At 72.2% G+C, this 55,507-nt stretch carries 50 protein-coding genes and 1 riboswitch (2 of these 51 only partly in view); of the genes, 31 read left to right on the top strand and 19 right to left on the bottom strand.

Translation table 11 applies throughout. The features are described 5' to 3' along the window. The 4 genes from ACFYXU_RS00475 to ACFYXU_RS00460 form a co-directional block, all read left to right on the top strand. Positions 1-1,468: the 3' portion of a YifB family Mg chelatase-like AAA ATPase gene (locus tag ACFYXU_RS00475; protein ID WP_389456052.1), read on the top strand. 146 nt of this gene lie to the left of the window's left edge; the window shows 1,468 of its 1,614 coding nt (coding positions 147-1,614); the start codon falls outside the window, past its left edge; it ends in the stop codon at positions 1,466-1,468. 326 nt (positions 1,469-1,794) lie between these two features. Then, positions 1,795-2,958, top strand: coding sequence for a DNA-processing protein DprA (dprA, locus tag ACFYXU_RS00470; protein WP_389456050.1), 1,164 nt, complete (start codon positions 1,795-1,797; stop codon positions 2,956-2,958). A gap of 239 nt (positions 2,959-3,197) precedes the next feature. Further along, positions 3,198-4,034 (top strand): RNA polymerase sigma factor WhiG, encoded by an 837-nt coding sequence (gene whiG, locus ACFYXU_RS00465; RefSeq protein ID WP_329850593.1) that lies wholly within the window; start codon positions 3,198-3,200, stop codon positions 4,032-4,034. A gap of 53 nt (positions 4,035-4,087) precedes the next feature. Next, positions 4,088-4,654, top strand: a complete 567-nt coding sequence (locus ACFYXU_RS00460) for a TetR/AcrR family transcriptional regulator (RefSeq protein ID WP_389456718.1) — start codon at positions 4,088-4,090, stop codon at positions 4,652-4,654. Here ACFYXU_RS00460 and ACFYXU_RS00455 read toward each other — a convergent pair. Continuing rightward, positions 4,635-5,141 carry a M23 family metallopeptidase gene (locus tag ACFYXU_RS00455; RefSeq protein ID WP_389456048.1) on the bottom strand — a complete coding sequence of 169 codons (507 nt, stop codon included), beginning with the start codon at positions 5,139-5,141 and terminating at the stop codon, positions 4,635-4,637. The genes ACFYXU_RS00460 and ACFYXU_RS00455 overlap by 20 nt on opposite strands. 255 nt (positions 5,142-5,396) lie before the next feature. On the opposite strand from ACFYXU_RS00455, the gene rpsB reads away from it, so the two are divergent. The 5 genes from rpsB (at position 5,397) to ACFYXU_RS00430 (ending at position 9,945) form a co-directional block, all read left to right on the top strand. Further along, positions 5,397-6,323, top strand: a complete 927-nt coding sequence (rpsB, locus tag ACFYXU_RS00450) for a 30S ribosomal protein S2 (protein ID WP_389456046.1) — start codon at positions 5,397-5,399, stop codon at positions 6,321-6,323. A 102-nt stretch (positions 6,324-6,425) separates the two neighbouring features. Then, positions 6,426-7,262 carry a translation elongation factor Ts gene (tsf, locus tag ACFYXU_RS00445; protein ID WP_329850596.1) on the top strand — a complete coding sequence of 279 codons (837 nt, stop codon included), beginning with the start codon at positions 6,426-6,428 and terminating at the stop codon, positions 7,260-7,262. Positions 7,263-7,425: 163 nt separating this feature from the next. Then, positions 7,426-8,190 (top strand): UMP kinase, encoded by a 765-nt coding sequence (pyrH, locus tag ACFYXU_RS00440; protein ID WP_329850597.1) that lies wholly within the window; start codon positions 7,426-7,428, stop codon positions 8,188-8,190. Positions 8,191-8,284: 94 nt separating this feature from the next. Next, positions 8,285-8,842: a ribosome recycling factor gene (gene frr, locus ACFYXU_RS00435; protein WP_148006369.1), complete on the top strand. Its 558-nt coding sequence runs from the start codon at positions 8,285-8,287 to the stop codon at positions 8,840-8,842. Then, positions 8,842-9,945 carry a phosphatidate cytidylyltransferase gene (locus ACFYXU_RS00430; RefSeq protein ID WP_329850599.1) on the top strand — a complete coding sequence of 368 codons (1,104 nt, stop codon included), beginning with the start codon at positions 8,842-8,844 and terminating at the stop codon, positions 9,943-9,945. The genes frr and ACFYXU_RS00430 overlap by 1 nt, the downstream gene beginning before the upstream one ends. A gap of 79 nt (positions 9,946-10,024) precedes the next feature. Here the strand turns inward: ACFYXU_RS00430 and ACFYXU_RS00425 are convergent, their stop codons facing one another. The 3 genes from ACFYXU_RS00425 to ACFYXU_RS00415 all read right to left on the bottom strand — a co-directional run bounded on the left by ACFYXU_RS00425 (position 10,025) and on the right by ACFYXU_RS00415 (position 12,935). Further along, entirely contained in the window at positions 10,025-11,956 is a 1,932-nt protein-coding gene (locus ACFYXU_RS00425; protein ID WP_389456044.1) for a tetratricopeptide repeat protein, read from the bottom strand. A gap of 224 nt (positions 11,957-12,180) precedes the next feature. Then, positions 12,181-12,636 carry a hypothetical protein gene (locus tag ACFYXU_RS00420; RefSeq protein ID WP_389456042.1) on the bottom strand — a complete coding sequence of 152 codons (456 nt, stop codon included), beginning with the start codon at positions 12,634-12,636 and terminating at the stop codon, positions 12,181-12,183. Positions 12,637-12,722: 86 nt separating this feature from the next. Continuing rightward, positions 12,723-12,935, bottom strand: coding sequence for a hypothetical protein (locus ACFYXU_RS00415; RefSeq protein WP_376510551.1), 213 nt, complete (start codon positions 12,933-12,935; stop codon positions 12,723-12,725). 102 nt (positions 12,936-13,037) lie between these two features. Between ACFYXU_RS00415 and rlmN the strand changes: the two genes are divergently transcribed. From rlmN to ACFYXU_RS00390, 5 genes are all read left to right on the top strand, one after another. Continuing rightward, entirely contained in the window at positions 13,038-14,144 is a 1,107-nt protein-coding gene (gene rlmN / locus ACFYXU_RS00410; protein ID WP_056566000.1) for a 23S rRNA (adenine(2503)-C(2))-methyltransferase RlmN, read from the top strand. Positions 14,145-14,173: 29 nt separating this feature from the next. Further along, a riboswitch (TPP riboswitch) is annotated at positions 14,174-14,283 on the top strand. A 75-nt stretch (positions 14,284-14,358) separates the two neighbouring features. Then, on the top strand, positions 14,359-15,453 hold the full coding sequence (locus ACFYXU_RS00405; RefSeq protein ID WP_389456040.1) for a thiamine ABC transporter substrate binding subunit: 1,095 nt from the start codon (positions 14,359-14,361) through the stop codon (positions 15,451-15,453). 38 nt (positions 15,454-15,491) lie between these two features. Continuing rightward, on the top strand, positions 15,492-17,105 hold the full coding sequence (locus tag ACFYXU_RS00400; RefSeq protein WP_389456716.1) for an ABC transporter permease: 1,614 nt from the start codon (positions 15,492-15,494) through the stop codon (positions 17,103-17,105). Further along, positions 17,105-18,127 carry an ABC transporter ATP-binding protein gene (locus tag ACFYXU_RS00395; RefSeq protein WP_376513807.1) on the top strand — a complete coding sequence of 341 codons (1,023 nt, stop codon included), beginning with the start codon at positions 17,105-17,107 and terminating at the stop codon, positions 18,125-18,127. Before ACFYXU_RS00400 ends, ACFYXU_RS00395 begins: the two co-directional genes overlap by 1 nt. Positions 18,128-18,206: 79 nt before the next feature. Next, on the top strand, positions 18,207-18,854 hold the full coding sequence (locus ACFYXU_RS00390; protein WP_329850604.1) for a dihydrofolate reductase family protein: 648 nt from the start codon (positions 18,207-18,209) through the stop codon (positions 18,852-18,854). 86 nt (positions 18,855-18,940) lie between these two features. On the opposite strand, the gene ACFYXU_RS00385 is transcribed toward ACFYXU_RS00390, so the two are convergent. The 4 genes from ACFYXU_RS00385 to ACFYXU_RS00370 all read right to left on the bottom strand — a co-directional run bounded on the left by ACFYXU_RS00385 (position 18,941) and on the right by ACFYXU_RS00370 (position 22,858). Further along, positions 18,941-20,092 carry a hypothetical protein gene (locus ACFYXU_RS00385; protein ID WP_389456038.1) on the bottom strand — a complete coding sequence of 384 codons (1,152 nt, stop codon included), beginning with the start codon at positions 20,090-20,092 and terminating at the stop codon, positions 18,941-18,943. Continuing rightward, positions 20,074-20,802 carry an ATP-binding cassette domain-containing protein gene (locus ACFYXU_RS00380; protein WP_329850606.1) on the bottom strand — a complete coding sequence of 243 codons (729 nt, stop codon included), beginning with the start codon at positions 20,800-20,802 and terminating at the stop codon, positions 20,074-20,076. The genes ACFYXU_RS00385 and ACFYXU_RS00380 overlap by 19 nt, the downstream gene beginning before the upstream one ends. A gap of 200 nt (positions 20,803-21,002) precedes the next feature. Continuing rightward, entirely contained in the window at positions 21,003-22,382 is a 1,380-nt protein-coding gene (locus tag ACFYXU_RS00375) for an aspartate aminotransferase family protein (protein ID WP_329850607.1), read from the bottom strand. Then, positions 22,367-22,858: an Lrp/AsnC family transcriptional regulator gene (locus ACFYXU_RS00370; protein WP_329850608.1), complete on the bottom strand. Its 492-nt coding sequence runs from the start codon at positions 22,856-22,858 to the stop codon at positions 22,367-22,369. The genes ACFYXU_RS00375 and ACFYXU_RS00370 overlap by 16 nt, the downstream gene beginning before the upstream one ends. A gap of 205 nt (positions 22,859-23,063) precedes the next feature. On the opposite strand from ACFYXU_RS00370, the gene ACFYXU_RS00365 reads away from it, so the two are divergent. From ACFYXU_RS00365 to ACFYXU_RS00355, 3 genes are all read left to right on the top strand, one after another. Next, the gene (locus ACFYXU_RS00365; protein WP_329850609.1) at positions 23,064-24,500 is read left to right on the top strand and encodes a gamma-aminobutyraldehyde dehydrogenase; all 1,437 of its coding nucleotides are present in this window, start codon (positions 23,064-23,066) and stop codon (positions 24,498-24,500) included. Positions 24,501-24,640: 140 nt separating this feature from the next. Next, positions 24,641-25,804: an extracellular solute-binding protein gene (locus ACFYXU_RS00360; protein ID WP_329850610.1), complete on the top strand. Its 1,164-nt coding sequence runs from the start codon at positions 24,641-24,643 to the stop codon at positions 25,802-25,804. Positions 25,805-25,910: 106 nt separating this feature from the next. After that, positions 25,911-26,489: a hypothetical protein gene (locus ACFYXU_RS00355; protein ID WP_389456035.1), complete on the top strand. Its 579-nt coding sequence runs from the start codon at positions 25,911-25,913 to the stop codon at positions 26,487-26,489. Here the strand turns inward: ACFYXU_RS00355 and ACFYXU_RS00350 are convergent. The 6 genes from ACFYXU_RS00350 to ACFYXU_RS00325 form a co-directional block, all read right to left on the bottom strand. Then, positions 26,471-27,631 (bottom strand): serine hydrolase domain-containing protein, encoded by a 1,161-nt coding sequence (locus ACFYXU_RS00350; protein WP_389456032.1) that lies wholly within the window; start codon positions 27,629-27,631, stop codon positions 26,471-26,473. The two genes, ACFYXU_RS00355 and ACFYXU_RS00350, sit on opposite strands and share 19 nt — an antisense overlap. A gap of 96 nt (positions 27,632-27,727) precedes the next feature. Then, positions 27,728-28,432: a response regulator gene (locus tag ACFYXU_RS00345; RefSeq protein WP_376513816.1), complete on the bottom strand. Its 705-nt coding sequence runs from the start codon at positions 28,430-28,432 to the stop codon at positions 27,728-27,730. After that, positions 28,429-29,565 carry a sensor histidine kinase gene (locus tag ACFYXU_RS00340; RefSeq protein WP_389456030.1) on the bottom strand — a complete coding sequence of 379 codons (1,137 nt, stop codon included), beginning with the start codon at positions 29,563-29,565 and terminating at the stop codon, positions 28,429-28,431. Before ACFYXU_RS00340 ends, ACFYXU_RS00345 begins: the two co-directional genes overlap by 4 nt. Beyond that, positions 29,565-30,344, bottom strand: coding sequence for an SAM-dependent methyltransferase (locus tag ACFYXU_RS00335; RefSeq protein WP_389456028.1), 780 nt, complete (start codon positions 30,342-30,344; stop codon positions 29,565-29,567). Before ACFYXU_RS00335 ends, ACFYXU_RS00340 begins: the two co-directional genes overlap by 1 nt. Then, the gene (locus ACFYXU_RS00330) at positions 30,341-31,030 is read right to left on the bottom strand and encodes a glycerophosphodiester phosphodiesterase (protein WP_389456026.1); all 690 of its coding nucleotides are present in this window, start codon (positions 31,028-31,030) and stop codon (positions 30,341-30,343) included. Before ACFYXU_RS00330 ends, ACFYXU_RS00335 begins: the two co-directional genes overlap by 4 nt. 19 nt (positions 31,031-31,049) lie before the next feature. Beyond that, entirely contained in the window at positions 31,050-32,081 is a 1,032-nt protein-coding gene (locus ACFYXU_RS00325; protein ID WP_329850619.1) for an adenosine deaminase, read from the bottom strand. A 75-nt stretch (positions 32,082-32,156) separates the two neighbouring features. On the opposite strand from ACFYXU_RS00325, the gene ACFYXU_RS00320 reads away from it, so the two are divergent. Then, positions 32,157-32,810, top strand: coding sequence for a DUF4190 domain-containing protein (locus ACFYXU_RS00320; protein WP_389456024.1), 654 nt, complete (start codon positions 32,157-32,159; stop codon positions 32,808-32,810). A gap of 154 nt (positions 32,811-32,964) precedes the next feature. Here ACFYXU_RS00320 and ACFYXU_RS00315 read toward each other — a convergent pair whose 3' ends face one another. Further along, on the bottom strand, positions 32,965-33,522 hold the full coding sequence (locus tag ACFYXU_RS00315; protein ID WP_389456022.1) for an NADAR family protein: 558 nt from the start codon (positions 33,520-33,522) through the stop codon (positions 32,965-32,967). Between the two features lie 175 nt (positions 33,523-33,697). Between ACFYXU_RS00315 and ACFYXU_RS00310 the strand changes: the two genes are divergently transcribed. The 8 genes from ACFYXU_RS00310 to ACFYXU_RS00275 all read left to right on the top strand — a co-directional run bounded on the left by ACFYXU_RS00310 (position 33,698) and on the right by ACFYXU_RS00275 (position 43,395). Next, positions 33,698-35,212, top strand: a complete 1,515-nt coding sequence (locus tag ACFYXU_RS00310) for a gamma-aminobutyraldehyde dehydrogenase (RefSeq protein WP_329850624.1) — start codon at positions 33,698-33,700, stop codon at positions 35,210-35,212. A gap of 49 nt (positions 35,213-35,261) precedes the next feature. After that, complete coding sequence (locus ACFYXU_RS00305; RefSeq protein WP_376513823.1) at positions 35,262-36,509, top strand: spermidine/putrescine ABC transporter substrate-binding protein; 1,248 nt, start codon at positions 35,262-35,264, stop codon at positions 36,507-36,509. Between the two features lie 43 nt (positions 36,510-36,552). After that, entirely contained in the window at positions 36,553-37,722 is a 1,170-nt protein-coding gene (locus tag ACFYXU_RS00300) for an ABC transporter ATP-binding protein (protein ID WP_376513825.1), read from the top strand. Next, on the top strand, positions 37,719-38,645 hold the full coding sequence (locus tag ACFYXU_RS00295) for an ABC transporter permease (RefSeq protein WP_376513827.1): 927 nt from the start codon (positions 37,719-37,721) through the stop codon (positions 38,643-38,645). Before ACFYXU_RS00300 ends, ACFYXU_RS00295 begins: the two co-directional genes overlap by 4 nt. Further along, positions 38,645-39,439, top strand: a complete 795-nt coding sequence (locus ACFYXU_RS00290) for an ABC transporter permease (RefSeq protein ID WP_376513829.1) — start codon at positions 38,645-38,647, stop codon at positions 39,437-39,439. Before ACFYXU_RS00295 ends, ACFYXU_RS00290 begins: the two co-directional genes overlap by 1 nt. Positions 39,440-39,476: 37 nt before the next feature. Further along, positions 39,477-40,895, top strand: a complete 1,419-nt coding sequence (locus ACFYXU_RS00285) for an NAD(P)/FAD-dependent oxidoreductase (protein WP_389408154.1) — start codon at positions 39,477-39,479, stop codon at positions 40,893-40,895. 117 nt (positions 40,896-41,012) lie between these two features. Continuing rightward, positions 41,013-41,492 (top strand): hypothetical protein, encoded by a 480-nt coding sequence (locus tag ACFYXU_RS00280; protein ID WP_389408155.1) that lies wholly within the window; start codon positions 41,013-41,015, stop codon positions 41,490-41,492. A 97-nt stretch (positions 41,493-41,589) separates the two neighbouring features. After that, positions 41,590-43,395 (top strand): chitinase, encoded by a 1,806-nt coding sequence (locus tag ACFYXU_RS00275; protein WP_389408156.1) that lies wholly within the window; start codon positions 41,590-41,592, stop codon positions 43,393-43,395. On the opposite strand, the gene ACFYXU_RS00270 is transcribed toward ACFYXU_RS00275, so the two are convergent. Further along, the gene (locus ACFYXU_RS00270) at positions 43,331-43,873 is read right to left on the bottom strand and encodes a phosphatase PAP2 family protein (protein ID WP_389456019.1); all 543 of its coding nucleotides are present in this window, start codon (positions 43,871-43,873) and stop codon (positions 43,331-43,333) included. The two genes, ACFYXU_RS00275 and ACFYXU_RS00270, sit on opposite strands and share 65 nt — an antisense overlap. A gap of 380 nt (positions 43,874-44,253) precedes the next feature. Further along, positions 44,254-45,588 (bottom strand): 4-aminobutyrate--2-oxoglutarate transaminase, encoded by a 1,335-nt coding sequence (gene gabT, locus ACFYXU_RS00265; RefSeq protein ID WP_329850642.1) that lies wholly within the window; start codon positions 45,586-45,588, stop codon positions 44,254-44,256. Between the two features lie 276 nt (positions 45,589-45,864). Between gabT and ACFYXU_RS00260 the strand changes: the two genes are divergently transcribed. Together ACFYXU_RS00260 and ACFYXU_RS00255 are read left to right on the top strand one after the other, a co-directional pair. Further along, positions 45,865-48,441 carry an ATP/GTP-binding protein gene (locus tag ACFYXU_RS00260; protein ID WP_389456017.1) on the top strand — a complete coding sequence of 859 codons (2,577 nt, stop codon included), beginning with the start codon at positions 45,865-45,867 and terminating at the stop codon, positions 48,439-48,441. A gap of 390 nt (positions 48,442-48,831) precedes the next feature. Then, complete coding sequence (locus ACFYXU_RS00255) at positions 48,832-50,385, top strand: PucR family transcriptional regulator (RefSeq protein WP_376516020.1); 1,554 nt, start codon at positions 48,832-48,834, stop codon at positions 50,383-50,385. Between the two features lie 15 nt (positions 50,386-50,400). On the opposite strand, the gene ACFYXU_RS00250 is transcribed toward ACFYXU_RS00255, so the two are convergent. Then, complete coding sequence (locus tag ACFYXU_RS00250) at positions 50,401-50,601, bottom strand: hypothetical protein (protein ID WP_361396800.1); 201 nt, start codon at positions 50,599-50,601, stop codon at positions 50,401-50,403. A 152-nt stretch (positions 50,602-50,753) separates the two neighbouring features. On the opposite strand from ACFYXU_RS00250, the gene ACFYXU_RS00245 reads away from it, so the two are divergent. The 3 genes from ACFYXU_RS00245 to ACFYXU_RS00235 all read left to right on the top strand — a co-directional run bounded on the left by ACFYXU_RS00245 (position 50,754) and on the right by ACFYXU_RS00235 (position 55,445). Beyond that, positions 50,754-51,761 (top strand): EamA family transporter, encoded by a 1,008-nt coding sequence (locus tag ACFYXU_RS00245; protein ID WP_389456015.1) that lies wholly within the window; start codon positions 50,754-50,756, stop codon positions 51,759-51,761. Between the two features lie 148 nt (positions 51,762-51,909). Then, positions 51,910-53,355 carry an aldehyde dehydrogenase family protein gene (locus ACFYXU_RS00240; protein WP_389456013.1) on the top strand — a complete coding sequence of 482 codons (1,446 nt, stop codon included), beginning with the start codon at positions 51,910-51,912 and terminating at the stop codon, positions 53,353-53,355. Positions 53,356-53,522: 167 nt separating this feature from the next. Continuing rightward, entirely contained in the window at positions 53,523-55,445 is a 1,923-nt protein-coding gene (locus tag ACFYXU_RS00235) for an acyl-CoA dehydrogenase family protein (RefSeq protein WP_376516013.1), read from the top strand. A gap of 40 nt (positions 55,446-55,485) precedes the next feature. Here the strand turns inward: ACFYXU_RS00235 and ACFYXU_RS00230 are convergent, their stop codons facing one another. Then, on the bottom strand, positions 55,486-55,507 hold the end of the coding sequence (locus ACFYXU_RS00230) for an aldo/keto reductase (protein ID WP_389456011.1). 887 nt of this gene lie beyond the right edge of the window; 22 of the gene's 909 nt are visible here — the last part of the coding sequence; the start codon falls outside the window, past its right edge; the stop codon is at positions 55,486-55,488.

Below are 55,507 nucleotides of genomic sequence, written 5' to 3'. Positions count from 1 at the left end.
CCGCGCCGCCGTCGTCAACTCCGGAGCCGAGTGGCCCCAGAAGAAGCTCACCGTCGGCCTCAGTCCGGCGTCCGTGCCGAAGGGGGGCTCGGGCTTCGACCTCGCCGTCGCCGCCGCCGTCCTCGGCGCGGCCGAGCGGATCGACCCCCGGGCCATCGCCGACCTCGTCCTCATCGGCGAACTCGGCCTCGACGGGCGCGTCCGGCCCGTCCGCGGCGTCCTGCCGGCGGTCCTCGCCGCCGCCGACGCCGGATACCGCCAGGTCGTCGTCCCGGAGCAGACCGCCGGAGAGGCCTCGCTCGTCCCCGGTGTCTCCGTCCTCGGCGTCCGCACCCTCCGCCAGCTGATCGCCGTCCTCAGCGACGAGCCCGTGCCCGTCGAGGAGGCCGCCGAGGAGGGCCGTCCCGACGCGATGCTCGCCGGACTCCTCGTCCCCGGCGCCGGCCTCGGGACCGGACTCGCCGCCGGGCCCGCCGAAGGCCCCGACCTCGCCGACGTCGCCGGGCAGCGGCGGGCCCGCCTCGCCCTGGAGGTCGCCGCCGCGGGCGGACACCACCTGCTCCTCTCCGGCCCTCCCGGCGCGGGAAAGACGATGCTCGCCGAGCGGCTCCCCGGCATCCTCCCGCCCCTCACCCGGCAGGAATCCCTGGAGGTCACCGCCGTCCACTCGGTCGCGGGCATCCTGCCGCCCGGAGAGCCCCTGGTGCGCAGCGCGCCCTACTGCGCACCCCACCACTCCGCCACCATGCAGTCCCTCGTCGGCGGCGGGAACGGCCTTCCCAGGCCCGGCGCCGTCTCCCTGGCCCACCGTGGGGTCCTGTTCCTGGACGAGGCGCCGGAGTTCTCCGGCAAGGCGCTCGACGCACTGCGCCAGCCCCTCGAGTCGGGACACGTCGTCATCGCCCGTGCCGCCGGCGTCGTCCGCCTTCCCGCCCGCTTCCTCCTCGCCCTCGCCGCCAACCCCTGCCCCTGCGGCCGCCACACCCTCCACGGCGCCGGCTGCGAATGCCCCGCCTCCGTCGTCCGCCGCTACCAGGCGCGCCTGTCCGGCCCCCTGCTCGACCGCGTCGACCTGCGCGTGGAGGTCGAGCCCGTCACCCGCGCCGACCTGCTCGGACAGGGCGGCCGGGGCGAGACCACCGCCACCGTGGCCGCCCGCGTCCACGCCGCCCGGGACCGGGCCGCCGCGCGCCTCTCCGACACCCCCTGGCGGGTGAACAGCGAGATCCCCGGACACGAGCTGCGCACCCGCCACCTGGCCGCTCCCGGAGCCCTGGCCGCCGCCGAACGCGACGTCGAGCGCGGACTGCTCACGGCCCGGGGCCTCGACCGGGTGCTCCGCGTCGCCTGGACCGTCGCCGACCTCGCCGGGCACGACCGCCCCGACAGCGGGGACATCGCCCTCGCCCTCGAACTGCGCACGGGCGTCGCCCGCGGCGTACCGGTCGGAGCGGGGGAGTTCGCATGACCACCGCACGAGGGGCCAGCCCGACGGAACCGGACGGGCCGGACGCGCTTGAACCCGGAGTGCCGGGACCCGGAGCGCTCGAACCCGCCGTGCTCGAAGCCGGCGCGCTGGGGCCCGCAGCGCTGGGACCCGAAGCGCTCGAACCCGCTGCGCTCGAAGCCGGAGCGCTGGGGCCCGCAGCGCTGGGATCCGAGGCGCGTGGGCCGGACGTACCCACGAGGGCCGTGCCAGGCCATGACATCCCGGGCTCCCCCGTCCCGGTCCCCGAGATCCCAGGCCCCGGCGGGACGGGCCCCGGCGGGACGGGCCCCGGCGGGCAGGAGGCCATGCCGTCCGACGGCGACCGTGAGCGGCTCGCGCGGGCGGTGCTCAGTCGGTCCGTCGAGCCCGGGGACGAGCACGCCGGGCGGTGGCTCCGCCGGTACGGGGCCGCCGGGTTCCTCGACCGGCTGCTCCACGACGGGGACGTCGGCTCCTCGTTCCCCGGTACCGGAGCCACCCGCGTCGCCTCCTGGCGCAGACGCGCCACCGCCGCCCGGCCCCGCCACGACCTCGACACCGTCCACGCCCTCGGCGGCCGCTTCCTCGTCCCGGGCGACACCGAATGGCCGCGTCAACTCGACGACCTCGGAGACGCCCGCCCCATCGGCCTCTGGGTGCGCGGCCCGGCCGACCTGCGCGCCTGGGCACTGCGCTCCGTCGCCCTCGTCGGAGCCCGCGCCTGCACCCCGTACGGCGCCCACACCGCGGCCGACCTCGCCGCCGGCCTCAGCCGAAGGGGCTGGGTCGTCGTCTCCGGCGCCGCCTACGGCATCGACGGCGCCGCCCACCGGGGCGCCCTCGCCGCCGACGGCGCCACCGTCGCGGTCCTCGCCTGCGGCGTCGACGCCCCGTACCCCCGCGGCCACGACCGGCTCATCCGACGCGTCGCCGAACAGGGCCTCGTCGTCGGGGAGTTGCCACCCGACTCCCATCCCACGCCGAGCCGCTTCATCCTCCGCAACCGCGTCATCGCGGCCCTCACGCGCGGCACGGTCGTTGTGGAGGCGCAGCACCGCAGCGGCTCCCTCGTCACCGCCCGGGCCGCCGCGCGGCTCGGCCGTCACACCATGGGCGTTCCCGGTCCCGTGACCAGCGCACTCTCCGCCGGGGTCCACGAACTGCTCCGCGGCGACGCCACCCTCGTCACCGACGCCGACGAGATCGTCGAACTCGTCGGCGACATCGGACAGCTCGCCCCCGCGCGGCGCGGCCCCGTCCTGCCCCGCGACCTCCTCGCCCCCGCCGTCGCGCACGTCCTCGAAGCCGTCCCCGCCCGCGGCCCCACGCCGACCACCGTCATCGCCCGCCGGGCCGGCACCGGCCCCGACGACACCCTCGCCAAGCTGTACGAACTCCACTCACTGGGCTTCGTCGAACGGCACGGGGAGGGCTGGCGGTTGACGAACACCGCGACAGAAGCGTCGAACGCGCGGCGAGGCGTTACTTGACCTGGCGCATTCGGGTGAAAGGGTGATGAGGATGAACAGACCCGTTCTCTCGGTCGCACCCGGGGGGCCGACACGCGCCACGGCCCGGGTTCGAAGATGTGGCCGACGGCGTCCACCCGGAGCGGCGCGATCCGCCGATGTTCGCGCACCGCGACGGCGCACTCACGCTACGCTCACCAGAATTCCCTACAGGACCACCGCACCGACACACCCGAAACCAGAACGGCTCAAGGCAACGCATGCCCCAGCACACCTCCGGGTCTGACCGCGCTGCGGTGCCCCCAGCGGCCCGGGGCACCGTGCGACCGCCCGCGCCGACCTCACTCGACGAGCTCTGGCGCTCGTACAAGGACAGCGGCGACGAGCGGCTGCGGGAGCAGCTGATCCTGCACTACTCGCCGCTCGTCAAGTACGTCGCCGGCCGGGTCAGCGTGGGTCTGCCGTCCAACGTGGAGCAGGCCGACTTCGTCTCCTCCGGGGTCTTCGGCCTCATCGACGCCATCGAGAAGTTCGACGTCGAGCGGGCGATCAAGTTCGAGACGTACGCGATCACCCGCATCCGCGGTGCCATGATCGACGAACTCCGCGCCCTCGACTGGATCCCCCGCTCCGTCCGCCAGAAGGCCCGCAACGTCGAGCGCGCCTACGCCACCCTCGAAGCCCAGCTCCGGCGGACCCCCTCCGAGAGCGAGGTCGCCGCGGAGATGGAGATCACGCTGGAGGAACTGCACGCGGTCTTCAGCCAGTTGTCCCTGGCGAACGTGGTCGCCCTGGAGGAGCTGCTGCACGTCGGCGGCGAGGGCGGCGACCGGCTCTCCCTCATGGACACCCTCGAGGACACCGCCGCCGACAACCCCGTCGAGATCGCCGAGGACCGCGAGCTGCGCCGGCTGCTCGCCCGCGCCATCAACACGCTCCCCGAGCGGGAGAAGACCGTCGTCACGCTCTACTACTACGAGGGCCTCACCCTCGCCGAGATCGGCCACGTCCTCGGCGTCACCGAGAGCCGCGTCAGCCAGATCCACACCAAGTCCGTCCTCCAGCTCCGCGCCAAGCTGGCCGACGTCGGCCGCTGACCCTTGCGGGCCGGTCGTAGAGTGGAGCCGTGCCCAGGATTCGAGCGGCCTCCGTGGCCGAGCACCGGACCATGCAGCGCGGCGCCCTCCTGGACGCCGCGCGTTCCCTGCTGTCCGAGGGCGGTACGGAGGCGCTGACCTTCCCCGCCCTCGCCGAGCGCACGGGCCTCGCCCGCTCGTCGGTCTACGAGTACTTCCGGTCCCGCGCCGCCGTCGTCGAAGAGCTCTGCGCCGTCGACTTCCCCGTCTGGGCCGCCGAGGTCGAGGCGGCCATGGCCGGCGCCGAGACGCCGGGCGGCAAGGTCGAGGCGTACGTCCGCAAGCAGCTGGACCTCGTCGGGGACCGGCGTCACCGGGCGGTCGTCGCCATCTCGGCGAGCGAGCTGGACGACGGCGCCCGCGAGAAGATCAGGGCCGCCCACGGAGGCCTCGTCGCGATGATCGTCGAAGCCCTCGCGGCCCTGGGGCAGCCCGAGCCGCGCCTCGGCGCCATGCTCCTCCAGGGCGTCGTCGACGCCGCCGTCCGCCGCATCGAGCTCGGCGCGGCCGAGGACCCGGCGGCCATCGCCGAAGCGGCCGTCACGATGGCCCTCCACGGCGTCACGGGCCCGGAGTCCTAGACCTCGGCCCCGCCCGCCCGGCTCCCCAGGGCTCCCCGTCGAGCGGAAGCAGCCGCGCGGGGGCCCGCCCCGTCAGCAGCAGGGGGTTCAGGTACTCCTTCCCCCGCAGCAGGCCCCAGTGGAGGCAGCTCACCCGGCAGTGAGAGCCCTCCGCGACCTCGGCGATCGGCGTGCCGCGCGCGACCCGGGTGCCGGGCGGCACCAGCGGCGTCACCGGGGTGAACGTCGTGCGGAGCGGAGGAGTACCCGTGCCCGGCAGGGTCAGGGACACCGCGCCGCGTCCGCCCACCGGGCCCGCGAAGGTCACCGTCCCCGCGGCCGGGGCGAGGACCGGGGTGCCCGGGGGCGCAGCGAGGTCGATGCCGCGGTGACCCGCGGCGTACGGGCCGGGCGGAGGCTCCCAGCCGCGGACGATCTCCGGCGGGGGCGGGCCCACCGGCCGGAGCAGGATCAGGGTCAGGGTCGCGAGCAGGACGGTCAGACGCATGGGGCCAGCGTTCCGCGCGCCGGCGGACCGTTCGGGTGACGGAGCGCATCTGTGGACCGGCCACCGCTTGTGGACAGTGCCGTCACCCGGCGCTCCCGGGGTCCCGTACACTTCCTATGGCGACTCGGGTCACCGGGTCGACTTCGCACGCCCCGCCACCAGCTCTCGCGGCGGGTGGCAGCGCCTTTCGGTCCTTCGTGGCACGGCGCGCCGGGGCGTCAGGAACACAACCGAGAAACCCAAGGAGATACGGCCATGGCCGTCGTCACGATGCGGGAGCTGCTGGAGAGCGGCGTCCACTTCGGTCACCAGACCCGTCGCTGGAACCCGAAGATGAAGCGCTTCATCTTCACCGAGCGCAACGGCATCTACATCATCGACCTGCTCCAGTCGCTGTCGTACATCGACCGCGCCTACGAGTTCGTCAAGGAGACCGTCGCGCACGGCGGCTCCATCATGTTCGTCGGTACGAAGAAGCAGGCCCAGGAGGCCATCGCCGAGCAGGCGACGCGTGTCGGCATGCCGTACGTCAACCAGCGTTGGCTCGGTGGCATGCTCACCAACTTCTCCACCGTCTACAAGCGTCTGCAGCGCCTCAAGGAGCTCGAGCAGATCGACTTCGAGGACGTCGCCGCCTCGGGTCTCACCAAGAAGGAGCTCCTGGTCCTCTCCCGCGAGAAGGCCAAGCTGGAGAAGACCCTCGGTGGTATCCGCGAGATGCAGAAGGTGCCCAGCGCCGTCTGGATCGTCGACACCAAGAAGGAGCACATCGCCGTCGGTGAGGCGCGCAAGCTCCACATCCCGGTCGTCGCGATCCTCGACACCAACTGCGACCCCGACGAGGTCGACTACAAGATCCCGGGCAACGACGACGCGATCCGCTCCGTCACCCTGCTCACCCGCGTGATCGCCGACGCCGTCGCCGAGGGCCTCATCGCCCGCTCCGGCGCCGCGACCGGCGACTCGAAGCCGGGCGAGAAGGCCCAGGGCGAGCCGCTCGCCGAGTGGGAGCGCGACCTGCTCGAGGGCGAGAAGAAGGCCGACGAGACCGCTGAGGCCCCCGCCGCCGAGGCCGCTCCGGCCGAGGCTGCCGCCGAGGCCCCCGCTGAGGCCCCGGCCGAGGCTCCGGCCGCCGAGGCTCCGGCCGCCGAGGCTCCGGCCGCGGACGCCGAGCAGGCCTGACCCTTCAGGACCTTCGGGTGACGACGGCGGGGGCCCACGAAGCCCCCGCCGTCCACCCGTGGACCCGCCCGATCTTTCAGACTTCGAGAGAGAAACAGACTCATGGCGAACTACACCGCCGCTGACGTCAAGAAGCTCCGCGAGCTCACCGGCGCCGGCATGATGGACTGCAAGAAGGCCCTGGACGAGGCCGACGGCAACGTCGACAAGGCCGTCGAGGCGCTCCGCATCAAGGGCCAGAAGGGCGTCGCCAAGCGCGAGGGCCGCTCTGCCGAGAACGGCGCCGTGGTCTCCCTCATCGCCGACGACAACACCTCGGGCGTCCTCGTCGAGCTGAAGTGCGAGACGGACTTCGTCGCCAAGGGTGACAAGTTCCAGGCCGTCGCCGCCCAGCTCGCCGAGCACGTCGCCGCCTCCGCCCCGGCCGACCTGGAGGCGCTGCTCGCCTCCGAGATCGAGGCCGGCAAGACCGTGCAGGCGTTCGTCGACGAGGCCAACGCCAACCTCGGCGAGAAGATCGTCCTGGACCGCTTCGCGCAGTTCGCCGACGGCTTCGTCTACGCGTACATGCACCGCACGATGCCGGACCTCCCGCCGCAGATCGGTGTCCTCGTCGAGTTCGACAAGGCCGACGCCGCCGTCGCCAAGGGTGTCGCCCAGCACATCGCCGCCTTCGCGCCGAAGTACCTCACCAAGGAAGACGTTCCGGCCGAGGTCGTCGAGACCGAGCGCCGCGTCGCCGAGGAGACCACCCGCGCCGAGGGCAAGCCCGAGGCCGCGATCGCCAAGATCGTCGAGGGTCGCGTCAACGGCTTCTTCAAGGACGCCACGCTGCTCGGCCAGCCGTACGCCCTGGACAACAAGAAGTCCGTCCAGAAGGTCCTGGACGAGGCCGGTGTCACCCTGAAGCGCTTCACCCGCATCAAGGTCGGCATCTGAGTCCGTACGCGAACGCGACGGACGCCGGACCCCGGTAGGGTCTGAGGCAGTCGTCCGCGCACGCGCAGGGCGACCGCAGATCTGACGAGGAGGCCATTGCCGCACGGGATACCGCGAGGATCCAAGGCAATGGCCTCCTTCGTATGTGCACGAGGAGATCTCCATGAACCAGGGCGCCGTACAGGGCGACGACAACAACGGCAAGCAGGTCGGCCGCTACATGCTGAAGCTGTCCGGAGAAGCCTTCTCCGGCGGTACCGGCCTGGGCGTCGACCCCGACATCGTGCACGCCATCGCACGTGAGATCGCGGCCGTCGTCCGCGACGGCGCGGAGATCGCGGTGGTGATCGGCGGCGGCAACTTCTTCCGTGGCGCCGAGCTCCAGCAGCGCGGTATGGACCGGGCCCGCTCCGACTACATGGGCATGCTCGGCACCGTGATGAACTGCCTCGCCCTCCAGGACTTCCTGGAGAAGGAGGGCATCGACTCCCGCGTCCAGACCGCCATCACCATGGGCCAGGTCGCCGAGCCGTACATCCCGCTGCGCGCCGTGCGGCACCTGGAGAAGGGCCGCGTGGTCATCTTCGGCGCGGGCATGGGCATGCCGTACTTCTCCACGGACACCACCGCCGCCCAGCGCGCCCTGGAGATCGACGCCGAGGCCCTGCTCATGGGCAAGAACGGCGTGGACGGGGTCTACGACTCCGACCCGAAGCGCAACCCCGACGCGGTCAAGTTCGACGCCCTCGAGTACGGCGAGGTGCTGTCGCGCAACCTCAAGGTCGCCGACGCCACCGCCATCACCCTGTGCCGGGACAACAACCTCCCGATCCTCGTCTTCGAACTGCTCACCGAGGGCAATATCGCTCGCGCGGTGAAGGGTGAGAAGATCGGCACGCTCGTGAGCGACCAGGGCACCCGGGCCTGACCCGAACCGGGGAACCGCCCCGCAAGGGGATGGACAGAGCCCTGCCGGTCGTACACCGTGCAGGACACAACGCGACGACACGCAGGAGCATGTGGTGATCGAAGAGACTCTCCTCGAGGCCGAGGAGAAGATGGAGAAGGCCGTCGTGGTCGCCAAGGAGGACTTCGCCGCGATCCGCACCGGCCGTGCGCACCCGGCGATGTTCAACAAGATCGTGGCCGACTACTACGGTGCCATCACCCCCATCAACCAGCTGGCGTCCTTCTCCGTGCCGGAGCCGCGCATGGCCGTGGTGACGCCGTTCGACAAGAGCGCCCTGCGCAACATCGAGCAGGCGATCCGTGACTCGGACCTCGGGGTCAACCCGAGCAACGACGGCAACATCATCCGTGTGGTGTTCCCGGAGCTGACCGAGGAGCGCCGCCGCGAGTACATCAAGGTCGCCAAGGGCAAGGCCGAGGACTCGAAGATCTCGATCCGCTCGGTGCGCCGCAAGGCCAAGGAGACCATCGACAAGCTCGTGAAGGACGGCGAGGTCGGCGAGGACGAGGGCCGTCGCGCCGAGAAGGAGCTCGACGACACCACCGCGAAGTACGTCACGCAGGTGGACGAGCTGCTCAAGCACAAGGAAGCCGAGCTGCTCGAGGTCTGATGAACGACTCTTCCTGGGGGGCCCCGGCCGGTTCCGGCCGTGGGGGACCCGACCAGGGGCCTGCCCCGGCGGGTCCCGCATACGATCGGCATCAGGCGGCGCAGACTCGGCCCATGCCCATCGTGCCCGACGTTCCCGCCGGCGGATTCCAGGACGGTCACGGCCGGGGGGCCGCTCACCCGAGCGGTCCCCTGTTCCGTGACGAGACGCCGCACGAGCACCCGCAGGAGCCCATGTCCAGCCCCACCCCGCCTCCGCCGCCCGCGCCGCCGGCGCCACGGCAGAAGAAGAGCGCCGGGCGCAATCTGGGCGCGGCCATAGGGGTCGGAGTCGGACTCGGCGCGGTGATCATCGCGTCGCTGTACATCTGGGCGCCCGCGTTCGTCGGAGTGATCGCGGTCGCCGTGGTGGTCGGCCTCTGGGAGCTCACCTCCCGCCTCCAGGAACGCAAGGGCATCAAGGCGCCGCTGGTCCCGCTCGCGGTCGGCGGTGCGGCGATGGTCGTCGCCGGCTACGTGCGGGGCGCCGAGGGCGCCTGGGTGGCGATGGCCCTGACGGCCCTCGCGGTACTCGTCTGGCGGATGACGGAACCGCCCGAGGGATACCTGAAGGACGTCACGGCGGGGGTCTTCGCCGCGTTCTACGTGCCGTTCCTGGCGACGTTCGTGGCGATGCTGCTGGCCGCGGACGACGGACCGGAGCGGGTGCTGACGTTCCTGATCCTGACCGTGGTCAGCGACACCGGGGCGTACGCGATCGGCTGGCGCTTCGGCAAGCACAAGCTGGCCCCGAGGATCAGCCCCGGCAAGACCCGGGAGGGTCTGGTCGGCGCGGTGACGTTCGCGATGGCGGCGGGCGCGCTGTGCATGCAGTTCATGATCGACGACGGCATGTGGTGGCAGGGCCTGATCCTCGGTCTGGCGGTGGCGGCGAGCGCGACGCTCGGCGACCTCGGCGAGTCCATGATCAAGCGCGACCTGGGCATCAAGGACATGGGCACGCTGCTCCCGGGCCACGGCGGCATCATGGACCGCCTGGACTCGCTGCTGCCCACCGCTCCGGTGGTGTGGCTGCTGCTGGCCCTGTTCGTCGGGACGACCTGACCGGCGGAGCCGTACGAGAAAGGGCCCCCGCCCCGCACCACCGGTGCCGGACGGGGGTCCTTTTCGTCGGCCCGGTGGGTCAGCGGTCCGTTCCCGACATCAGACGGGAAAGCAGGCTCCGGGTGTTCGCCGTGCTGGGGTGCTCGGCCCCGAAGAGCTTCTCGCGCGAGACAAGAACCGCCTGAGCCTCGGCGATCGCCCGGTCCCTGTGTCCCATCTGATCGTAGAAACCCGCGAGGTTGTGCCGGGTGACAAGCGCGTCCGGATGGTCTGCCCCCAGAGCCGAATGCTCCACTTCCAGGAGCGCTTCCATATCGGCGATCGCTCCTCCGACGTCACCGGCCTCCGCCCGCAGCCCGGCCAGATTGTGTCGGATCGTGCAGGCGAAGGCGCCGTTCGCATCAATCGACGAAGGCAGCTCTGCAAGAATCTCTTCCAGTGCTCGAATCCCACCCTCCATGTCCGCGCCCCTTGCCCGCCAGTAAGCAATCTGGCATCGCGCCTCGATCACCAGGATGTGGGCGGGCTCATGGTTCACGAGCAAACCTTCAAGGATTTCTTCGAACGTGTGCGCAGCACTCTCGTATGCTCCGTGCGCTCCCAGCATCTGCGCCAATTGACTCCGCGCGATGAGGGTCTCGACATCGTTCGGACCTTCGACCCTCAGCAGATCCGAATATGCCTGCATGAGCGTATCGACAGCGTTATCGAAATCTCTGTCCCGTGATTGCCAGAAACCGAGCTGACGAAGGCATCTCAGCGTGTCCGAGTGATCCGGGCCAAGGATCTCGGTGGCTGTTTCCCAGAGCGCGCGCCACTGGGAGATCGCGGTGGAGTACATTCCGGCATAGCCGTGACTGTCTGCGCCATGAAAAAGGACCTCGTAGGCCTCGACCTTCCACAATGAATCAAAGGCAAGGGAAGAAAGCGCGTCGATGTTCTGGCACAGTACGTGCCTCAGATCCCGCTCCTCCGCGTCGCGCGACCATGACGAAAGAATGCAGAGCGAGGCGAAGAACGCCAGCTCCTCCTGATGGGCCTCGTCCACGGACTCCCGTGCCACGCGCTGCACGAGGGGGTGGACTCGCACCATGCCATGTGTCTCGTACGGCGAGTGGCTCACCAGACTCAGGCGATGCAGGGAGCGCAGGGAGGCCAACACCTCGTCCTCGGAAAGCTCGGGCACTTGGACGTCGAGCGGTCCCTCCGGCTCGAACATCAAGTACTTGCAGATTCCCAGGTACGAGCGAGCCGGCTTGCTCGTGAGCACCGCATCGGGAATTCCGTTCGCGTTCATCACCGACGCGAGGGCCAGGAGGTAGCGGGATATGCCCTCGGGCCACAGCTGGTCGGCCCGCGCCACGGACAGGTCCCAGACCGCGGCCAGTACCTCTTCATGGTCATCCGGCAGGCTGCCCCCGTCCGGGACCAGCTCCGACAGGACTCGGCGCCGATCCGCCAGCAGTTCCCTGTAGCGGGGCACCCGCAAGCCCTGGTCGGCGATGTAGGAGGCGGCTTGGGCGAGCGCCAAGGGCAGGTGTCCGAGATCGGTGGCGAGATCGAGGATCTCGTCCCCCCGGCCCCGGCAGCCGTGCGCATCGAGCTTCCTCACCAGATACGAGACGGATTCTCTCTCGGTGAAGACCCCGACCTCCATGAAGTCTCGGCCCTGACCTCGCAGAGCGGAGTCCCGACGCCGGGTGGTGACCACCACCTGGCACTGGGGGCGGGACGGCGGCCAGAGTCCTCGAACATCTGCTGGATCCGCCACGTCGTCCAGGACGATGAGGCAGAACCGCTCGGTCGTCTGGAGCCAGGCGATGAACATGCGCGCGGCCTGGTGGGGGTTCTCCTCCGTGACGGCGCAGACATCACGCGCCGCTTGCGCATACGCGAGCTCGATCGCATCACGGTTGACGGCACTGAGCCAGACGAGCAGCTCGGCCCTTCCCTCGGCCTGGGCCGAGCGCGCGTACCGGGCCGCCAGCTGGGTCTTGCCCACCCCGCCCATGCCCGAAAGGATCTTCGTGGAACGTGTGGAAAGTGAACTCAGAGTCGGTCTCGGCTCGAAGCAGTGAGCTTCGAGTGGAACCACTCCCACCTGATGAGGCCACGAGACGCGTGAGGTCGGCTGCGGCGCGTGAAAGTTCTGGACACTCCCGATGGCGAGACCGCCGTCGGAGGCATAGACGGACGTGTCCGCGCTCACTGAGGGCCCATGCGACCCGGAAGCGGTCAGCCCTGAGACCGGCCCGGCGAACGAGGGTTTTCGATATGAACGTCGCCCTCGAAAACGACCCCCGCGACCGACCCTCTGTCGGCCCTGACCGAGACATTCCCCGTGAACGTATGGCGAGACGCGGGTGTCTGTTCCGAGATGTCCCCCAGGGACAACAACTGGGCTGCCGCTGCCTGCCTCCGCTCACCCTCGCTGCCGGCCAGAAGCTCCTCGAACCTGAGCCGCCAGAAGGCCGCCTGCCGCGCCAGCTCGCGTTCACGGTCCTCTTCACGCACCATGAGCTGCAGCGTCGCCGACGTATGGTCGAGCGACTCACTCACCGTGCGCTCTTGATGTGCGCCGAAAATCCTTCTCACACGGTCCCGCACCGTTTCCCAGGCGTCTGTTCCCGCCGCCTGCACCACCGCTCCGGCCCCCGCCGCAGCGATGGCCGCGAGCCCCTCAGCCAACATGACGCCCCTCCCACGCAGAACCAGGACTCCATTCAATCCCGCCCCGCAGCGCACCGCGTCGTGTTCCGCGGAAACGCAGCCGGTCGTCAAGCCGCCTCGTACTCGTGGGCTCGGCCGCCCCGCCACTTGACCCAGGCCGGGTCGTCGAGGAGGTCCTCGGCGTCCGGGAGGCCCGCGCGGCGGAGGAACTCGACGACGTCCTCGTCGCTGTGGGCGAGGCCGAGAATGCTGCCGCGCGCGGTGACGCGCCTCCCGCCGGTGGGGGACGGCTGATGGACGACGATCGGGGCACTGTCCATACCTCCAGGATGCCCGGGAACGGCCCCGAACGGCGCGGGGCGGCCCGTACCGGATCCTCGGGACCCCGGTCACCGCGTTCCGTCTGCGACACTGGGGGAACCATGCCCAAGCCCGGAGAACTCACTTTCGTCGCCCCCCGCGGAGCCAAGAAGCCGCCGCGGCACCTGGCCGACCTCACGCCCGCCGAGCGGAAGGAGGCCGTCGCCGCGATCGGCGAGAAGCCCTTCCGCGCCAAGCAGCTGTCCACGCACTACTTCGCGCGGTACGCCCACGACCCCGCCGAGTGGACCGACATCCCGGCCGCCTCGCGGGAGAAGCTGGCCGGGGAGCTGCTGCCCGACCTGATGTCCGTGGTGCGGCACATCTCGTGCGACGACGACACCACCCGCAAGACCCTGTGGCGGCTGCACGACGGCACGCTCGTGGAGTCGGTGCTCATGCGCTACCCGGACCGGGTCACCATGTGCATCTCCTCGCAGGCCGGCTGCGGGATGAACTGTCCCTTCTGCGCCACCGGGCAGGCGGGCCTCGACCGGAACCTGTCGACCGCCGAGATCGTGCACCAGATCGTGGACGGCATGCGCTCCCTGCGCGACGGCGAGGTGCCCGGGGGCCCGGCGCGGCTCTCCAACATCGTCTTCATGGGCATGGGCGAGCCGCTCGCCAACTACAAGCGGGTCGTCGGCGCCATCCGTCGCCTCACGGACCCCGAGCCCGACGGGCTCGGCCTCTCGCAGCGCGGCATCACCGTCTCCACCGTCGGTCTCGTGCCCGCCATGCTGCGTTTCGCCGACGAGGGCTTCAAGTGCCGTCTCGCCGTCTCCCTGCACGCGCCCGACGACGAGCTGCGCGACACCCTCGTGCCCGTCAACACGCGCTGGAAGGTGCGGGAGGTCCTCGACGCGGCCTGGGAGTACGCGGAGAAGTCCGGGCGCCGGATCTCCATCGAGTACGCCCTCATCCGGGACATCAACGACCAGGCCTGGCGCGGTGACCTGCTCGGCAGGCTCCTCAAGGGCAAGCGGGTGCACGTCAACCTGATCCCGCTGAACCCGACGCCCGGTTCGAAGTGGACCGCCTCCCGCCCGGAGGACGAGAAGGCCTTCGTCGAGGCCATCGCCCGCCACGGCGTCCCGGTGACCGTCCGGGACACCCGGGGCCAGGAGATCGACGGCGCCTGTGGACAGCTCGCCGCCGCCGAGCGCTGACCTTGTAGTCTGGGCTCGAACACATCTCCATATTCCGACAGGGGAGCGCCACAGCGCTGAGAGTGCGGTAACCGTAGACCGCAGACCCTCTGAACCTCGCCCAGGTCATTCTGGGTAGGAAGTTCGGTCGCAACTCAAGCTGTTGCGCCCTGCCCGTGTCCCCCGGACGCGGGCAGGGCCGCGTCTCTTCCTGGTCACACCCAGGAGGAATCCAGTGAGCATCAAGAAGGCCGCCGCCGCCGCGCTCGTCGCGGCGCTCGGCGTCACCAGCCTGGCCGCGTGCGGCACCGAAGAGAGCCGTGGCGCGGCCGGCAAGACCGACCAGCCCGCGCCGAAGACGGTGACGCTGGTGAGCCACGACTCGTTCAACGCCTCCAAGGAGGTGCTGGCCGACTTCACGAAGCAGACCGGCTTCACGGTCAAGGTCCTGAAGAGCGGCGACGCCGGCGAGGCCGTCAACAAGGAGATCCTGACCAAGGGCTCCCCGCAGGGCGACGTCTTCTTCGGCGTCGACAACACGCTGCTGTCCCGCGCCCTCGACAACGGGATCTTCGTCCCGTACGAGGCGAAGGGCCTGGACCGGGTCCCGGCCGCGTACCAGCTCGACAAGGAGCACCGGGTCACCCCGGTCGACTCCGGCGACATCTGCGTCAACTACGACAAGAAGTACTTCGCCGACAAGAAGCTGGCGCCGCCGGTGACCTTCGACGACCTGGCGAAGCCGGCGTACAAGGACCTGCTGGTCGTGGAGAACCCGGAGCGGTCCTCCCCGGGCCTCGGCTTCCTGCTCGGCACGGCCGCGAAGTACGGCGACGCCGGCTGGCCGGACTACTGGAAGAAGCTCAAGGCCAACGGCGTGAAGACCGTCGACAGCTGGGAGCTCGCCTACAACCAGGAGTTCTCCGGCTCGGCCGGCGGCAAGCAGGCCAAGGGCGACCGGCCGCTGGTCGTCTCGTACGCCTCCAGCCCGCCCGTCGAGGTGCTCTACGGCGAGCCGCAGCCGAAGGTGGCGCCCACCGGCGTCTCCACCGGCACCTGCTTCCGCCAGACCGAGTTCGCCGGCCTGCTGAACGGCGCGAAGAACCCCCAGGGCGGCAAGGCGCTGATCGACTTCCTGATCTCCAAGAAGTTCCAGGAGGACATGCCGCTCCAGATGTTCGTCAACCCGGTGGCGAAGGACGCGGCCCTGCCCGAGCTCTTCACGAAGCACGGCGTCGTGGTCGACAAGCCGGAGACCATGGCACCCGAGAAGATCGCAGAGAAGCGTGACCCGTGGATCCAGCAGTGGTCGTCGCTCGTCCTGAAGTGACCCGGGACGTCCGGGGGAGCGTGACGCGGCTCGGCCTGATGGCCCTGCCCGTCGCGTTCTTCGGGCTCTTCTTCGCCTGGCCCGTCGTGTCCATCGTGGACCGCGGGCTGCGGCCCGACGGCACCTGGCGGCTCGGCGGGATCGGCGAGACGCTGACCCGGCCGGACATCCTCGACGTGCTCGGCTTCACCCTCTGGCAGGCGCTCGCCTCCACCGGCCTGACCCTGCTGGTCGCGCTGCCGGGGGCGTACGTCTTCGCCCGCTTCGACTTCCCCGGCAAGAGCGTGCTGCGGGCCGTCGTCACGGTCCCGTTCGTGCTGCCGACCGTCCTCGTCGGCACGGCGTTCCTGGCGCTCGTCGGCCGGCACGGGCTCACCGACGAGCTGTGGGGGCTGCGCCTCGACACCGGCGTGTGGGCGATCCTCCTCGCGCACGTCTTCTTCAACTACGCGGTCGTCGTACGGACCGTCGGAGGCCTCTGGGCGCAGCTCGACCCGCGTCAGGAGGAGGCCGCCCGGGTCCTGGGCGCCTCGCGCCTGCGGGCCTGGCGGACGGTGACGCTGCCGGCGCTCGTGCCGGCGGTGGGAGCGGCCGCCCTCATGGTCTTCCTCTTCACCTTCACCTCCTTCGGTGTCGTGCAGATCCTCGGCGGGGACGCCTACTCCACCCTGGAGTCCGAGATCTACCGGCAGACCGCGCGGCTGCTCGACCTGCGGACGGCCGCCGTCCTGACCCTCGTCCAGTTCGTCGCCGTCGGCGCGATCCTGGGCGTGCACGCCTGGACGGTACGGCGGCGGGAGACCGCGCTGCGGCTGGTGGCGCCGGAGACCACCGCGCGCCGGCCGCGCGGCGCCGGACAGTGGGCCCTGCTCGGCGGCGTCCTCGTCTCCGTGGCGCTGCTCGTCCTGCTGCCGCTGGGAGTGCTCGTGGAGCGCTCCTTCGCGGGGCCCGACGGATACGGGCTGCGGTACTACCGGGCGCTCGGCTCGCTCGACGAGTCCGGTACCTTCCTCGTCCCGCCGCTGGAGGCCATCGGGAACTCCCTGCGGTACGCGCTGGCCGCCACCGCCATCGCCGTGGCCGTCGGCGGGCTCGCGGCGGCGGCCCTCACCCGGCGGGCCGGGCGTCTCAGCCGGGGCTTCGACGCGCTGCTCATGCTGCCGCTCGGGGTCTCGGCCGTCACCGTCGGCTTCGGCTTCCTCATCACGCTCGACGAGCCGCCGCTCGACCTGCGGGCCAGCTGGATCCTCGTCCCGCTCGCCCAGGCCCTGGTCGGCGTGCCCTTCGTCGTACGGACGATGCTGCCGGTGCTCCGGGCGGTCGACGAGCGGCTCCGGGAGGCGGCGGCCGTGCTCGGCGCCTCGCCTTGGCGGGCCTGGCGGGAGGTGGACCTGCCGCTGGTGCGCCGGGCGCTGCTCGTCGCGGCCGGGTTCGCCTTCGCCGTGTCGCTCGGCGAGTTCGGGGCGACCGTCTTCATCGCCCGGCCCGACAGCCCGACCCTGCCGGTGGCGGTGGCCCGGCTGCTCGGCCGGCCGGGCGAGCTCAACTACGGCCAGGCGATGGCCCTCTCGACGATTCTGATGGTGGTGTGCGCGGTGTCCCTGCTGCTGCTCGAACGGCTGCGCACCGACCGGACCTCCGGGGAGTTCTGATGCTTTCGATCGAGGACGCGACCGTACGGTTCGGGGAGCGGGCCGTGCTGGACGCCGTGGACCTGGAGGTCGCCGAGCACGAGATCGTGTGCGTGCTCGGCCCCAGCGGCAGCGGCAAGTCCACCCTGCTGCGGTCCGTCGCCGGGCTCCAGGCGCTCGACGGCGGCCGGGTGCTGCTCGGCGGCGCCGACCAGGCCGGGGTGCCGGTGCACCGGCGGGGCGTCGGCCTGATGTTCCAGGACCACCAGCTCTTCCCGCAGCGGGACGTCGGGGGCAACGTCGCCTTCGGGCTGCGGATGCGGGGCGCGCGGAAGGCCGAGCAGACCGAGCGGGTGCGGGAGCTGCTCGACCTGGTCGGCCTGCCCGGAGCCGGGCGGCGGTCCGTCGCCGCGCTCTCCGGCGGCGAGCAGCAGCGGGTCGCGCTGGCCCGTGCGCTGGCGCCCCGGCCCCGGCTCCTGATGCTCGACGAGCCGCTCGGCCAGCTCGACCGGGGGCTGCGGGAACGGCTCGTGGTGGAGCTGCGGCAGCTCTTCGGGCGGCTGGGGACGACGGTCCTCGCCGTCACCCACGACCAGGGCGAGGCCTTCGCGCTCGCCGACCGGGTGGTGGTCATGAGGGACGGGCGGATCGCCCAGTCGGGGACGCCCGTGGACGTGTGGCGGCGGCCGGCGTCGGAGTTCGTGGCGCGCTTCCTCGGCTTCGACAACGTGGTGGCGGCGACGGTCACCGGCGGTGCCGCGCGGACTGTGTGGGGCCCGATCCCCGTCCCGGACGGCTCGCCGGAGGGCGAGCGGCGGCTCCTCGTCCGCCCGGGCGGCGTGCGGCTCGTGGCGCGGGACCCGGCCTGGACCGTGGAGAGCCGGACCTTCCGGGGCAGCCACGTCGTCGTACGGCTGCGCCCGGCCGAGGGGCCCGCGCTGGAGGCCGAGCTGCCGCTCCGGGAGGCTCCGGAGGAGGGCGCCCGGGTGGGGCTGGAGTTCCGTCCGGAGGACGTGGTGGTGCTGGGGGACGACATGCCGTGAGCGCTGCGATGAGTTTTCCGGGCCGGGGGAGTCTCCTGTTCGTACGGCGTCTCACTGTCGACCGCGCCGGGAGGAAGTCATGGCCCAGTTGCTCAGAGTGCAGAACTTCATGGTCTCGTCCGACGGATTCGGTACGGGGGAGGGGCAGAGCCTGGAGCGGCCGTTCGGGCACGCGGACCCGGGCACCCTCTTCGCGTGGGCCGGGGCCACGGCGAGCTGGCCGAACCGGACCGACCCCGGAGGCAGCCGGGGGCTCGACGACTACTTCACCCGGGACTTCGCCCGGAACATCGGCGCGGAGATCATGGGCCGCAACAAGTTCTCCCCGCTGCGGGGGCCCTGGGAGAACGAGGAGTGGCGCGGCTGGTGGGGCGAGGAGCCGCCGTTCCACACGCCGGTGTTCGTGCTGACCCACCATCCGCGGCCCTCGTTCACGCTCTCCGACACCACGTTCCACTTCATCGACGCCGACCCGGAGACGGCCCTCGCGACCGCCAAGGAGGCGGCGCAGGGGAAGGACGTCCGTCTCGGCGGCGGCGCCACCACGGTCCGTGAGTTCCTCGACGCCGACCTCGTCGACACCCTGCACGTCGCGGTCTCGCCGGTGGAGCTGGGCGCCGGGGTGCGCCTCTGGGACTCGCCCGACGAGCTCCTCGACCGCTTCCACCGCGACGTCGTGCCGAGCCCGGGCGGCACCGTGACCCACCACCTGTACTGGCGGAAGTGACCCGCACGGGGGACGGCTCCGGACGGCGAGACCTTCGCGGTCCGCGCCGTACCACCGGGGGCCGCCCGCAGGGGCGGCCCCCGCCGTCAGGTCGTCAGAGGGAGGGCCGCCAGGCTCGCGACCGCCCAGGTCAGGGGGAGGAAGACGGCGAGGAGCGCCCCGGCGCGGAGCAGGGCCGCCGTGCGCAGGACGGTGGCCGGTGCGCCGATGCGGAGCAGGGCCTCGGTGGTGTGGGCGCGGCCCTGCCGGGACTCCAGCGCCGCGGTGAGGAGCGAGGCGGTGGTGCAGGCCAGGACGAGGGTCGCGCCGAGGCCGGTGAGGGGGCCGAAGGCGTCGGAGTCCGTGTCCGCGGCGTACAGCGAGGCCGCCGCGAGGGTGCCCGAGAGCACCGCGCTGACCACGCCGAGCGGACGGCCGATGCGGCGGGCCTCGGTCATGAGGACCCGGCCGGCGAGCAGCCGGGTGGCGCCCGGCCGGACGGACTGGAGGAGCCGGCCGCAGCCGTGGGCGAGGCCGGGGCCCGCGAGCGCGAGGCCCGCGGCGGTGAGGACCCAGCCGGCGAGGACGCCCGCCGGGCTGCCGTCGAAGCGGCCCGGCAGGGGCAGCGCGTTCCCGGCGCCGCTCTGTGCGGCGTACGTCTCGATCGCGAGCCCGACCGCGACGAGGGCGACGCCCCAGGGCAGCCCGGAGGGCATCGACGTCTCGGCGCCCTCGGGCGCGGCGGGCGCGGGGCGGGGGCGCAGCGCCAGACCGGCCGCCGTCGCCGCCGCGATCGGGAGCACGGCGAGCAGGGTGAGGGCGGCGGCGAGCGGGACGGGCTGGTCGGCGGCGAGGAGTCCGGCGGCCGCCCCGTCGAAGGGCAGGCCGGTGATGTCGCCGCGCAGGTGCAGGTAGAACAGGAGCGCGACCGCGGAGCCGAGCGTGCAGGCGACGGCCGTCGAAGCGGCGGCGATCGCCGTGAGGCGGGCGGGGCCGAGGCCGATCGCGGAGAGCCCGGGGCGCGGCCGGATGCTGGGGTCGGTGCGGGCCACCGCGACGGCGAACTGGACGGTGGCGGCGAGCGGCAGGGCGCACCAGAGGAGCCGCAGCACCGAGGCGGAGGAGCGCCCGGGGTGCCCGACGGCGTATCCGAGGGTGCAGAGCAGGAGGAAGCCCACCCCCGCGGCCGCGGCGGCGACGAGGAGCCGGCGCGTGAGGACGAGGGGGTGGGTCCCGCGGGCTAGACGGAGAGCGAGCACGCGGCGACGCCCTCCGCCCCGGACACCGGAGGTACGGCGCCGACCCGGCGTCCGTCGAGGAGCGCGACGGTGCGGTCGGCGAGTGCCGCGACCTCGCCGTCGTGGGTGGCCAGGAGCACGGTGATGCCGTGCGAGCGGGCCGCCGCCGTGAGGGTGCGCAGGACCTGCGTGCCGTCGGCCCGGTGCAGGGTGGCGGTGGGCTCGTCGGCGAAGAGCACCGGCGGGATGGTGACCAGGGCGCGGGCGATGGCGATGCGCTGGCGCTGGGACTGGGTGAGGGCGTGCGGCCGCTTGCGGGCGCAGGCGCCGATGTCGAGCCGCTCCAGCCACTCGAGGGCGGCGGTCTTCGCGGCGCGGTGGGAGGTCCCGCGCAGCAGCAGCGGCAGGGCGGTGTTCTCCCAGCCGGTGAGCTCGGGGACGAGGCCGGGCTCGGGGTCGATCCAGCCGAAGCGCTCGCGCCGGAGCCGTTCGCGCTGGGCGGGGCCCAGGGTGTGCACGGGGGCGCTGTTGAACCAGACCTCGCCCTGCTGGGCGACGAGCTGGCCGGAGAGGCAGCGCAGGAGGGTGGTCTTGCCGCTGCCCCGGGGGCCGACGACGGCGAGGATCTCGCCCTCGCGGGCGCCGAGGGAGACGCCGCTGAGCGCCTCCGAACCGCCCAGGGCGCAGTGCAGGGAACGCGCCCAGAGCACGTCGTTGTCCGGTGGGGCCATCGCGTACACCTCGTGTCGGATCCGATACTCGCCTTCCCCCGTCCGGGGGAACGAAGGGACGGGTCTGTCGGTCACCCGCACCGTAAGGATTCAGATCCGTTTGTACGGACAGCACACGGCCCGGGCGGCGGCCATCCACTCGGATGGCCGCACACCCGGGCCGGGGTCACGCCGTGAGGGCGGCGTGATGCTGGGGGACCTTAGAGCTTGGTCCAGGCCTCGGTGAGCACGTTGCGCAGGATGCCCTCGATCTCGTCGAAGGTGCCCTGGTCGGCGATCAGCGGCGGGGCCAGCTGGATGACCGGGTCGCCACGGTCGTCGGCACGGCAGTACAGGCCGTTCTCGAACAGCGCCTTGGAGAGGAAGCCGTACAGGACGCGCTCGGTCTCCTCGTCCGTGAAGGACTCCTTGGTGACCTTGTCCTTGACGAGCTCGATGCCGTAGAAGTAGCCGTTGCCGCGGACGTCGCCGACGATCGGCAGGTCGTGCAGCTTCTGCAGCGTCGAGAAGAAGGCGCCCTCGTTGTCCAGCACGTGCTGGTTGAGGCCTTCCTTGTCGAAGATGTCCAGGTTGGCGATCGCGACCGCCGAGGACACCGGGTGGCCACCGAAGGTGTAGCCGTGCAGGAAGGTGTTGTCGCCCTTGTAGAACGGCTCCGCGATGCGGTCCGAGACGATGCAGGCGCCGATCGGGGAGTAGCCCGAGGTCATGCCCTTGGCGCAGGTGATCATGTCCGGCACGTAGCCGAACTTGTCACAGGCGAACATCGTGCCGAGGCGGCCGAAGGCGCAGATCGTCTCGTCGGAGACGAGCAGCACGTCGTACTGGTCGCAGATCTCGCGGACGCGCTGGAAGTAGCCGGGCGGCGGCGGGAAGCAGCCACCGGCGTTCTGCACCGGCTCCAGGAAGACGGCCGCGACGGTCTCGGGGCCCTCGAAGAGGATCTGCTGCTCGATCTGGTCGGCGGCCCAGCGGCCGAAGGCCTCGGGGTCGTCGCCGTGGATCGGGGCGCGGTAGATGTTGGTGTTCGGCACCTTGTGCGCGCCGGGGACCAGCGGCTCGAAGGGGGCCTTCAGGGCCGGCAGGCCGGTGATGGACAGGGCGCCCTGCGGGGTGCCGTGGTAGGCGACCGCACGCGAGATGACCTTGTACTTGGTGTGCTTGCCCTGGAGCTTGAAGTACTGCTTGGCGAGCTTCCAGGCGGTCTCGACGGCCTCGCCGCCACCCGTGGTGAAGAAGACCTTGTTGAGGTCGCCCGGGGCGTAGTCCGCGAGGCGCTCGGCGAGCTCCACGGCCTTGGGGTGCGCGTACGACCACACCGGGAAGAACGCGAGTTCCTTGGCCTGCTTGTACGCGACCTCGGCCAGCTCCTCGCGGCCGTGTCCGGCGTTGACCACGAAGAGACCCGCGAGACCGTCGAGGTAGCGCTTGCCCTTGTCGTCGAAGATGTAGGTGCCCTCGCCACGCACGATGGTGGGAACGGGCGAGTTCTCGTACGACGACATGCGGGTGAAGTGCATCCACAGGTGGTCGTAGGCGGTCTTGCTGAGGTCCTGGGTCACGATTATCGAGTTCCCCACATGTAGGTCTGCTTCTTGAGCTTGAGGTAGACGAAGCTCTCGGTGGAGCGCACGCCGGGCAGGGTGCGGATGCGCTTGTTGATCACATCCAGCAGGTGGTCGTCGTCCTCGCAGACGATCTCCACCATCAGGTCGAAGGAGCCCGCGGTCATCACCACGTACTCGCACTCGGCCATGGCCGTGAGCGCCTCCGCCACCGGATCCAGGTCACCCTCGACGTTGATGCCGACCATCGCCTGCCGCCGGAATCCCACGGTGAGCGGGTCGGTGACGGCGACGATCTGCATGACGCCCTGGTCGAGCAGCTTCTGGACGCGCTGCCGCACGGCGGCTTCGGAGAGGCCCACGGCCTTGCCTATCGCCGCGTAGGGGCGGCGACCGTCCTGCTGGAGCTGTTCGATGATCGCCAGGGAGACGGCGTCGATCGTCGGGGACGAACCGGTTCCGGTTCTGGGGTCTGTGCTTCGACTGGCCACGCCTTCACTGTGCACCGAGATGGGCAGTCACGCAAGCCGGGATCGATGAAATTCGTTGTGATGGGCTCCAGATCTCACCGAATCCGAAGTTGGGAGGGGTCGGGGCTGTTGAAAGCGTCAGTCGAGCGATTAGGCTGGGGTGTCTCGCCCATCGGGACACCGCACAAGGACGTGCGAAGACAGAACGTGACAGGAGGGGTGGCAAGTGACCACCGAGCTGCGCCGGCTGCGTAACTACATCAACGGGGAGTTCCGCGACGCGGCCGACGGCCGCACCATCGAGGTGACCAACCCGGCCACGGGTGAGGTGTACGCCACCTCCCCGCTCTCCGGGCAGGCCGACGTCGATGCCGCCATGGAGGCCGCCGCCGCGGCCTTCCCCGCCTGGCGTGACAGCACGCCGTCCGAGCGCCAGAAGGTGCTCCTCAAGATCGCGGACGCGTTCGAGGAGCGGGCCGAGGAGCTCATCGCCGCCGAGGTGCTGAACACCGGCAAGCCCACCGCCCTCGTCGCCAGCGAGGAGATCCCGCCGATGGTGGACCAGATCCGCTTCTTCGCGGGTGCCGCCCGGCTGCTCGAAGGCCGCTCGGCCGGCGAGTACATGGAGGGCATGACCTCGATCATCCGCCGCGAGCCGGTCGGCGTCTGCGCCCAGGTCGCGCCCTGGAACTACCCGATGATGATGGCCGTGTGGAAGTTCGCCCCGGCCCTCGCCGCGGGCAACACCGTCGTCCTCAAGCCCTCGGACACGACCCCCGCGTCGACCGTCCTGATGGCCGAGATCATCGGGCAGATCGTGCCCAAGGGCGTCTTCAACGTCGTCTGCGGCGACCGCGAGACGGGCAAGGCCATGGTCGAGCACCCGACCCCCGCGATGGCCTCCATCACCGGCTCGGTCCGGGCCGGCATGCAGGTCGCCGAGTCGGCGGCCAAGGACGTCAAGCGCGTCCACCTGGAGCTGGGCGGCAAGGCCCCGGTCGTCGTCTTCGAGGACACCGACATCGAGGCCGCCGTCGGCGACATCTCGGTCGCGGGCTTCTTCAACGCCGGCCAGGACTGTACGGCCGCGACCCGTGTCCTCGTGCACGAGTCCATCCACGACGAGTTCGTCGCCGCCCTCGCCAAGGCCGCCGCCGAGACGAAGACCGGTCAGCCGGACGACGAGGACGTGCTCTACGGCCCGCTCAACAACGCCAACCAGCTCAAGCAGGTCGCCGGCTTCATCGAGCGCCTCCCCGCCCACGCCAAGGTCGAGGCGGGCGGTCACCGCGTCGGCGACAAGGGCTACTTCTACGCCCCGACCGTCGTCTCCGGCCTCAAGCAGGACGACGAGATCGTGCAGAACGAGGTCTTCGGCCCGGTCATCACCGTCCAGTCCTTCACGGACGAGGCCCAGGCCCTGGAGTTCGCGAACGGCGTCGAGTACGCCCTCGCCTCCTCCGTCTGGACCAAGGACCACGCGCGCGCGATGCGCATGTCCAAGTCCCTCGACTTCGGCTGCGTGTGGATCAACACCCACATCCCGCTGGTCGCCGAGATGCCGCACGGCGGTTACAAGAAGTCCGGCTACGGCAAGGACCTCTCCGCGTACGGCTTCGAGGACTACACGCGCATCAAGCACGTCATGACCTCCCTGGGCTGATCCTTCCGGCCCCCCGCGCGGCCCCGGCACCCGATCGACAGGGTGTCGGGGCCGCGCGCCGTCGCTCGACGGACCGTCCATTGCCGCAGGTCGCATGCGGGCGGGATGCTGACCGGGTGAGAGCGACTGCCAGGAAACACATGTCCCGCCGGTCCCTGCTGCGCGGCATCGGCGGTGTGGGTGCCGCGTCCCTGCTCGCCGGCTGCGGGGTCCCCGCCGCCTACGTCGAGGAGGGCGACCGGGCCGGCCGCGACCTCTCGGCGCGCGACCGGACGCTCGACTTCGCGAACTGGCCGCTGTACATCGACACCGACGACGAGAACACCTCGAAGCGGCCCACCCTGGACGCCTTCCGGAAGCGGACCGGGATATCCGTCCGGTACACCGAGGAGATCAACGACAACGACGAGTTCTTCGGCAAGATCAGCCCGTCCCTCATGAACCACCAGGAGACCGGCCGCGATCTGATCGTCGTCAGCGACTGGATGGCGGCCCGCTTCGTCCGCCTCGGCTGGGTCCAGGAGATGGACCGCGCCGCCCAGCCGCACGTCGCGAAGAACCTCAGCCCGCAGCTGCGGTCGCCCGCCTTCGACCCCGGCCGGCTGCACACCGTGCCCTGGCAGTCCGGGATCACCGGCATCGCGTACAACCGCAGGAAGCTCGGCCGGGAGCTGCGCTCCACCCGGGAGCTGTGGGCCGACGACCTGCGCGGCAAGGTCACCCTGCTCTCCGGGCTCGACGAGTCCTTCGCCCTGCTGATGCTGGGCAACGGCGTCGACGTGACCCGGTGGACCGGCGACGACTTCCACGCCCTCTGCGAGCAGATCGAGGGGCTGGTGCGGACGAAGCACATCCGGCGCTTCACCGGCAACGACTACATCAAGGACCTGTCCACCGGCGACGTCCTGGCCTGTCAGGCGTACTCCGGCGACGTCATCCAGCTCCAGGCCGACAACCCGGACATCGAGTTCGTCGTCCCCGAGGAGGGGGCCGAGCTCTGGGCCGAGTCCCTCATGATCCCCAACCTCGCGCAGCACAAGTCCAACGCCGAGAAGCTCGTGGACTACTACTACGAGCCCGAGGTCGCCGCCGAACTCGCCGCCTGGGTCAACTACGTGTGCCCGGTGCCCGCCGCCCAGCAGGTGCTCGCCGACTCCGGCGACGAGGAGCTCGTGGCGCTCGCCGAGGACCCGCTGATCTTCCCGGACTCCGGCATGCGGAGCCGGCTGGCCATCGCCCGTGACATCACCTCCGAGGAGCGCCAGGAGTTCGCGAAGAGGTGGAACGCGATCGTCGGGCTCTGAGCTCCACGCTCAGGAGCGACGTGCACACCGGGGTCATTTCTGAACGCGATCAAAAAGAGCCGCCCCGCCTTTCTGAACGCGTTCAAGAGGGGTGTACGTTGTCCCCATGAGCGACACGAACGGGCCGAGAGCCCTTCTCACGCGCATCCGCGTCTGGCTGATCGTCTTCGCCGTCTGCCTGGTCCTCAGCGGGGCCACCGCCTTCCCGCTCGTCACCGAACTCCGAGTCCTCGACTCCGCGTTGTCCGGCTGGGCGTCCCCCGTCGCCGATCTCCTGCCCGGCCTCGCCGAGTGGATCCACCGGGTCCGGGGCGGCCTGGAGACGGCCGACGGCCAGGCCCCGTACCTGCTCTACGGCACCGACTGGCTGGCCTTCGCCCACCTCGTCATCGCGGTCGCCTTCCACGGCCCCTACCGCGACCCCGTCCGCAACATCTGGGTCGTCGAGTTCGGCATGATCGCCTGCGTCGGCATCATCCCCCTCGCCCTGGTCTGCGGACCGATCCGGGGCATCCCCTTCTGGTGGTCGGTCGTCGACATGTCCTTCGGCGTCATCGGCATCCTGCCGCTGCTGCACGTCCGCCGGCTGATCAAGCGCCTGGAGGCGGCGGGCCCCACGTGGGCCCCGGCGACGGGCCCCACCCCGGTCGCGGCCGCGGGCCCCGCTCAGTCCGGCAGGCCGTAGGCCGCCACCATCAGGCCCAGGGCCGTCGGGTTCATCTCCTGGCCCTTGGCATCGGTGGCGTTGACGCTGTAGACGAGGGTGCGGGCGCCGTCACGGGTGGAGGCGATCGCCGCGTTGTAGCCCCAGCGGCCGCCCGTCTTGCCCCAGACCTCGCGCCCGCCCAGCCGCTTCATCGACAGCCCGGCGGAGTACGCCGCCGGCTCGCCCGACGCGAGGTCCGGGACCTTCGGCAGCGTGAACATCTCCTCCAGGAGCGGCCCGCGCACCACCCCGCCCCGGAACAGGACCCGGGTGAAGCGCTCCAGGTCGGCGGTGGTCGAGACGAGGTCGCCGGCCGCCCAGCCGTCCGTCGTCCCCCACACCGAGACGTCCCGCAGCCCCGTCGACCCGTCGTCGAGCCGCATCGTCTGGTAGCCGTGGTTGTGCGGGCCCCTGATCTCCGGGTCCGCGCCCGGGAAGTACGTGTCCCGCAGCCCGAGCGGGCGCAGGATCCGCCGCTCCACCTGGTGCTCGTACGTGTCGCCCGTGACCCGCTCCACGATCAGCCCGGCGATCGTGTAGCCGATGTTCAGGTAGTGCTGCCGCGTGCCCGGCCGGAACTCCCGGGGCCGCGCCGTCGCCGAGCGCACCAGCTCCTCCGGCGTGTGGACCGCGAAGCGGTTCGCGTACCACTCCTCGACCGTCCCGCCCGGCAGCTCGGCCGCCGGGATGCCGTGGGTGTGGTTCAGGAGCTGGCGCACCGTCACCGTGCCGTAGCGGCCGGGGATCAGCTCCGGGAGGTACGCGCGCGCCGGGCGGTCCAGATCGATCCGGCCCTCGGCCGCCAGCTGGAGGACGGTCGCCGCGGTGAACACCTTGGTCACCGAACCGGCGCGGAAGCGGGCCGCCGGGTCCGCCGGGGCGTTCGTCACCAGGTCGTGCACGCCGGAACCGCCCTGCCAGGAGCCCTCGGTGCCGCCGACCCGGACCAGCGCGGCCGTCGCGTCCGCCCGGGGCAGCCCCGCGATCACCGCGCTCAGATCGGGACTCGACGCCCGCACCGCCGACCGCGAGGTCGCGGCGGAGGCCGGGGTGAGCGCCGGGCCCGCCGCGACCCCCAGGACGAGGGCGGCGGCGAGCAGGGCGCGGGTGGACTTCCGCATGGTCAACTCCGATGGTGTGGGCCGTTGTTCCCGATGGCTCCATCCTGCTGACCCGCGGCGATCGGCGGATCGCCCGCACCGGCGGTCTTCCGCGGGTCAGTTCCTCCCCGGCACGGGGGAGGCAGCGGCCCCCGCGCCTCCCCCGGGCGGGGGAGAGCCCGCCGCGACCAGGCCCGTCTCGTACGCGCAGATCACCGCCTGGATCCGGTCCCGCAGCCCCAGCTTCGCCAGCACGTTCCCCACGTGCGTCTTCACCGTGTGGTCGCTCACCACCAGCTCCGCCGCGATCTCCGCGTTCGACAGGCCCCGGGCGAGCAGCAGCAGCGTCTCGCGCTCCCGGCCCGTGAGGACCTCCAGCCGGGGATCCGACCGCCGCGGCCCGCCCGCCGTGTACTGCTCCACGAGCCGCCGGGCCACGGACGGCGCGAGCAGCGAGTCGCCCGCCGCCACCACCCGCACCGCGTGCACCAGGTCGTCCCGCCGCACGTCCTTGAGGAGGAAACCGCTCGCACCCGCGTGCAGCGCCTCGTACACGTACGCGTCGGTGTCGAAGGTCGTCAGCATCACCGTCCGGCAGCCGGACTCCGCGCCGATCGCCCGGCAGGCCTCGATGCCGTCGGTCCGGGGCATCCGGATGTCGAGCAGCGCCACGTCCGGCGCGAGCCGGCGCACCGCCTCGACGGCCTCCGCCCCGTCCCCGGCCTCCGCCACCACCTCGATGTCCGGCTGCGCGTCCAGGATCATCGCGAAACCGCTGCGCACCAGTTCCTGGTCGTCCGCGACCACCACCCGGATCGTCATGTCGTCCCCTTCCCCACGGGCAGCAGGACCCGCACCTCGAATCCCCGGCCGCCCGGACCCGGGCCCGTCTCCGCCGTCCCGCCGTGCGCGGCGGCCCGCTCCCGGATGCCCACGAGCCCGTGCCCGCCGGGCCCGCACTGCGGCCCGCGCCCGTCGTCGGTCACCGTGACCCGCAGGACCCCGCCGGCGTGGGAGAGCCGGACCTCGGCCGTGCGGGCCCTCGCGTGCTTCACCACGTTCGTCAGCGCCTCCTGCACGATCCGGTACACGCTCGCCCCGGCCGCCGCCGGCAGCGCCCGCACCCCGCCCTCCGTCGCGTACCCGACGGCCAGACCGCCCTCCCGCACCCGCTCCAGGAGCGCGGGCAGCTCGCCGATCCCCGGCTGCGGCGCCCGCGGGGCGTCCTCGCCCTCCCGCAGCACGCCCAGCATCCCGCGCAGCTGGGTCATCGCGTCGCGCCCGGCCGCCGAGATCGCGTCGAACGCGGCCTCCGCCCGCTCCGGCGCCGCCCGCACGGCCAGCGGACCGGCCTCCGCCTGCACGATCATCAGGCTCACCGCGTGCGACAGGACGTCGTGCATCTCCCGGGCGATCCTGGCCCGCTCCCGCGCCGCCGCCCGCTCCGACTCCACCGCCTGCGCCCGCTGCCGGGCCTCGGTCAGCCGTCCGAACGCGTAGGCCGCGCCGAACACGAAGAGCGAGAAGGTCAGTTCGCGCGCCGACCGGGTGTTGAGCCACACCGAGACCGGCACCGCGACCACCATCAGGCCGGCCGTCACCAGCCGCTGCCACGGCGGCGCCAGCACCGCGATCGTGTAGACGCTCACCAGCCCCGTGTACGGCAGCGGCTGCCCCGGCCCCTCGACGGCCAGCCTGTACAGCGCGCTCGTCGCCAGGATCGCCAGCAGCACCGTCATCGGTGCCCGCCGCCGCCACACCAGCGGCACCACGGTGAGCGTCGTCAGCCCGTACGCGGGCCAGGTCGCCGGCTCCAGCTCGGGCCCGCGCGGCACCACGAACGGCATCGTCATCGCCGCCTGGACGACCAGCGCGAGCCCGATGTCCACCGCCCTCGGATGGGCGGCCCCCCATGTGCGGAGCTCCCGCAGCTCCCGCGTCCCCCGCAGGCCCATTACGGCTTGCGGCCCACCGCGCCGAACTGCGCCACCACGTGGCCCCCGTCGGAGCGCCAGCGGGAGCACGAGACGACGCCCGGCTCCAGGAGGTCGAGGCCGTCGAAGAAGGAGGTGAACTCCTCGCGGGTGCGGGCGGTGATCGGCGGGGTCGCGTTCTCGTTCCAGAAGTCCATCGCGGCCTCGTTGCCCTCGCCGCCGAGCTCCGGCTCCAGCGTCGGGTGGGTCAGCACCAGATAGCTGCCCGAGGGCACGGCGGCCGTGAGGGTCCGCACGACGGACCGGGCCTTGTCGGTGTCCAGGACGAAGTTGAGGATGCCGAGCATCATCACCGCCACCGGGCGGGAGAGGTCGAGCGTCCCGACGGCCGCCGCGATGATCCGCTCCGGGTCGTGGGCGTCGGCGTCGACGTACTCGGTGACGCCCTCCGGCGCGCTCGTCAGCAGCGCCCGCGCGTGCGTGAGGACGATCGGGTCGTTGTCCACGTAGACGATCCGGGCGTCGGGTGCGACCCGCTGCGCCACCTCGTGGGTGTTGTCGGCGGTCGGCAGGCCCGTGCCGACGTCCAGGAACTGGCGGACGCCCTCCTCGGCCGCCAGGTGCGTCACCACCCGCCCGAGGAACGCCCGGTCCGCGCGGGCCACTTCGCCGATGCTCGGATAGAAGCCGGTGACCCGGTCGCCGACCGCCCGGTCCACCGGATAGTTGTCCTTGCCGCCCAGCCAGTAGTTCCACACCCGGGCGTTGTGGGCGATGTCGGTCCGGATCCGGTCGTTCATGGCTGCGTCCTTCGGAGCACGGAGGCGAGTGCGTCGACCCGGTTCGTGGTGATCGAGTCGACCCCGTTCCCGATCAGCTTACGCATCGTGCGACGGGTGTCCGCCGTCCAGGCGGAGACCAGCAGCCCGTCCCGGTGGATCCGCTCGGTCAGTGCCCGACTCACCAGTCCGAAGCGGTAGTTGAGCCACTTCGGCCGCACGGCGTCGAGGAGCACCGGCCGGGGCGGGGCGAGCGAGGTCCAGGTCAGGGCGATCTCTGCGGACGGATCGGCGGCCCGGACCTGGAGCATCGCCACGGCGCCCGCGCAGTAGAGGACGCGCTCCCCGGCCCCGCACTCGCGGACCGTGCGGACGATCGCCCGGACCGAGTCCTCGTTCCCGCCGGGCAGATCGAGCATCAGCCGATGGTCCCCGGCGGTGATCAGCGCCTCCCGGAGGGTCGGCACCCCGCCGCCCGTCAGCTCGGTGACGCGCGCGTGCGGCAGCTCCGCGAGCGGCCGGTCGTGGCCCCACAGCCGCTTCAGGGTGTCGTCGTGGAGGAGGACGGGCACCCCGTCCTCGGTGAGCCGGACGTCGATCTCGACGGTGTCCGCCCCCTGCTCGATCGCGGAGGCGATCGAGGGGAGCGTGTTCTCGCGGACGCGGTACGGGTCGCCGCGGTGGCCTACGACAGTGACAGGGCGCATGGCCCCATTCTCGTCGGCGTCAGCGCGCGAGCCAGCCGTTCGTGTACGTGTCGATCTCGGCGGCGATCCTGGCCTTGCCGGCCGCGTCGAGGAAGGAGGCCTCCACCGCGTTCTTGGCGAGGGCGGCGACACCGCGCTCGTCGAGGCCGAGGAGACGGGCGGCGACGGCGTACTCGTTGTTGAGGTCCGTGCCGAACATCGGCGGGTCGTCGGAGTTGATCGTGACGAGGACCCCGGCGTCGACCATCTGCCGGATCGGGTGCTCCTCCAGGGTGGCGACGGCCCGGGTCGCGATGTTCGAGGTCGGGCAGACCTCCAGGGCGATCCGGTGCTCGGCGAGGTGCGCGAGGAGCTCCGGGTCCCGGACGGAGCTGGTGCCGTGGCCGATGCGCTCGGCGCCCAGCTCGCGGATCGCGTCCCAGACGGTCTCCGGGCCGGTCGTCTCGCCCGCGTGCGGGACGGAGCGCAGACCGGCCGCCCGGGCCAGGTCGAAGTACGGCTTGAACTGCGGGCGCGGCACACCGATCTCCGGGCCGCCGAGGCCGAAGGAGACCAGGCCCTCCGGGCGCAGCCCGTCGGTGGTGGCGAGCCGCGCGGTCTCCTCGGCGGAGACGAGGCCGGCCTCGCCGGGGATGTCGAAGCACCAGCGCAGGATCGTGCCGAACTCGGTCTCGGCGGCCTTGCGGGCGTCCTCGATGGCGGCCATGAAGGCGTGCTCGTCGATGCCGCGGCGGGTGGAGGAGTACGGCGTGATGGTCAGCTCGGCGTACCGGATGTTCTGCCGGGCCATGTCCCGGGCGACCTCGAAGGTCAGCAGCCGGACGTCCTCGGGGGTGCGGACCAGGTCGACGACCGACAGGTAGACGTCGATGAAGTGGGCGAAGTCCGTGAAGGTGAAGTAGTCGGTGAGCGCCTCGGGGTCCGTGGGGACCTTTGAGTCGGGGTGCCGGGCCGCGAGCTCGGCGACGATCCGGGGCGAGGCGGAGCCCACGTGGTGGACGTGCAGCTCCGCCTTGGGAAGGCCGGCGATGAAAGGGTGGAGATCGGTCATCGGGTCATCGTAGGCCGGGCGGGTCCCCCTCACGGGTGAGGTCGTAACATGGCGTGACCACGATGGGGGAGGCCCATGTCTGACAATCGAGACCAGTCGCGGGGCGGGTACGACCCGACCGACCCGTGGGCTCCGCCGAACCGCGACGGGGTGGAACTGAGCAAGCCGTCCACGCCGTCGCCGGTGCACGACCAGCCGACCATGACGGCCTTCCCGACCGGGGAGGTCCCGCCGCCCCCGGTCGCCCCGGGCGGCCCGGCGGCCACGCCCGGGTACGGCTATCCGGCGGACACGTCCGGCGGCTACGGCTACCCGTCGGCCCCGACGCCGGCCCCGGCCTCGCCGGGATACGGCTACCCCGCCGGGTACGGCTCGGGATACGGCCAGCCCGGCTGGCAGCAGGCCCCGTCCAACGGCATGGGGACGGCCGCGATGGTGCTCGGCATCATCGCCGTCGCGGGCTTCTGCCTCTACGGCCTGGGCGTGATCCTCGGCGTCCTGGCGCTGATCTTCGGCGTCATCGGCCTGAAGAAGGCCGGGCGGGGCGAGGCGACGAACCGGGGCATGGCGATCGCGGGCATCGTGCTCGGCTCGATCGGCGTGCTGGTGAGCGCCGTCTTCCTGGGCTTCGTCATCTGGGCGGTCGCCCAGGACCCCTCGACCTTCGAGGACTCCGGGAGCGACGACCCGTTCGGCTCGGTCCTCCAGATCGAGGGCGACGCCCACTGAGCGCACCCATACGAGAGGGGCCCCGCACCGGTCGGTGCGGGGCCCCTCTCGCATGCGACGGCGGTCGCGCGCACCCCTCTCACCCGACGACGGAGGCCCGCAGCCTCTCGCGCGCCTCTCTCACAAGGCGCCGGCGGAGGCACGCGCCCCTCTCTCATGTGCCCGCAGTCGCCCGCAGCCTCTCGCGCGCCTCCATCAGCGCGAACCCCAGCAGGTTGAGCCCGCGCCAGCGTGCCGGGTCCTGGGCGCCGGGGGCGTCCGCGGCGAGGCCGATGCCCCAGATCCGGTCCAGCGGGCTGGCCTCCACCAGGACGCGCTCGCCGGTGCCCAGCAGGTAGGCGCGCAGGGCCTCGTCCGAGGAGAACTTGTGGACGCTGCCCTCGACGACGATCCCGAAGCGCTCGCGCTCCCAGACGGCGCCGTCGAAGTCCCGCACCAGCCGGCCCGCGTTCTTGGCCTCCGCGGGGGTGCGGGCGGTCAGCGCGGCCCGCTCGGCGTCGGCGTCCCCGAAGAGGCGGGCCTTCGCCGCCATCATCCAGTGCTCGGCGGTCGCGTAGGCGACCCCGTCGACCACGAAGGGGGACGGCCACCACTGGCTCAGGCAGCTCGCCGAAAGGCGGCCGTCGGGGTGCGGACGGTGGCCCCAGAAATGCAGCCACTTCACCCGGTCACCCCTGGTGACCTGCTGTGTCAGCTCTTCGATCTTGGTCATACATGCGAGTCTGGCATTCGCCACGGACACTCCGTACGGAGATTTTCCGGCCGCCTCGACACATGGTCGACCGAATCCGTCGCGTAACCAAAAGGCAACAACGGAATCACTTGTTGGACCACTATCCCCATGCCAGGATCGGCACTCAATTCGAGCTGGGACAACGGAGAGCGTCATGAGCAACCGCTTCCAGGTGACGGACCGCTTCGCGGACGGCGCGCAGTACATCGGCGGAAGGCTCCGCGCCGGAACCTCGGGTCAGGAACACAGCGTGATCGACCCGGCGACGGGGGAGAGCGTCTACACGTACGCGCTCGCCTCCACCGCCGACGTGGACGAGGCCGTCGCCGCGGCCAAGGCCGCCTTCCCCGCCTGGGCGGGGGCCACCCCGGGCGAGCGCTCCGACGCGCTGCACCGCCTCGCGGGCGTGCTCGCCGACCGGGCCGAGGAGATCGCCCGGGTCGAGTCGCTCCAGTGCGGCAAGCCCCTCAAGCTCACCACCGAGTTCGACGTGCCGGGCACGATCGACAACGCGGCGTTCTTCGCGGGCGCCGCCCGCCACCTCCAGGGCCAGTCGGCCGCCGAGTACTCCGGCGACCACACCTCCTACATCCGGCGCGAGCCCCTCGGCGTCGTCGGCTCCATCGCGCCCTGGAACTACCCCCTCCAGATGGCCGCCTGGAAGATCCTGCCGGCCATCGCCGCGGGCAACACCATCGTCCTGAAGCCGGCCGAGCTGACCCCGCTCACCTCGATCATGTTCGCCCAGGCGGCGAAGGAGGCCGGAATCCCGGACGGTGTGATCAACATCGTCAGCGGCTCCGGACGGGTCGTCGGCGAGCACCTCGTCGGCCACCCCGACGTCGTCATGACCTCCTTCACCGGCTCCACCCCGGTCGGCAAGCGGGTCGCCGAGGTCGCCACCGCCACCGTGAAGCGGCTCCACCTGGAACTGGGCGGCAAGGCCCCGTTCCTCGTCTTCGACGACGCCGACCTGGAGGCCGCCGCCCACGGCGCCGTCGCCGCCTCCCTCATCAACAGCGGCCAGGACTGCACCGCCGCCACGCGCGCCTACGTCCAGCGCCCGCTCTTCGACGCCTTCGTCGCCCGGGTCGCGGAGCTCATGGAGGGCGTCCGCGTCGGCGACCCCTTCGCCCCCGGCACCGACCTCGGACCGCTCGTCAGCCACCGCCACCGCGACAGCGTCGCCGGCTTCGTCGAGCGCGCCCGCGGCTACGCCACCGTCGTCACCGGAGGCGAAGCCCCTGGTGGAGAGCTCAAGAACGGCGCATACTACCGACCCACCCTGATCACCGGCGCCGCACAGGACAGCGAGGTCGTGCAGTCGGAGATCTTCGGTCCGGTCCTGGTGGCCCTGCCCTTCGACAGCGACGACGAGGGCATCCGGCTCGCCAACGACACCCCGTACGGCCTCGCGGCCTCCGCGTGGAGCCGTGACGTCTACCGGGCCAACCGTGCCACGCGGGAGATCAAGGCGGGATGCGTGTGGGTCAACGACCACATCCCGATCATCAGCGAGATGCCCCACGGCGGCACCAAGGCCTCCGGCTACGGAAAGGACATGTCGGCGTACTCCTTCGAGGAGTACACGCAGGTCAAGCACGTGATGTTCGACAACACAGCGGCGGCGGCCAAGGACTGGCACCGCACGATCTTCGGGGACCGATAGCACCTCGCCGCCCGACCGGCGGCCCACCCATCCCGAAAGGGCACAGCGCATGGAGCAGTACGAGCCCGAGAGCCTGTCGGCCGCGCAGCTGGCGGCGATACGGCGCAGCATGACGAGCGGCCGGGGCGCGCTCAGCCGCCGTTCGATGCTGCGTGCGGGAGGCGTCGGCGCGCTCACGGTCGGCGGCCTCGCCGGCCTGAGCGCCTGCGGCATCCCGCCGGCCAAGCGGGAGGGCCAGGGCCCCGCCTCCACCGACGACTCGGCCCGGGAGAAGACCGTCGCCTTCTCCAACTGGACCGAGTACATGGACGTCAGCGAGGACGAGAAGTCCCGCCCGACCCTGGAGGCGTTCGCGAAGCGCACCGGGATCAAGGTCAAGTACACCGAGGACATCAACGACAACGTCGAGTTCTTCGGCAAGATCAAACCGCAGCTCGCGGCCGGCCAGGACACCGGCCGCGACCTGATATGCGTCACCGACTGGCTCGCGGCCCGCATCATCCGGCTCGGCTGGGCGCAGCGGCTCGACCCGGCCCACCTGCCCAACGCGTACGCGAACCTGTCGGCGCAGTTCCGCCGCCCCGACTGGGACCCGGGCCGCTCCTACTCGTACCCGTGGACGGGCATCTCCACCGTCATCGCCTACAACTCCAAGGCGACCGGCGGCAAGAAGGTCGACTCGGTCACCCAGCTCCTCGACGACCCCTCGCTCAAGGGCCGGGTCGGCTTCCTCACCGAGATGCGCGACTCCGTCGGCATGACCCTGCTCGACCTCGGCAAGGACCCGGAGAAGTTCACGGACGCCGACTTCGACGCGGCGGTCGGGCGCCTCCAGAAGGGCGTCGACACCAAGCAGATACGTCGCTTCACGGGCAACGACTACACCTCGGACCTGGACAAGGGCGACATCGCGGCCTGCCTCGCCTGGGCCGGCGACATCATCCAGCTCCAGGCCGACAACCCGGACATCAAGTACTCCATACCGTCCGCCGGATACATCACCTCCAGCGACAACCTGCTCGTCCCCGCGCAGTCCCGGCACAAGGCGAACGCCGAGAAGCTCATCGACTACTACTACGAGCTTCCCGTCGCCGCCCAGCTCGCCGCGTACATCAACTACGTGTGCCCCGTCGACGGGGTGAAGGACGAGCTCGCCAAGATCGACCCCGAGCTCGCGAACAACACGCTGATCCTCCCGGACAAGGCCATGGCCAAGAAGTCGCACGCCTTCCGCTCCCTCACCAGCGCGGAGGAGACGGCGTACGAGGAGAAGTTCGCCAAGCTCATCGGCGCCTGAGTCCGGCCTCGTCCACCTCTCTCACTCCCCGGGACCACAACCCATGACTGACAAGACTGCTCACACCGGCAAGAACACTGGCGGCGGCGACGTCCGTCTCACCGGGATCAGCAAGTCGTACGGCTCCTTCACCGCCGTCCACCCGCTGGACCTGACCGTCCCGCAGGGCTCCTTCTTCGCCCTGCTCGGCGCCTCCGGCTGCGGCAAGACCACCACGCTGCGCATGATCGCCGGCCTGGAGGACCCGAGCACCGGCACCGTCTTCCTCGGCGACAAGGACGTCACCGACCTCCCGCCGTACAAGCGGCCGGTCAACACCGTCTTCCAGTCCTACGCGCTCTTCCCGCACATGGACATCACCGAGAACATCGCCTTCGGCCTGCGCCGCCGCGGCATCAAGTCGGTGAAGAAGCAGGTCGACGACATGCTGGAGCTCGTCCAGCTCGGCGACAAGGCCCACCACAAGCCCCACCAGCTCTCCGGCGGCCAGCAGCAGCGCGTCGCCGTGGCCCGCGCGCTCATCAACCACCCGCAGGTGCTCCTCCTCGACGAGCCGCTCGGCGCCCTCGACCTCAAGCTGCGCCGCCAGATGCAGCTGGAGCTCAAGCGGATCCAGACCGAGGTCGGCATCACCTTCGTGCACGTCACCCACGACCAGGAGGAGGCCATGACCATGGCCGACCAGGTCGCGGTGATGAACGGCGGCCGGGTCGAGCAGCTCGGCGCCCCCGCCGACCTGTACGAGAACCCGCAGACCACCTTCGTCGCCAACTTCCTCGGCACCTCGAACCTGATCGAGGCCGAGGTCGTCGAGACCGGCGCCGACGTCGTCGTCACGGCCGGCGGCGGCAAGCTCCGGGTGCCCGGCGAGCGCTGTACCTCCGCCGCCCGCCAGGGCGGCACGGTGCTCGTGGGCGTCCGCCCCGAGAAGATCTCGCTCGCGCACGCCGACGACGCGGGCTCCATAGCCGACGGCCGCAACCGCGTGACCGGCCGGATCGTCGACTCCAGCTTCATCGGCGTCTCCACCCAGTACGTGGTGAACTCACCGGCGGGCGCCGAGCTCCAGGTCTACGAGCAGAACGTCGAACGGGACACCCGGCTCGTCCCCGGTGCCCAGGTCGTCCTGCACTGGAACCCGGCCCACACCTTCGGCCTCGACGCCGCCCAGGACATCGACGCGGGCGTCGAGACCGTGGAGGACGCCTCGTGACGACCACCCTGGAGAAGGCCGCTCCTCCGACGGAGGAACCGGTCCCGCGCAAGCCCTCCGCGCGCAAGCGGCTCGTCCCGTACTGGCTGCTGCTGCCCGGCATCGTCTGGCTGGTCGTCTTCTTCGCCCTGCCGCTGGTCTACCAGGCCTCCACCTCGGTGCAGACCGGCTCCCTGGAGCAGGGCTTCGAGGTCACCTGGCACTTCCAGACCTACTGGGACGCCTTCCAGGAGTACTGGCCGCAGTTCGTCCGCTCCCTGCTCTACGCCGGTACCGCGACCGTCCTCTGCCTCCTGCTCGGCTACCCGCTGGCGTACCTGATCGCCTTCAAGGCCGGCCGCTGGCGGAACCTGCTCCTCGTCCTCGTCATCGCGCCCTTCTTCACCAGCTTCCTCATCCGCACGCTCGCGTGGAAGACGATCCTGGCCGACGACAGCGTCGTGGTCGAGGCGCTCAACGCCCTCCACTTCCTGGACGTCACCGGCTGGCTCGGCTGGACCGAGGGCGACCGCGTCCTCGCCACCCCGATGGCGGTGGTCTGCGGTCTCACGTACAACTTCCTGCCCTTCATGATCCTGCCCCTCTACACCTCCCTGGAGCGGATCGACGGCCGGCTGCACGAGGCCGCGCAGGACCTGTACGCCTCCCCGGCCACCACCTTCCGCAAGGTGACCTTCCCGCTGTCGATGCCCGGCGTCGTCTCCGGCACCCTGCTCACCTTCATCCCGGCGAGCGGCGACTACGTCAACGCCGAGCTCCTCGGCTCGACCGACACCAAGATGGTCGGCAACGTCATCCAGTCGCAGTTCCTGCGGGTCCTCGACTACCCGACGGCGGCCGCGCTGTCCTTCATCCTCATGGCGATCGTGCTGGGCATGGTCACCGTCTACATCCGCCGCGCCGGAACGGAGGACCTGGTCTGATGCGCTGGATACGACGCCACCTGGTCGTCATCGCGGGCCTGCTGACGCTCGCGTACATGATCCTGCCGAACCTCGTGGTGATGGCGTTCTCCTTCAACAAGCCGAAGGGGCGCTTCAACTACTCCTGGCAGGAGTTCTCGCTCGACGCCTGGAAGGACCCCTGCGGCGTCGCCGACATGTGCGAGTCGCTCTCCCTCTCCCTCCAGCTGGCCGCCTGGGCGACCGTCGGCGCGGTCGTCCTCGGCACGATGATCGCCTTCGCCCTGGTCCGCTACCGCTTCCGGGCGCGCGGCGCGATCAACTCGCTGATCTTCCTGCCGATGGCGATGCCCGAGGTCGTCATGGCCGCCTCGCTGCTCACGCTCTTCCTCAACATGGGCATCGAGCTGGGCTTCTGGACGGTCCTGATCGCCCACATCATGTTCTGCCTGTCGTTCGTCGTGACGGCGGTCAAGGCCCGGGTCATGTCCATGGACCCCCGTCTGGAGGAGGCCGCGCGCGACCTCTACGCGGGGCCGGCGCAGACCTTCCTGCGCGTCACCCTGCCGATTGCCGCACCCGGCATCGCCGCCGGCGCGCTGCTCGCCTTCGCGCTCTCGTTCGACGACTTCATCATCACCAACTTCAACGCGGGCTCCACCGTCACCTTCCCCATGTTCGTCTGGGGCTCGGCGCAGCGAGGAACCCCCGTTCAGATCAATGTCATCGGCACCGCGATGTTCGTCCTCGCGGTACTGGTGGTCGTAGCCGGGCAAATCATTACGAACCGGCGCAAGAAAACAGCAACAGCCTGAGCGAGAGCCGTCTCAGGCACCGAAGGAGTTGGAAACCATGGCCCCAGTCGCCATGCGTCTCGCTGCACAATCTCTCTCCGACGCCCAGCCCGTCCCCTTCTGGCTGGAAGACCCCGGCAAGCCCGGCGCCCTGCCCGCCCTCACCGGCACCGAGACCTGCGACCTCCTCGTCGTCGGCGGCGGTTACAGCGGACTGTGGACCGCGCTCCTCGCCAAGGAGCGCGATCCCTCCACGGACGTCGTCCTGATCGAGGGGCGCGAGGTGGGCTGGGCCGCCTCGGGCCGCAACGGTGGCTTCTGCGCGGCCTCCCTCACGCACGGCTTCGGCAACGGCCTCGCCCGCTGGCCGGGCGAGCTGCCGAAGCTGGAGGAGCTCGGCGAGCGGAACCTCGACGCCATCGAGGAGACCGTCGCCCGCTACGGGCTGGACTGCGAGTTCGAGCGCACCGGCGAGATCGACGTCGCCACCGAGCCGTACCAGGTCGAGGAACTGGCCGAGGTGTACGGCGAGCTGGACCGGCTCGGGCTCGCGGACGGCGTCGAGCTCCTCGACCGGGACGCCGTGCGGGCCGAGGTCGACTCGCCCACCTTCCTCGGCGGCATGTGGGACAAGCGCGGCGTCGCCATGCTCCACCCGGCGAAGCTGGCCTGGGGCCTGAAGCGGGCCTGCCTCGACCTCGGCGTCCGGATCTACGAGAACACCCCCGGCACGCAGCTGGTCCGGGTCGGCGCCGGGATGGGCGTCCGCACGCCGTACGGCAGGATCGTCGCCGGCCGGGTCGCGCTCGGCACCAACGTCTTCCCGTCGCTGGTCAAGCGCGTCCGGGCGTACACCGTCCCGGTCTACGACTACGCCCTGATGACCGAGCCGCTCAGCCCGGAGCAGCTCGCCTCGATCGGCTGGAAGAACCGGCAGGGCCTCGGCGACTCCGCGAACCAGTTCCACTACTTCCGGATCACCGCCGACCACCGGATCCTGTGGGGCGGCTACGACGCGATCTACCCCTTCGGCGGCAAGGTCAGCGCCGAGATGGACCACCGCCCGGAGACGTACCTCAAGCTCGCCGAGCACTTCTTCCGCTGCTTCCCGCAGCTGGAGGGGCTCCGCTTCAGCCACGCCTGGGGCGGCGCGATCGACACCTGCTCGCGCTTCTCGGCCTTCTTCGGCACGGCGCACCAGGGCAAGGTGGCGTACGCGGCCGGCTTCACCGGCCTCGGCGTCGGCGCCACCCGCTTCGGCGGCGACGTGATGCTCGACCTGCTCGCGGGGGAGCGCACCGAGCGCACCGACCTGGAGATGGTCCGCTCCAAGCCGCTGCCCTTCCCGCCCGAGCCGGTCGCCTGGGCCGGCATCGGCATCACCAAGTGGTCGCTCGCCCGCGCCGACGAGAACGGCGGACGGCGCAACCTGTGGCTGAAGGCCATGGACCGGCTCGGCCTCGGCTTCGACAGCTGACGCCGGAGCATGTGACGCAGATCACGACCGGCGCGTAGTCGAAGCCGCGTAAGAGAAGCCCCCGTACCCGCTCTCTCCGGGTGGACACCGAGTCCACACGGAGAGGAGATCGTCACGATGACCGGTACGGGGGCTTCTGGCGTCAGGGCCGCGGTGGAATGGCTGGCCGCGGTCGCACCGGATCCCGAGGCCTGCCGGTGGGAGTGGGAGCGCAACCCGCACGGGGTCGCGCTGCTGCCCGCCGGCCGGCGCTGGGACGTCCTGATCCTGCCCGGGGAGCTCGGGCGTCCCACGCTCGACGTGCTGACCCGCCTGGTGGACCGGCCGGGCCCGGTCCTGTCCGGCTTCGGCGACGCCCGGACCGGCTTCTTCGTGCCGCCCGGGACCGCCGCCGGGTGGCTCGGCACCGGGGTGCGCGGCGCGGGCGACGGCACCTGGATCGTCGTCCCGTACCCGGGGCGGGCGACCGGCGCCGCGCGCTGGCTGGTGGCGCCGGACGGCCTGGGCACCCTCACCGACGCCGCCCTCCTGGAGAGGGCGATGCACGAGGCCGCGGGCGGGCTGGCCGGGGAGGGGAGGGGGCCGAGCGGGACCTGACCGGCGCTCCGGACCGGACAGAGGTCTTGACCACTCGATTGGTCTGGACCATGCTGTGGCGCGCTCCACCTCGATTCCCCCACCCCCGGAGGCAGTTGTGGACCGCACCAGACCCCTCACCCTGCTGTTGGCGGGTTCCCTCGCCGCCGGCGGGCTCCTCGCACTCACCCCGGCGGCCCAGGCCGCCGACACCGAACTCGCCCGCAACGGCGGCTTCGAGGCCGGCCTCGACGGCTGGACCTGCACGGCGGGCAGCGGCGCCGTCGTCCCGTCACCCGTGCACGGCGGGACGAAGGCGCTCCAGGCCACCCCGGCCGGCAGCGACAACGCCAAGTGCTCCCAGACCGTGACGGTGAAGCCGAACTCCAGCTACACGCTCAGCGGCTGGGTGCGCGGCAGCTACGTCTACCTCGGTGCCTCCGGCACCGGCACCACCGACGTCTCCACCTGGACGGGCTCCGCCCCCGACTGGCAGAAGCTCACCACCTCGTTCACCACGGGCGCCTCGACCACCTCGGTCACGATCTACACCCACGGTTGGTACGGCACCCCCGCCTACCAGGCCGACGACCTCTCCCTGTACGGCCCCGGCGGCGACCCGGTGCAGCTCCCGGCCGCCCCCGCGGGCCTCGCGGCCGGCTCCCCGACCTCCACCACGGTGCCGCTCACCTGGACGGCGGTCTCCGGCGCCACGTCGTACAACGTCTACCGGGGCACCACCAAGGTCCAGACGGTCACCGCCCCCTCGGCCACCGTCTCCGGCCTCACCGCCTCCACCCCGTACACCTTCCAGGTCACGGCCGTGAACAGCGCGGGCGAGTCCCCGAAGTCCGCCGCGGTCACCGCGACCACCACGTCCGGCGGCGGCGGAGGCGGCGGTGTCGGCCTTCCCGCGCACGCCCTCGTCGGCTACCTGCACGCGAGCTTCGCCAACGGCTCCGGCTACACGCGCATGGCCGACGTCCCGGACTCCTGGGACGTCATCAACCTCGCCTTCGGCGAACCGACCTCGGTGACCTCCGGGGACATCCGCTTCAGCCTCTGCCCGGCGACCGAGTGCCCCGGCGTCGAGTCCCCCGCCGACTTCAAGGCCGCGATCAAGGCCAAGCAGGCCGCGGGCAAGAAGGTCCTCATCTCCATCGGCGGCCAGAACGGCCAGGTGCAGCTCGCCACCACCGCGGCCCGCGACACCTTCGTCTCCTCCGTCTCGAAGATCATCGACGAGTACGGCCTCGACGGCCTCGACATCGACTTCGAGGGCCACTCGCTCTCGCTCCAGACCGGTGACACCGACTTCCGGAACCCGACCAGCCCGGTCATCGTGAACCTGATCCAGGCGGTGAAGACCCTCAAGGCCAAGTACGGGGCGAAGTTCGTCCTGACGATGGCCCCGGAGACCTTCTTCGTCCAGCTCGGCTACCAGTACTACGGCTCCGGCCCCTGGGGCGGCCAGGACCCGCGCGCCGGCGCCTACCTGCCGGTCATCCACGCCCTGCGGGACGACCTGACCCTGCTCCACGTCCAGGACTACAACTCGGGCTCCATCATGGGCCTCGACAACCAGTACCACTCGATGGGCGGAGCCGACTTCCACATCGCCATGACCGACATGCTCCTCACGGGCTTCCCGGTCGCCGGCAACACCGACCGCTTCTTCCCGGCCCTCCGCCCCGAGCAGGTCGCCATCGGCCTCCCCGCCTCCACCCAGGCGGGCAACGGCCACACCGCCCCGGCCGAGGTGAACAAGGCCCTGGACTGCCTCACGAAGAAGACGAACTGCGGCAGCTACCAGACCCACGGCACGTGGCCGTCCCTGCGCGGCCTGATGACCTGGTCGATCAACTGGGACCGCTACAACCAGTGGCAGTTTTCGCAGAACTTCGACGCGTACAACTGGAGCTGACGCCCAGCACGACCAGCGAGAGGCAGAGACTGGCGAACACGTCCAGCGGCCAGTGGAAGCCCCGCAGCATCAGCCCGGTCCCCGTCACCGCCGTCAGCACGGCGGCGACGGGGACCAGCCGGTTCGAGACCAGGAACGCCGCACCGAAGTACGCGACCGCCGCCGTCGCCGTGTGGCCCGAGGGGTAGTAGCCCTGGGCCCAGGGCTCCAGCGGGCCCGGGCGGGCGGTCCACTCCTTCAGCGGCACCACCAGGAGGGGGACGGCGGCCATGGCCAGGCCCGCGTGCAGCGCGGCGGCGCGGCGCCCGCGCCACACCGCGTACGCCATCGCGCAGGCGAGCACCGGGAGGGCGACCGTCATGTTGCCGAGGTCGGAGGCGAGTTCGCTCAGGGGCCGGGGGACCGAGTCCACCAGGGACCGGGACACCCGCTCGTCGAGCCTGGCCAAGGGGCCGTGGACGAGCACCTGCCAGGTCACGACGGCGAGGGCGACGAGCGCCGAGAAGAGAGCCGGCCGCCCTGGAACAGGGGGGGTGGTTCCAGGGCGGCCGAGGGGACCGGGCTGCCGCGCGCCCCGGGGGGTGTGGGGCGTGCGGCCATCCGATCGGTGAGGAGGTCCGGGGCGCGAAGTCCCGGTGGTGTGCACGAAGGCACGGTGTGGACGGGGCTGGGGAGGCTCCGCCCGGGGTGCTTCTCTCATCTGCGGAAACCGTACGTCACGAAAAGGAGGGCCGACAGCGGGAAACGTATCCCACCATCGGCCCCCCACAGAGTCTTCACACGGAGTGTCAGATCGACGGTCCGACCGGTGATCCGACGCGCGGGCGGACCGGGTGATCCGGTCCGCCCGTGACCGGGTCAGAGCTGCGCGAGCGCGGCCTCGATGACGTCCAGACCCTCGTTCAGCAGGTCCTCGCCGATGACCAGCGGCGGGAGGAAGCGCAGGACGTTGCCGTAGGTGCCGCAGGTGAGGACGAGCACGCCCTCGTTGTGGCAGTACTTGGCGAGCGCGGCGGCGGCCTCGGCGTGCGGCGCCTTGGTCTCCGGGTCCTTCACCAGCTCGATGGCGATCATGGCGCCGCGGCCGCGGATGTCGCCGATGACCGGGAACTTCTCCTGCATGGCGGTGAGGCGGGCCTTCATGACCTCCTCGATGCGCTTGGCCTTGCCGTTGAGGTCGAGCTCCTTCATCGTCTCGATGGCGCCGAGCGCACCGGCGCAGGCCACCGGGTTGCCGCCGTAGGTGCCGCCGAGGCCGCCGCCGTGGACGGAGTCCATGATCTCGGCGCGGCCGGTGACGGCGGCGAGCGGCAGACCGCCCGCGATGCCCTTGGCGGTGGTGATGAGGTCCGGGACGATGCCCTCGTCCTCACAGGCGAACCACTGGCCGGTGCGGCAGAAGCCGGCCTGGATCTCGTCCGCGACGAAGACGATGCCGTTGTCGTTGGCGAACTTCACGATCGCCGGCAGGAAGCCCTTGGCCGGCTCGATGAAGCCGCCCTCGCCGAGGACCGGCTCGATGACGATCGCGGCGACGTTCTCGGCGCCGATCTGCTTGGTGATGTTGTCGATCGCCTGGGCGGCGGCCTCGGGGCCGCAGTTCTCGGCACCGGTGGGCCAGCGGTAGCCGTAGGCCACCGGCACGCGGTAGACCTCGGGGGCGAACGGACCGAAGCCCTGCTTGTACGGCATGTTCTTCGCCGTCATGCCCATGGTCAGGTTCGTACGGCCGTGGTAGCCGTGGTCGAAGACGACGACGGCCTGGCGCTTGGTGTACGAGCGGGCGATCTTCACCGCGTTCTCGACGGCCTCGGCGCCGGAGTTGAACAGCGCGGACTTCTTGGCGTGGTCGCCCGGGGTCAGCTCGGCGAGCGCCTCGCAGACCTCCACGTAACCCTCGTACGGCGTCACCATGAAACAGGTGTGGGTGAAGTCCTGGAGCTGCGCGGCCGCGCGGCGCACGACGGCCTCGGCGGACGCGCCGACCGAGGTCACGGCGATGCCGGAGCCGAAGTCGATCAGGCGGTTGCCGTCGACGTCCTCGATGATGCCGCCCCCGGCCCGCGCGGTGAAGACGGGCAGCGTGGAGCCGACGCCACCGGCGACCGTGTCGAGGCGGCGGGCCTGAAGCTCCTGCGACTTCGGACCGGGGATGGCGGTGACGACGCGCCGCTCCTGCGGGACAGCGTTCATGCGGGGCTCCTGGGGGTGTTCTGGACGCACTTGCGGGTTTCCTCCGCAGGCTAGGCGCGGGGGAGGGGCGGGGGCATGCGCCGATCGGGAGTGGTGGCGGGTGTGTCGTTGTCCGGGATGGACATGAGGGCTCCGCCCCGCGGCGGGGACCGGCTCCGGAGGCCCGGGAGGCGGTTCGGCCGCACGGGTGGTCGAATCCCCTCCCGTCGGCTCCGGGCCCACTAGATTGACGGTGGCACAGACGCGGCGACCTGGCTGGTCAGGGGGCAGGGGTTCATGGAGACCGACGGCACGTACGAGTCACGCGACACCAGGGGCGGCGCGGTCCCCCGCCCGTCGTCACCACCCCGCACCACGTCCCCTGAGCTGCGGGGCGCCGACCCCGAGTCTCACGACCGGCGGGGCGCCGACCAGGAGCCCGCGCATCCCGGAGCCTCCGCGCATCCCGGAGCCTCCGCGCACCCCGGAGCGCCCGCGCACCCCGCGCACGTCCCCGCCCCGCCGACCGTCCCGCCGAGGCCGACGGGCACGCCCGCGCCGGGGGCCGTCCCGCCCGGCGCCGCCGCGCACGCGGTCGCCCTCCCGCCCGTCGTCGCCTGGCTCGACGCCCCCCGGCCCGAGGCCGCGCCGGGGATCTGGCGCTTCCGGCACGTGCCACCGCCCCCGCCCCGGGAGGCACGGAAGCTCGCCCCCGTCACCGTCGCCGGTCTGCTCATCCCGCTCGTCGTGGGGCTGCTGCTCTGGTCGGCCTGGCGCCGCGGCGCGGTCCCCTACCAGTGGATCCCGCTCGCCACCTTCACACCCGCGGACTGGTGGTACGCCGGAGGCACCTCGCCCCGTGACTGGCACGGTGGCGAGGCCCACGTCGTCTACGACGGGATCTTCTTCGCCGTCCTCGTCTACGCGATGGCCCGCCTCGGCGCCTGGGCCGAGCTCGCCCGGCACCTCCTGGCCGACCGCCGGCCGACCGTGCGCGCCGCCTCCACCGCGGCCGCCGCGCTGATCGCCCTGACGTTCGTCTGGCCCGACGCCTTCCCCGGCGTCGGCTGGGACGCCCTGCCGGTGGTCGGCCCGCTGCTCTCCCTCGTGGTGCTCCTCGGCGGCGGATACGACGTCCTCGCCTCGCCCGTCCTCGTCTACACCCTGTACGCGCTGATCACGGCCGCCGTGCTCTGGCCCTTCGCGCGCCTCGGCGGCTGGCCCGCCCTGGTCCGAGGATGGCTCAAGGACCGCGCCGCCGCCCCGGCGGACGGCACCCCGCCGCCCCTCGACCCGGCCGCGCCCGTGCCCCTCTCGCAGTGGCCCGAGCTGCGGGCGGCCGGGGAACGCCCGGCGGCGGACCTGCTCGCCGCCGAGCTGTCCGCCGGACGCATGAACGACGTGGACTGCGCCCGGGTCCGCCGCGACCTGGAGCGCGGGCGGACCCACGCGGGCGGCCTCGCCTCCTTCGCGGGCACCGTGCTCCGGCAGGGCGCGGCGGCCGGGGCGCACCCCTCCGGCGACCGCGACCTGCCGGGCCGCGCCGCCACCCACGACCTCCTCCTCGGCCAGGTCCGGATCGGCCGCTGCGCGGCCGAGGAGCGGAACCCGGCCGCCTACCGGGGCGTCGGCCTCGCCCTCGAACCCGCCGCGCTCGCCACCTCCCTGCTGGTCGTCGGCCCCTCCGGCGCGGGCAAGACCACCCGCCTGACCGGCCCGGTCGTCGAGTCGCTCACGCTCCAGGCCCTCACCGGCGGCTGCGCGGTCGTCGCCGTGGGCACGGCGGACGCGCCGCTCGGCCCGGACGCCGCCTACGACGTCGTGGTCCGGCCCGGCGACCCGGCCTCCCCGTACGACCTCGACCTGTACGCCGGGCTCGGCGACCCCGACGAGGCCGCCGCGCTGCTCGCGGAGGGCCTGGTGGGCGACGTCGAGCACCTGGACGCCCGGCGGGCCGCCACCGTCCTCGCCCAGCTCATCGGCCCCTACCGGGCGGCCCACGGCCGCTTCCCGTCCGTGCCGGTGCTCCGCGAGCTCCTCGAAGCGGGACCGGAGACCCTGCGGGCCCTCCTCGAACGGCTCCCCGCCGACGCCGCCGCCATGCGCCGCGAGCTGGAGGCCCGGATCCGGCAGGCCGGCACCGCGGCCGACGCGGGGCCGCTCCTCGCGGACCGCCTGTCGCTCCTCGACCGCCCCGCGTTCGCCGAGTTCTTCGGTGCCGACGGGAGCGAGGTGCGGCCGTTCTCGCTGAAGTCGGTCGCGCACCACCCGCTGCGGGTGCGGATCAAGCTGCCCGAGCGCGGCCACGAGGAGGCCTCGCGGCTCCTCGTCCGGCTGGTCCTCGCCCAGTTCACGGCGGCGGCCAGGACGGGCGCGCAGCGCGAGCACTTCCTCGCCCTCGTCCTCGACGACGCCACCGGGGCCCTCACCCCGGGCACCGTCCGCTCGCTCCAGCGGCTGCGCCCGCACCACGCGGGTGTCGTCCTGGGGCTCCGTACCCTCGGCGAGGTGCCCGAGGCCCTGCACGGCCCGCTGCTCGGCGCCGTCGGCTGCCGGGTGGCGCTCTCCGGCATCACGACCTGGGACGGCCGGGGCTTCGCCGAGGCCTGGGGCAAGGAGTGGGTGGAGACCACCGAGGTGGCCCACCACACGGTCTTCGCCGACCAGCCGATGACCCGGTTCATCCACGCCCTGCGCAAGAAGGTCACCGGCAAGGCCGTCACCACGGACGCGGTCACGACCCGGAAGGTCGAGCGCGAGCGGTGGTCCGCCTCCGAGCTGGCGCACGCCGTGCCGCCCGGCCACGCCGTCGTGTCCCTGACGACGGCCCAGGGCACGCACACGCCGCCGGTCCTCGTCGACCTGCGCGGCTGACCGAGCCGGGCGGCACCCGGGCCCCGCCGCGTACGGGCGGGCCCGGCACCCGGCACTCCGACGCCCGGCACTCCGGCGCCCGGCACTCCGGCGCCCGGCACTCCGGCGCCCGGCACTCCGGCACCCGGCACTCCGACGCCCGGCACTCCGGCACCCCGGCCCCGCCGGACGGCCCGGCTGTCGGGCCGTCCGGCGACCCCGGGCCCGTCGTGCGGGCCCGCCCGCACCCCGGTCCCGCCCGGCCCCGCCCGTCTCACGGCTCGCGCGGCTGAGCGGGGTTCCGGCGGGGCTGGCACAATCGGGGGCGCCGCTCGGCTGAGCGGCGCCGCCCCCGGCCGTGCACGGCTCCCCCCGCGCGCGGTCCTCGCTCAAAGGTCCGACGGTCTCCCCATGCCGCCCACCCTCGCCTCGCTCGTGCAGCACTCCGCCCTCAAGCTCATCGTCCGCGCCGGTGAGGACCGCCTCGACACCCCCGTCCGCTGGGCGCACGTCAGCGAGCTCGCCGACCCCGTCCCGTACATGGAGGGCGGCGAGCTCCTGCTCACCACCGCGCTCACCCTCGACGCGGAGGACCTGGAGGCGATGCGCCGCTATGCGCGGCGGCTGCTCGGCGCCGGGGTCGTCGGGCTCGGCTTCGCCGTGGGCGTCAACTACGACGAGATCCCGCCCGCCCTGCTCGAAGCGGCCCGCGAGGAGCACCTCCCGCTGCTCGAAGTGCCGCGCCGGACGCCGTTCCTCGCGATCAGCAAGGCCGTGTCGGCCGCCATCTCCGCCGACCAGTACCGGGCCGTCACCGCCGGCTTCGAGGCGCAGCGCGAGCTGACCCGCGCCGCGCTCGCCGAGGGCCCCGAGGCCGTCGTCGCGCGGCTCGCCGCCCACGTCGACGGCTGGGCCGCGCTGTACGACGCCTCCGGCGCGGTCGTCGCCGCCTCGCCCGAGTGGGCGGCCCGCCGGGCGGCCCGCCTCACCCCCGACGTGGAGCGGCTGCGCGAGCGGCCCGCGCCCGCCAGCGCCGTCGTCGGCGGTACGGACGACCGCGTCGAACTCCAGTCGCTGGGCACCGGCCGCCGGGTCCGCGGCGCCCTCGCCGTCGGCACGGGAGCGCCCCTCGGCACGGCCGAGCGGTACGCCGTGCACTCGGCGATCGCCCTGCTCACCCTCACGACGGAACGTTCCCGCTCGCTCCAGGCCGCCGAGCAGCGCCTCGGCGCCGCGGTGCTGCGCCTGATGCTCGCCGGCCAGCCGGAGCACGCCCGGGCGGTGGCCGGGGACCTGTACGGCGGACTCCTCGACGCCCCCTACCGGCTGCTCGTCGCCGAGCCCGCGGGGGTGGAAGCGTCCGGCGAACCGCCGCTCCCGGTGCTCGCCGAGGCGCTGGAGGCCGCCGCGGCCCGGGCCGGCGAGGCGGTGCTGTCCGTCGCGGAGAACGCGCGGCGGCTGGTCGTGCTCGCCGGTGACGGCGGCGCGGTCGTCGCCGCCTGCGAGGGCTACGCGGAGCGGGAGGCGGAGGACGCCGGGGTCGTCGTCGGGCTCTCCGCCCCGGCGGGACCGAGCGGCGCGGCTGCCGCGTACAAGCAGGCCGAGCAGGCGCTCTCGGTCGCCCGGCGCCGGGGCAGGGCGCTCGTCGAGCACGAGGACCTGGCGGCGGGCTCGGTGCTTCCGCTCCTCGCCGACGACGCCGTCCGTGCCTTCGCCGACGGGATGCTCCGCGCGCTGCGGGAGCACGACGCGACCGGCCGGGGCGACCTGGTGGCCTCGCTGCGGGCCTGGCTCTCCCGGCACGGCCAGTGGGACGCGGCCGCCGCCGACCTGGGCGTCCACCGGCACACGCTGCGGTACCGGATGCGCCGGGTGGAGGAGATCCTCGGCCGCTCCCTGGACGATCCGGACGTCCGGATGGAGCTGTGGCTGGCCCTGAAGGCGACGGGCGACGGCGCGGAGTAGCGCGTGGTCCGGGGGCTAGTCGGAGCCGCTGCTGTAGTTGTTCCCGTTCCCCCGCCGCCTGCTCCGGCGTCGCTCGTCGCGGATCAGCTCACCGCCCAGCAGGGTCACCGCGGCCACGGCCCGCACCCAGCGGGGGCCGCCGCGGGACGCCCACACCACGCAGACGCAGCCGGCGACGGCGAGCGCCAGGAGTCCGAACAGTACGTAAAGGATCATGAATTCCCCCCTGGGGTCGTACGGTCCCGGCCATCCTCCCACCCCTCCGGGCACCTTCCCAGGGCGTCGTCGCCGTCCGAAATCCGCAAACCCTGCCCGGATTCGGGCAATTCTGTTGGTCGTCCGGTGCCGCACTCCCTAATCTCCTGCTCATGACAAGCCCTGCCGTCGACCCGGCCCCCGAGAAGCACCCGGCCGCCCCCGGACTCCGCACCGCCGCCCCCGCGATCCCCGCCACCCCGGCGACCCTCGTCGCACCCGTCGCCCCGGCCCGTCGGATCACCGGGGCCGTCTGGGCCGCGCTCGGCATCGTGTACGTCGTGTGGGGGTCCACGTACCTCGGGATCCGGATCGTCGTCGAGACCCTGCCGCCGTTCCTCTCCGGCGGCGCCCGCTTCGTCACCGCGGGACTGCTCCTCGCCGCGATCGTCGCCTGGCGGCAGGGCCCGGCCGCCCTCAAAGTCACCCGCCGGGAGCTCGGCTCCGCCGTCCTCGTCGGCCTGCTCCTCATCCTCGGCGGCAACGGCCTCGTCGTCCTCGCCGAGACCTCCATACCCTCCGGCCTCGCCGCGCTCCTCGTGGCCGCCGTCCCCGTCTGGGTCGTCCTGCTCCGCACGGTCCTCGGCGACCGCCCCGGACCCGGCGCCGTCGGCGGCGTCCTGCTCGGTTTCGCGGGCCTCGGCGTCCTCACCGTCCCCGGCCTCAGCGGAGAGGTGAAGATCGGCGGGGTGCTGCTCGTCCTCGTCGCCGCCCTGCTGTGGTCCGCCGGCTCCGTCTCCTCCGCACGGCTGCCCCTGCCGCGCAACCCCTTCACCGCGAGCGCGTACGAGATGCTGGCCGGCGGACTCGCCGCGCTCACCGTCGGCCTCGCGCGCGGCGAGCACCGCGGCCTCGACCTGAGCGCCGTGTCCGGCCGCTCCTGGGCGGCCCTCGCCTATCTCGTCGTCTTCGGCTCGCTCGTCGCCTTCACCGCGTACGCCTGGCTCCTCCAGACCGCCCCGGTCTCCCTCGCCGCCACCTACGCCTACGTGAACCCGGTCGTCGCCGTCCTCCTCGGCGCCCTCGTCCTCGACGAGGCCCTGACCTGGCCGATCCTCCTCGGCGGCGCGATCGTCGTCGGCGGCGTCTGCCTCATCGTCTCGACCGAGCGACGGCGGTGATCCCTCGCGGGACCGGGCTCTTCGGCCGAAGCGGACAGAGCCGCCACCCCCACTACTCCATACCGGCCAATCCCCGGCCCGCCGTCCCGGCCCTACGGTGTCACCAGAGCAATCGCTCGCACCCCGAAACGGAAAGGGCCGGGACGCAATGACGACCACCCACGCCTTCTGGCTCGCCGGCCGCGAGGCCACCGGCGACGCCTCCTTCGACGTCACGAACTCGTACGACGGACGTCTGGTCGGCAAGGTCAGCGTGCCCACCGAGGCCCAGATCGAAGAGGCCGTCGCCGCCGCGCACGCCGTCGTCGACGAGTTCGCCGCGACCCCGGCACACGTCCGCGCCGCCGCCCTCGACCACGTGTCGAAGCGGCTCGCCGAGCGCACCGAGGAGATCGCCCTCCTGATCTCCGCCGAGAACGGCAAGCCCATCAAGTGGGCCCGCGGCGAGGTCGGCCGTGCCGTCTCCGTCTTCCGTTTCGCCGCCGAGGAGGCCCGCCGCTGGAACGCCGGCGAGGCCCAGCGCCTGGACACCGAGGCCGGCGGCGCGGGCCGCCTCGCCCTCACCCGCCGCATCCCCCAGGGCGTCGTCCTGGGCATCGCGCCCTTCAACTTCCCGCTGAACCTCAGCGCCCACAAGGTCGCCCCGGCCATCGCCGTCGGCGCCCCGATCATCCTCAAGCCGGCGCCCTCGACCCCGATCTCCTCGCTGGTCCTGGGCGAGATCCTGGCCGAGACCGACCTGCCGGCCGGCTCCTGGTCGATCCTGACCGTGCCGAACGACCGCATGCCGGCCCTCGTCCAGGACGAGCGCCTCCCGGTCATCTCCTTCACGGGCTCCGACAAGGTCGGCTACGCCATCCAGGAGTCGGTGCCGCACAAGCACTGCACCCTGGAGCTCGGCGGCAACGCCGCGGCCGTCGTCCTGTCCGACTGGTCCTCCGAGGCCGACCTGGACTGGGCCGCGAGCCGCATCGCGACCTTCTCCAACTACCAGGGCGGCCAGTCCTGCATCTCCGTACAGCGCGTGATCGCCGACGCCTCGGTCTACGACCGCCTGGTGCCGAAGATCGTCGCCGCCGTCGAGGCGCAGGTCACCGGCGACCCGGCGGACGACGCCACCGACGTCGGCCCGCTCGTCGACGAGGCCGCGGCCCAGCGCGTCGAGTCCTGGGTCGACGAGGCCGTCGCGGCCGGCGCGAAGCTCCTCGCCGGCGGCAAGCGCGAGGGCGCCACCTACGCCCCGACCGTCCTCACCGACCTCCCGGCCGACGTCATCCTGGCCCGTGCCGAGGTCTTCGGCCCGGTCCTGACCCTCACCAAGGTCGACGGCGAGGCCGAGGCCTTCGCCGCGGTCAACGACTCGGACTTCGGCCTCCAGGCCGGCGTCTTCACCCGTGACCTCCAGACCGCCTTCCGCGCCCACCGCGCGCTGGAGGTCGGCGGCGTGATCGTCGGCGACGTCCCCTCGTACCGCGCGGACCAGATGCCGTACGGCGGCGCCAAGCGCTCCGGCGTCGGCCGCGAGGGCGTGAAGTACGCGATGGACGACTACACCTACGAGCGCGTGCTCGTCCTGACGGGCCTCGCGCTGTAAGGCGTACGCCCCACCGAGACCAGGCGGTCCGAGCCCACTGTGCGGGGGCTCGGGCCGCCTTCTCGCGTGCGGCGGCCGTCCCGTCCCGCGCGGCCCGGAGGAATCCGCTCCTCTTTCGGGACCCGCCGGAATCGGGTACGACGGACAGGAAGCCCAAGGAGGCGTCCATGTCCGCACCCACGCAGCGGCCCAAGGTCACCGAGCGCGAGGCCCGGCAGGTCGCCGAGGCCGCGCGCGAGCGGGACTGGCACAGGCCCAGCTTCGCCAAGGAGCTGTTCCTCGGCCGGTTCCGCCTCGACCTCATCCACCCCCACCCGCTCCCCGCCGCCGAGGACGTCCGCCGCGGCGAGGCCTTCCTCGCCGTCCTCCGGGACTTCTGCGAGACCCGGATCGACGGCGCCCGCATCGAGCGCGAGGCCCGCATCCCCGACGAGACGATCACCGGACTCAAGGAGCTCGGCGCGCTCGGGATGAAGATCGACCCGGCGTACGGCGGTCTCGGCCTCACCCAGCTGTACTACAACCGCGCCCTCGCCCTCGTCGGCTCCGCGAGCCCCGCCGTCGGCGCCCTGCTCTCCGCGCATCAGTCGATCGGCGTACCGCAGCCGCTGAAGCTCTTCGGCACCCAGGAGCAGAAGGACGCCTTCCTGCCCCGGCTGGCCCGCACCGACCTCTCGGCCTTCCTGCTCACCGAGCCCGACGTCGGCTCCGACCCGGCCCGGCTCGCCACCAGCGCCGTGCCCGACGGGGACGCCTACGTCCTCGACGGCGTGAAGCTCTGGACCACCAACGGCGTCGTCGCCGACCTGCTCGTCGTCATGGCCCGCGTCCCCGCCTCCGAGGGACACCGGGGCGGCATCACCGCCTTCGTCGTCGAGGCCGACGCGCCCGGCATCACCGTCGAGCACCGCAACGCCTTCATGGGCCTGCGCGGCCTGGAGAACGGCGTCACCCGCTTCCACCGCGTCCGGGTCCCCGCGGCGAACCGCATCGGCCCCGAGGGCGCCGGCCTCAAGATCGCCCTCACCACCCTCAACACCGGCCGGCTCTCCCTCCCCGCCGCCTGCGCGGGCGCCGCCAAGTGGTGCCTGAAGATCGCCCGGGAGTGGTCGGCGGAGCGCGAGCAGTGGGGCAGGCCCGTCGCCCGCCACGAGGCCGTCGGCACCAAGATCTCCTTCATCGCCGCCACCGCCTTCGCCCTGGAGGCCGTCGTCGACCTCGCCTCCCAGATGGCCGACGAGGAGCGCAACGACATCCGCATCGAGGCCGCCCTCGCCAAGCTGTACGGCTCCGAGAAGGCCTGGCTCATCGCCGACGAACTCGTCCAGATCCGCGGCGGCCGGGGCTACGAGACCGCCGACTCGCTGGCCGCCCGCGGCGAACGGGCCGTGCCCGCCGAGCAGCTCCTGCGCGACCTGCGGATCAACCGGATCTTCGAGGGCTCGACCGAGATCATGCACCTGCTGATCGCCCGCGAGGCCGTCGACGCGCACCTCTCCGTCGCCGGCGACCTCATCGACCCCGAGAAGTCCCTCGGCGACAAGGCGCGCGCGGGTGCCCGGGCCGGCGGCTTCTACGCCCGCTGGCTGCCGGGGCTCGTCACCGGGGCGGGACAGCTCCCGGGCTCGTACGCGGAGTTCGGCGCCCTCGCGGGGCACCTCCGGTACGTCGAGCGGACCTCCCGCAAGCTGGCCCGCTCCACCTTCTACGCGATGTCCCGCTGGCAGGGCCGGATGGAGCTCAAGCAGGCGTTCCTCGGACGCGTCGTCGACATCGGGGCGGAGCTCTTCGCGATGAGCGCGGCATGCGTGCGGGCCGAGCTCCTCCGCACCACGGGGGAGCACGGCGCCGAGGCCCACCAGCTCGCGGACGCCTTCTGCCGGCAGGCGCGGCTGCGCACCGAGGAGCTCTTCGGCCGCCTCTGGTCGAACACGGACGACCTGGACCGGCGGATCGTCGACGGGGTCCTCGCGGGGCGCTACGCCTGGCTGGAGGCGGGCGTCGTGGACCCCAGCGGCGACGGCCCCTGGATCGCGGACGCGACCCCGGGCCCGTCGACCGGGCGGAACGTCCACCGCCGCATCCCCTGAACCCGCCCCGCCGCTCCGTCATGGGCGGGGGCGCCGGGGGTCATGCCGTCTCGTGGTGGAGG

This window comes from Streptomyces sp. NPDC002232 (genome assembly GCF_042890295.1).
Classification (GTDB): domain Bacteria; phylum Actinomycetota; class Actinomycetes; order Streptomycetales; family Streptomycetaceae; genus Streptomyces.
Note: the sequence above shows the minus strand (reverse complement) of the source record. Positions and strands in the feature narration are given on the sequence as shown.

Excerpts from the sequence above, each read along its gene's own strand:
- ACFYXU_RS00255 (WP_376516020.1), top strand. The coding sequence starts at position 48,832 with ATGCCGCCCACCCTCGCCTCGCTCGTGCAGCACTCCGCCCTCAAGCTC.
- ACFYXU_RS00290 (WP_376513829.1), top strand. The coding sequence starts at position 38,645 with ATGCGCTGGATACGACGCCACCTGGTCGTCATCGCGGGCCTGCTGACG.
- rlmN (WP_056566000.1), top strand. The coding sequence starts at position 13,038 with ATGCCCAAGCCCGGAGAACTCACTTTCGTCGCCCCCCGCGGAGCCAAG.
- ACFYXU_RS00300 (WP_376513825.1), top strand. The coding sequence starts at position 36,553 with ATGACTGACAAGACTGCTCACACCGGCAAGAACACTGGCGGCGGCGAC.
- ACFYXU_RS00330 (WP_389456026.1), bottom strand. The coding sequence starts at position 31,030 with ATGCGCCCTGTCACTGTCGTAGGCCACCGCGGCGACCCGTACCGCGTC.
- pyrH (WP_329850597.1), top strand. The coding sequence starts at position 7,426 with ATGAACCAGGGCGCCGTACAGGGCGACGACAACAACGGCAAGCAGGTC.
- ACFYXU_RS00315 (WP_389456022.1), bottom strand. The coding sequence starts at position 33,522 with ATGACCAAGATCGAAGAGCTGACACAGCAGGTCACCAGGGGTGACCGG.
- ACFYXU_RS00320 (WP_389456024.1), top strand. The coding sequence starts at position 32,157 with ATGTCTGACAATCGAGACCAGTCGCGGGGCGGGTACGACCCGACCGAC.
- ACFYXU_RS00430 (WP_329850599.1), top strand. The coding sequence starts at position 8,842 with ATGAACGACTCTTCCTGGGGGGCCCCGGCCGGTTCCGGCCGTGGGGGA.
- ACFYXU_RS00415 (WP_376510551.1), bottom strand. The coding sequence starts at position 12,935 with ATGGACAGTGCCCCGATCGTCGTCCATCAGCCGTCCCCCACCGGCGGG.
- ACFYXU_RS00305 (WP_376513823.1), top strand. The coding sequence starts at position 35,262 with ATGGAGCAGTACGAGCCCGAGAGCCTGTCGGCCGCGCAGCTGGCGGCG.
- ACFYXU_RS00360 (WP_329850610.1), top strand. The coding sequence starts at position 24,641 with ATGTCCCGCCGGTCCCTGCTGCGCGGCATCGGCGGTGTGGGTGCCGCG.
- ACFYXU_RS00285 (WP_389408154.1), top strand. The coding sequence starts at position 39,477 with ATGGCCCCAGTCGCCATGCGTCTCGCTGCACAATCTCTCTCCGACGCC.
- ACFYXU_RS00400 (WP_389456716.1), top strand. The coding sequence starts at position 15,492 with ATGGCCCTGCCCGTCGCGTTCTTCGGGCTCTTCTTCGCCTGGCCCGTC.
- ACFYXU_RS00380 (WP_329850606.1), bottom strand. The coding sequence starts at position 20,802 with ATGGCCCCACCGGACAACGACGTGCTCTGGGCGCGTTCCCTGCACTGC.
- gabT (WP_329850642.1), bottom strand. The coding sequence starts at position 45,588 with ATGAACGCTGTCCCGCAGGAGCGGCGCGTCGTCACCGCCATCCCCGGT.
- ACFYXU_RS00390 (WP_329850604.1), top strand. The coding sequence starts at position 18,207 with ATGGCCCAGTTGCTCAGAGTGCAGAACTTCATGGTCTCGTCCGACGGA.
- ACFYXU_RS00355 (WP_389456035.1), top strand. The coding sequence starts at position 25,911 with ATGAGCGACACGAACGGGCCGAGAGCCCTTCTCACGCGCATCCGCGTC.
- ACFYXU_RS00335 (WP_389456028.1), bottom strand. The coding sequence starts at position 30,344 with ATGAACGACCGGATCCGGACCGACATCGCCCACAACGCCCGGGTGTGG.
- ACFYXU_RS00240 (WP_389456013.1), top strand. The coding sequence starts at position 51,910 with ATGACGACCACCCACGCCTTCTGGCTCGCCGGCCGCGAGGCCACCGGC.
- ACFYXU_RS00420 (WP_389456042.1), bottom strand. The coding sequence starts at position 12,636 with ATGTTGGCTGAGGGGCTCGCGGCCATCGCTGCGGCGGGGGCCGGAGCG.
- ACFYXU_RS00235 (WP_376516013.1), top strand. The coding sequence starts at position 53,523 with ATGTCCGCACCCACGCAGCGGCCCAAGGTCACCGAGCGCGAGGCCCGG.
- ACFYXU_RS00280 (WP_389408155.1), top strand. The coding sequence starts at position 41,013 with ATGACCGGTACGGGGGCTTCTGGCGTCAGGGCCGCGGTGGAATGGCTG.
- ACFYXU_RS00350 (WP_389456032.1), bottom strand. The coding sequence starts at position 27,631 with ATGCGGAAGTCCACCCGCGCCCTGCTCGCCGCCGCCCTCGTCCTGGGG.
- ACFYXU_RS00310 (WP_329850624.1), top strand. The coding sequence starts at position 33,698 with ATGAGCAACCGCTTCCAGGTGACGGACCGCTTCGCGGACGGCGCGCAG.
- ACFYXU_RS00455 (WP_389456048.1), bottom strand. The coding sequence starts at position 5,141 with ATGCGTCTGACCGTCCTGCTCGCGACCCTGACCCTGATCCTGCTCCGG.
- whiG (WP_329850593.1), top strand. The coding sequence starts at position 3,198 with ATGCCCCAGCACACCTCCGGGTCTGACCGCGCTGCGGTGCCCCCAGCG.
- rpsB (WP_389456046.1), top strand. The coding sequence starts at position 5,397 with ATGGCCGTCGTCACGATGCGGGAGCTGCTGGAGAGCGGCGTCCACTTC.
- ACFYXU_RS00425 (WP_389456044.1), bottom strand. The coding sequence starts at position 11,956 with ATGGGCGGGGTGGGCAAGACCCAGCTGGCGGCCCGGTACGCGCGCTCG.
- ACFYXU_RS00245 (WP_389456015.1), top strand. The coding sequence starts at position 50,754 with ATGACAAGCCCTGCCGTCGACCCGGCCCCCGAGAAGCACCCGGCCGCC.
- ACFYXU_RS00395 (WP_376513807.1), top strand. The coding sequence starts at position 17,105 with ATGCTTTCGATCGAGGACGCGACCGTACGGTTCGGGGAGCGGGCCGTG.
- ACFYXU_RS00340 (WP_389456030.1), bottom strand. The coding sequence starts at position 29,565 with ATGGGCCTGCGGGGGACGCGGGAGCTGCGGGAGCTCCGCACATGGGGG.
- ACFYXU_RS00345 (WP_376513816.1), bottom strand. The coding sequence starts at position 28,432 with ATGACGATCCGGGTGGTGGTCGCGGACGACCAGGAACTGGTGCGCAGC.
- ACFYXU_RS00250 (WP_361396800.1), bottom strand. The coding sequence starts at position 50,601 with ATGATCCTTTACGTACTGTTCGGACTCCTGGCGCTCGCCGTCGCCGGC.
- ACFYXU_RS00260 (WP_389456017.1), top strand. The coding sequence starts at position 45,865 with ATGGAGACCGACGGCACGTACGAGTCACGCGACACCAGGGGCGGCGCG.
- dprA (WP_389456050.1), top strand. The coding sequence starts at position 1,795 with ATGCCGTCCGACGGCGACCGTGAGCGGCTCGCGCGGGCGGTGCTCAGT.
- ACFYXU_RS00325 (WP_329850619.1), bottom strand. The coding sequence starts at position 32,081 with ATGACCGATCTCCACCCTTTCATCGCCGGCCTTCCCAAGGCGGAGCTG.
- tsf (WP_329850596.1), top strand. The coding sequence starts at position 6,426 with ATGGCGAACTACACCGCCGCTGACGTCAAGAAGCTCCGCGAGCTCACC.